Annotated in this window: 49 protein-coding genes and 1 other RNA gene (1 of these 50 running past the window's edge); 23 read left to right on the top strand and 27 right to left on the bottom strand. The window is 35.9% G+C overall.

The genetic code is table 11. The annotated features are described in order from the left end of the window. The 5 genes from trpB to A9G09_RS02625 form a co-directional block, all read right to left on the bottom strand. Positions 1 to 1,099 carry the 5' portion of a tryptophan synthase subunit beta gene (trpB, locus tag A9G09_RS02645; RefSeq protein WP_065633364.1) on the bottom strand. 95 nt of this gene lie to the left of the window's left edge, so only the first 1,099 of its 1,194 coding nucleotides appear in the window; the start codon lies at positions 1,097 to 1,099; its stop codon lies off the left edge, out of view. Positions 1,100 to 1,120: 21 nt separating this feature from the next. Next, entirely contained in the window at positions 1,121 to 2,503 is a 1,383-nt protein-coding gene (gene trpCF / locus A9G09_RS02640) for a bifunctional indole-3-glycerol-phosphate synthase TrpC/phosphoribosylanthranilate isomerase TrpF (protein WP_065633363.1), read from the bottom strand. Positions 2,504 to 2,517: 14 nt separating this feature from the next. Beyond that, positions 2,518 to 4,149: a bifunctional anthranilate synthase glutamate amidotransferase component TrpG/anthranilate phosphoribosyltransferase TrpD gene (gene trpD, locus A9G09_RS02635; RefSeq protein WP_065633362.1), complete on the bottom strand. Its 1,632-nt coding sequence runs from the start codon at positions 4,147 to 4,149 to the stop codon at positions 2,518 to 2,520. Continuing rightward, positions 4,149 to 5,711 (bottom strand): anthranilate synthase component 1, encoded by a 1,563-nt coding sequence (locus tag A9G09_RS02630; RefSeq protein WP_065633361.1) that lies wholly within the window; start codon positions 5,709 to 5,711, stop codon positions 4,149 to 4,151. Before A9G09_RS02630 ends, trpD begins: the two co-directional genes overlap by 1 nt. A 343-nt stretch (positions 5,712 to 6,054) precedes the next feature. Then, positions 6,055 to 8,130, bottom strand: coding sequence for a tetratricopeptide repeat protein (locus A9G09_RS02625; RefSeq protein WP_065633360.1), 2,076 nt, complete (start codon positions 8,128 to 8,130; stop codon positions 6,055 to 6,057). A gap of 320 nt (positions 8,131 to 8,450) precedes the next feature. Here A9G09_RS02625 and A9G09_RS02620 point away from each other — a divergent pair, with 320 nt between their 5' ends. Together A9G09_RS02620 and A9G09_RS02615 are read left to right on the top strand one after the other, a co-directional pair. Then, positions 8,451 to 9,359, top strand: a complete 909-nt coding sequence (locus A9G09_RS02620) for an SPFH domain-containing protein (RefSeq protein ID WP_065633359.1) — start codon at positions 8,451 to 8,453, stop codon at positions 9,357 to 9,359. 119 nt (positions 9,360 to 9,478) lie between these two features. Continuing rightward, positions 9,479 to 9,943, top strand: coding sequence for an NfeD family protein (locus tag A9G09_RS02615; protein ID WP_065633358.1), 465 nt, complete (start codon positions 9,479 to 9,481; stop codon positions 9,941 to 9,943). 49 nt (positions 9,944 to 9,992) lie between these two features. On the opposite strand, the gene yqfB is transcribed toward A9G09_RS02615, so the two are convergent. The 8 genes from yqfB to dapD all read right to left on the bottom strand — a co-directional run bounded on the left by yqfB (position 9,993) and on the right by dapD (position 21,090). Next, positions 9,993 to 10,316 carry a N(4)-acetylcytidine aminohydrolase gene (yqfB, locus tag A9G09_RS02610; RefSeq protein ID WP_065633357.1) on the bottom strand — a complete coding sequence of 108 codons (324 nt, stop codon included), beginning with the start codon at positions 10,314 to 10,316 and terminating at the stop codon, positions 9,993 to 9,995. 20 nt (positions 10,317 to 10,336) lie between these two features. After that, positions 10,337 to 12,004 carry a bifunctional UDP-sugar hydrolase/5'-nucleotidase gene (locus A9G09_RS02605; protein ID WP_065633356.1) on the bottom strand — a complete coding sequence of 556 codons (1,668 nt, stop codon included), beginning with the start codon at positions 12,002 to 12,004 and terminating at the stop codon, positions 10,337 to 10,339. Positions 12,005 to 12,240: 236 nt separating this feature from the next. Then, positions 12,241 to 14,391, bottom strand: a complete 2,151-nt coding sequence (locus A9G09_RS02600; RefSeq protein WP_141671513.1) for a carbon starvation CstA family protein — start codon at positions 14,389 to 14,391, stop codon at positions 12,241 to 12,243. 288 nt (positions 14,392 to 14,679) lie between these two features. Next, positions 14,680 to 15,399 carry a two-component system response regulator BtsR gene (btsR, locus tag A9G09_RS02595; protein ID WP_065633354.1) on the bottom strand — a complete coding sequence of 240 codons (720 nt, stop codon included), beginning with the start codon at positions 15,397 to 15,399 and terminating at the stop codon, positions 14,680 to 14,682. After that, positions 15,393 to 17,093, bottom strand: a complete 1,701-nt coding sequence (locus tag A9G09_RS02590) for a sensor histidine kinase (RefSeq protein WP_065633353.1) — start codon at positions 17,091 to 17,093, stop codon at positions 15,393 to 15,395. The genes btsR and A9G09_RS02590 overlap by 7 nt, the downstream gene beginning before the upstream one ends. 55 nt (positions 17,094 to 17,148) lie before the next feature. Further along, positions 17,149 to 19,422, bottom strand: a complete 2,274-nt coding sequence (gene bglX / locus A9G09_RS02585; RefSeq protein ID WP_081297454.1) for a beta-glucosidase BglX — start codon at positions 19,420 to 19,422, stop codon at positions 17,149 to 17,151. A 233-nt stretch (positions 19,423 to 19,655) separates the two neighbouring features. Beyond that, positions 19,656 to 20,147 (bottom strand): YajQ family cyclic di-GMP-binding protein, encoded by a 492-nt coding sequence (locus A9G09_RS02580; RefSeq protein WP_065633352.1) that lies wholly within the window; start codon positions 20,145 to 20,147, stop codon positions 19,656 to 19,658. A 118-nt stretch (positions 20,148 to 20,265) separates the two neighbouring features. Next, the gene (gene dapD / locus A9G09_RS02575) at positions 20,266 to 21,090 is read right to left on the bottom strand and encodes a 2,3,4,5-tetrahydropyridine-2,6-dicarboxylate N-succinyltransferase (RefSeq protein WP_065563367.1); all 825 of its coding nucleotides are present in this window, start codon (positions 21,088 to 21,090) and stop codon (positions 20,266 to 20,268) included. A 223-nt stretch (positions 21,091 to 21,313) separates the two neighbouring features. Between dapD and A9G09_RS02570 the strand changes: the two genes are divergently transcribed. From A9G09_RS02570 to A9G09_RS02555, 4 genes are read left to right on the top strand one after another with little or no spacing between them, the layout of a single operon-like run. Next, positions 21,314 to 21,790, top strand: a complete 477-nt coding sequence (locus A9G09_RS02570) for a prepilin-type N-terminal cleavage/methylation domain-containing protein (protein ID WP_065633351.1) — start codon at positions 21,314 to 21,316, stop codon at positions 21,788 to 21,790. After that, entirely contained in the window at positions 21,784 to 22,362 is a 579-nt protein-coding gene (locus A9G09_RS02565) for a prepilin peptidase-dependent protein (RefSeq protein WP_065633350.1), read from the top strand. Before A9G09_RS02570 ends, A9G09_RS02565 begins: the two co-directional genes overlap by 7 nt. Beyond that, positions 22,331 to 22,765: a DUF2509 family protein gene (locus A9G09_RS02560; protein ID WP_065633349.1), complete on the top strand. Its 435-nt coding sequence runs from the start codon at positions 22,331 to 22,333 to the stop codon at positions 22,763 to 22,765. Before A9G09_RS02565 ends, A9G09_RS02560 begins: the two co-directional genes overlap by 32 nt. After that, positions 22,758 to 23,093, top strand: a complete 336-nt coding sequence (locus A9G09_RS02555; protein ID WP_065633348.1) for a prepilin-type N-terminal cleavage/methylation domain-containing protein — start codon at positions 22,758 to 22,760, stop codon at positions 23,091 to 23,093. Before A9G09_RS02560 ends, A9G09_RS02555 begins: the two co-directional genes overlap by 8 nt. A 25-nt stretch (positions 23,094 to 23,118) precedes the next feature. On the opposite strand, the gene A9G09_RS02550 is transcribed toward A9G09_RS02555, so the two are convergent. Then, positions 23,119 to 23,862, bottom strand: coding sequence for an alpha/beta fold hydrolase (locus tag A9G09_RS02550; RefSeq protein ID WP_176700936.1), 744 nt, complete (start codon positions 23,860 to 23,862; stop codon positions 23,119 to 23,121). Between the two features lie 136 nt (positions 23,863 to 23,998). On the opposite strand from A9G09_RS02550, the gene A9G09_RS02545 reads away from it, so the two are divergent. The 14 genes from A9G09_RS02545 to A9G09_RS02480 all read left to right on the top strand — a co-directional run bounded on the left by A9G09_RS02545 (position 23,999) and on the right by A9G09_RS02480 (position 39,487). Beyond that, on the top strand, positions 23,999 to 25,939 hold the full coding sequence (locus A9G09_RS02545) for an exoribonuclease II (RefSeq protein WP_065633346.1): 1,941 nt from the start codon (positions 23,999 to 24,001) through the stop codon (positions 25,937 to 25,939). Positions 25,940 to 26,129: 190 nt separating this feature from the next. Further along, positions 26,130 to 26,366: a YecH family metal-binding protein gene (locus A9G09_RS02540; protein WP_065633345.1), complete on the top strand. Its 237-nt coding sequence runs from the start codon at positions 26,130 to 26,132 to the stop codon at positions 26,364 to 26,366. A 150-nt stretch (positions 26,367 to 26,516) separates the two neighbouring features. Then, entirely contained in the window at positions 26,517 to 27,182 is a 666-nt protein-coding gene (locus A9G09_RS02535) for a hypothetical protein (RefSeq protein WP_065633344.1), read from the top strand. Between the two features lie 18 nt (positions 27,183 to 27,200). Beyond that, entirely contained in the window at positions 27,201 to 28,763 is a 1,563-nt protein-coding gene (locus A9G09_RS02530) for a glucan biosynthesis protein G (RefSeq protein ID WP_081297451.1), read from the top strand. A 23-nt stretch (positions 28,764 to 28,786) separates the two neighbouring features. Continuing rightward, entirely contained in the window at positions 28,787 to 31,144 is a 2,358-nt protein-coding gene (gene mdoH, locus A9G09_RS02525; RefSeq protein WP_065633343.1) for a glucans biosynthesis glucosyltransferase MdoH, read from the top strand. Between the two features lie 67 nt (positions 31,145 to 31,211). Further along, a complete protein-coding gene (gene epmA, locus A9G09_RS02520) occupies positions 31,212 to 32,186 on the top strand; it encodes an elongation factor P--(R)-beta-lysine ligase (RefSeq protein ID WP_065633342.1) in 975 nt (324 codons plus the stop codon). A gap of 3 nt (positions 32,187 to 32,189) precedes the next feature. Further along, complete coding sequence (gene rmuC / locus A9G09_RS02515) at positions 32,190 to 33,539, top strand: DNA recombination protein RmuC (protein ID WP_065633341.1); 1,350 nt, start codon at positions 32,190 to 32,192, stop codon at positions 33,537 to 33,539. Between the two features lie 151 nt (positions 33,540 to 33,690). Then, positions 33,691 to 33,936, top strand: a complete 246-nt coding sequence (gene xseB, locus A9G09_RS02510) for an exodeoxyribonuclease VII small subunit (RefSeq protein WP_065633340.1) — start codon at positions 33,691 to 33,693, stop codon at positions 33,934 to 33,936. Beyond that, positions 33,926 to 34,798: a (2E,6E)-farnesyl diphosphate synthase gene (gene ispA / locus A9G09_RS02505; protein ID WP_065633339.1), complete on the top strand. Its 873-nt coding sequence runs from the start codon at positions 33,926 to 33,928 to the stop codon at positions 34,796 to 34,798. The genes xseB and ispA overlap by 11 nt, the downstream gene beginning before the upstream one ends. A gap of 15 nt (positions 34,799 to 34,813) precedes the next feature. Further along, positions 34,814 to 36,676: a 1-deoxy-D-xylulose-5-phosphate synthase gene (dxs, locus tag A9G09_RS02500; protein WP_065633373.1), complete on the top strand. Its 1,863-nt coding sequence runs from the start codon at positions 34,814 to 34,816 to the stop codon at positions 36,674 to 36,676. Between the two features lie 7 nt (positions 36,677 to 36,683). Continuing rightward, positions 36,684 to 36,968 (top strand): cell division protein ZapA, encoded by a 285-nt coding sequence (zapA, locus tag A9G09_RS02495; protein WP_065633338.1) that lies wholly within the window; start codon positions 36,684 to 36,686, stop codon positions 36,966 to 36,968. A 65-nt stretch (positions 36,969 to 37,033) separates the two neighbouring features. Then, positions 37,034 to 37,214: non-coding RNA, 6S RNA (gene ssrS, locus A9G09_RS02490), on the top strand. 31 nt (positions 37,215 to 37,245) lie between these two features. Next, positions 37,246 to 37,791, top strand: a complete 546-nt coding sequence (locus A9G09_RS02485) for a 5-formyltetrahydrofolate cyclo-ligase (RefSeq protein ID WP_065633337.1) — start codon at positions 37,246 to 37,248, stop codon at positions 37,789 to 37,791. A gap of 235 nt (positions 37,792 to 38,026) precedes the next feature. Then, positions 38,027 to 39,487 (top strand): catalase, encoded by a 1,461-nt coding sequence (locus A9G09_RS02480; protein WP_065633336.1) that lies wholly within the window; start codon positions 38,027 to 38,029, stop codon positions 39,485 to 39,487. Between the two features lie 122 nt (positions 39,488 to 39,609). Here the strand turns inward: A9G09_RS02480 and A9G09_RS02475 are convergent, their stop codons facing one another. The 5 genes from A9G09_RS02475 to purH form a co-directional block, all read right to left on the bottom strand. Further along, positions 39,610 to 40,233, bottom strand: coding sequence for a hypothetical protein (locus A9G09_RS02475; protein ID WP_065633335.1), 624 nt, complete (start codon positions 40,231 to 40,233; stop codon positions 39,610 to 39,612). 4 nt (positions 40,234 to 40,237) lie between these two features. Continuing rightward, positions 40,238 to 40,993, bottom strand: coding sequence for a 23S rRNA (guanosine(2251)-2'-O)-methyltransferase RlmB (gene rlmB / locus A9G09_RS02470; protein ID WP_065633334.1), 756 nt, complete (start codon positions 40,991 to 40,993; stop codon positions 40,238 to 40,240). Continuing rightward, positions 40,994 to 43,384: a ribonuclease R gene (gene rnr, locus A9G09_RS02465; protein ID WP_065633333.1), complete on the bottom strand. Its 2,391-nt coding sequence runs from the start codon at positions 43,382 to 43,384 to the stop codon at positions 40,994 to 40,996. A gap of 242 nt (positions 43,385 to 43,626) precedes the next feature. Beyond that, the gene (gene purD, locus A9G09_RS02460; protein ID WP_065633332.1) at positions 43,627 to 44,919 is read right to left on the bottom strand and encodes a phosphoribosylamine--glycine ligase; all 1,293 of its coding nucleotides are present in this window, start codon (positions 44,917 to 44,919) and stop codon (positions 43,627 to 43,629) included. A gap of 115 nt (positions 44,920 to 45,034) precedes the next feature. Further along, positions 45,035 to 46,627, bottom strand: a complete 1,593-nt coding sequence (gene purH / locus A9G09_RS02455) for a bifunctional phosphoribosylaminoimidazolecarboxamide formyltransferase/IMP cyclohydrolase (RefSeq protein ID WP_065633331.1) — start codon at positions 46,625 to 46,627, stop codon at positions 45,035 to 45,037. 249 nt (positions 46,628 to 46,876) lie between these two features. On the opposite strand from purH, the gene idnO reads away from it, so the two are divergent. The 3 genes from idnO (at position 46,877) to A9G09_RS02440 (ending at position 50,148) form a co-directional block, all read left to right on the top strand. After that, on the top strand, positions 46,877 to 47,641 hold the full coding sequence (idnO, locus tag A9G09_RS02450; protein WP_065633330.1) for a gluconate 5-dehydrogenase: 765 nt from the start codon (positions 46,877 to 46,879) through the stop codon (positions 47,639 to 47,641). Between the two features lie 120 nt (positions 47,642 to 47,761). Next, the gene (locus A9G09_RS02445) at positions 47,762 to 49,012 is read left to right on the top strand and encodes an MFS transporter (RefSeq protein ID WP_065633329.1); all 1,251 of its coding nucleotides are present in this window, start codon (positions 47,762 to 47,764) and stop codon (positions 49,010 to 49,012) included. A gap of 143 nt (positions 49,013 to 49,155) precedes the next feature. After that, on the top strand, positions 49,156 to 50,148 hold the full coding sequence (locus A9G09_RS02440; protein ID WP_065633328.1) for a substrate-binding domain-containing protein: 993 nt from the start codon (positions 49,156 to 49,158) through the stop codon (positions 50,146 to 50,148). 70 nt (positions 50,149 to 50,218) lie between these two features. On the opposite strand, the gene era is transcribed toward A9G09_RS02440, so the two are convergent. From era to A9G09_RS02400, 8 genes are all read right to left on the bottom strand, one after another. Further along, positions 50,219 to 51,124: a GTPase Era gene (era, locus tag A9G09_RS02435; RefSeq protein WP_065633327.1), complete on the bottom strand. Its 906-nt coding sequence runs from the start codon at positions 51,122 to 51,124 to the stop codon at positions 50,219 to 50,221. Beyond that, complete coding sequence (gene rnc / locus A9G09_RS02430) at positions 51,121 to 51,798, bottom strand: ribonuclease III (RefSeq protein WP_065633372.1); 678 nt, start codon at positions 51,796 to 51,798, stop codon at positions 51,121 to 51,123. Before rnc ends, era begins: the two co-directional genes overlap by 4 nt. Before the next feature lie 8 nt (positions 51,799 to 51,806). Beyond that, positions 51,807 to 52,808: a signal peptidase I gene (gene lepB, locus A9G09_RS02425; RefSeq protein WP_065633326.1), complete on the bottom strand. Its 1,002-nt coding sequence runs from the start codon at positions 52,806 to 52,808 to the stop codon at positions 51,807 to 51,809. A 20-nt stretch (positions 52,809 to 52,828) separates the two neighbouring features. Further along, the gene (lepA, locus tag A9G09_RS02420; RefSeq protein ID WP_065633325.1) at positions 52,829 to 54,625 is read right to left on the bottom strand and encodes a translation elongation factor 4; all 1,797 of its coding nucleotides are present in this window, start codon (positions 54,623 to 54,625) and stop codon (positions 52,829 to 52,831) included. 156 nt (positions 54,626 to 54,781) lie between these two features. Then, complete coding sequence (locus tag A9G09_RS02415) at positions 54,782 to 55,717, bottom strand: MucB/RseB C-terminal domain-containing protein (protein ID WP_065633324.1); 936 nt, start codon at positions 55,715 to 55,717, stop codon at positions 54,782 to 54,784. A 54-nt stretch (positions 55,718 to 55,771) separates the two neighbouring features. After that, complete coding sequence (locus tag A9G09_RS02410) at positions 55,772 to 56,332, bottom strand: RseA family anti-sigma factor (protein WP_065633323.1); 561 nt, start codon at positions 56,330 to 56,332, stop codon at positions 55,772 to 55,774. Between the two features lie 42 nt (positions 56,333 to 56,374). Continuing rightward, complete coding sequence (rpoE, locus tag A9G09_RS02405) at positions 56,375 to 56,950, bottom strand: RNA polymerase sigma factor RpoE (RefSeq protein ID WP_065633322.1); 576 nt, start codon at positions 56,948 to 56,950, stop codon at positions 56,375 to 56,377. Between the two features lie 207 nt (positions 56,951 to 57,157). After that, positions 57,158 to 57,671, bottom strand: a 514-nt coding sequence (locus tag A9G09_RS02400) for a class I adenylate cyclase (protein WP_176700935.1), incomplete at its 5' end; no start/stop codon positions are given.

The raw sequence follows: 57,671 nt of genomic DNA, 5'->3' as shown, positions 1-57,671 counted from the left end.
TATTAGGATTTTCTTTGATCATCTTTAGTGCATAAGCTAAAGCATGCGATGATTCCAACGCAGGAATAATACCCTCATGACGCGACAACGCTTTGAAGGCATCTAACGCTTCATCATCAGTAATAGAAACATATTGCGCACGGCCGATACTATCTAAATAAGCATGTTGCGGCCCAACCGATGGAAAATCAAGGCCCGCTGATATCGAATACGACTCTTCAATTTGCCCTTCATCAGTTTGCATCATTGGCGATTTCATACCAAAGTAGATACCCAATTTACCATGTTTTAATGATGCACCATGTTCACCGCTTTCAATGCCGTGTCCACCCGGTTCAACACCAATTAAGCGTACTGATTTTTCTTCAATGAAATTCGCAAACATACCAATTGCATTAGATCCACCGCCAACACAAGCAATCACGGCATCAGGCAAACGTCCCTCTTTTTCTAATATTTGCTGTTTGGCTTCGCGGCTAATCATCTGCTGAAATTCACGTACAATAGTCGGGAAAGGATGCGGACCTGCTGCGGTACCAAGCATATAGTGAGCTTTTTCATAACTTCCTGACCAGTCACGTAGTGCTTCGTTACAAGCATCTTTTAAGGTAGCTGAACCTGTTTCAACCGGAATCACAGTCGCTCCCATTAATCGCATTCTAAACACATTAGGCGCTTGCCGTTTAACATCTTTTGCGCCCATATAAATACGGCATTTTAAGCCAAGTAACGCACAGGCCAGTGCTGATGCAACGCCATGCTGCCCTGCACCGGTTTCGGCAATAATTTCGGTTTTGCCCATACGTTTGGCAAGTAACGCTTGCCCTAATACTTGATTGGTCTTGTGTGCACCGCCATGTACAAGATCTTCACGTTTTAAATAGAGTTTAGTTTTAGTGCCTGCTGTTAAATTTTTACATAAAGTAAGCGCAGTTGGTCGGCCGGCATAATTGACTAATAAATCATTAAACTCTTTTTGAAAACTTGGATCATGAATCGCTGATAAAAAAGCATCCTCAAGTTGCTCAAGCACAGGCATCAATATTTGAGGGACATACTGCCCACCAAACTCACCAAAATAAGGATTTAATTTTGACATAACTATTCCTTTTAACATTAATTAAATTTGTTCAAATACAGCTTGAATTTTGTGTTTATCTTTAATACCCGGCGAAATTTCGACACCAGAATTTAAATCCACCCCAATCACATTTGTAGCTAAAGCATTTTTTATATTTTGCGGATTAATGCCGCCGGCTAAAATCACATTAGTTAAATCTTGCCCAGCAAGTAGTGACCAATCAAAGCTTTTACCCGTTCCCCCAGCACCATGATCGAATATGTAACGACTGACTAACGGATTATTGTGTTCGGGGATGGTATTGCTGATACTTAATGCTTTCCAAATCTGACAATTTTTAGGTAATTTTTCACGTAATAATTGGATATATTGGTTATCTTCATCACCATGCAATTGAACAGCATAAAGTGAAAGTTGTTCAGCTATTTGACAAACTTGATCTATCGTTTCATTTTTAAACACACCTACCCAATTTAGCGGCGCAGCTGAAATGACTCTACGGGCATTTATTGGCGAGATATAACGAGGTGATTTTGGTGCAAATATCAATCCACCATATACCGCACCCGCTTGGTAAGCAGCTATCGCATCTTCAGCACGAGTTAAACCACAAACTTTATTTTCACCCAGCATGACTTTACGAATCGCTAAGGTTAAATTAGGTTCTGACATCAGCGCGCTACCAATTAAAAAACCATTAGCAAACTGACTTAATTCTTTAACCTGATTATGTGTGTAAATCCCCGATTCGCTGATAATAATGCGATCATCAGGAATGGTTTTCGATAGATTTTTAACGCGATTTAAATCGACACTCAAATCGCGCAAATTACGATTATTAATACCTATCACTTTAGCACCAAGTGCAATTGCTCGTTCCACTTCGGCTTGCGTGCTTGCCTCGGTTAATATGCCCATATTAAGTTGATGAGCGATATGGCTTAAGTGACGATACTCATCATCATTGACGACTGATAGCATTAATAAAATGGCATCGGCTTGATAATAACGTGCTAAGTAAATTTGATATTCATCAATAATAAAGTCTTTGCAAAGAACAGGCTGAGTTACCTCATTACGTACGATAGGCAAAAACTCAAAACGTCCTTGAAAATATTTTTCGTCGGTCAACACCGAAATAGCCGAAGCATAATCTTTATACACTTTGGCAATAGTTGCAGGATCAAAATCATCCCGAATTAACCCTTTTGACGGTGAGGCTTTTTTACATTCTAAAATAAATGCTGTTTTAGTTTGATTTAATGATTGATAAAAATCACGATCACTAGGCTTCACATCCATTTTAAATGTTTCAAGCGGTTTTGATGCTTGCTGTGAGACTAACCAACTTTGTTTATCTTCGATAATTTTTTTCAATACGGTTGCCATTTCAACATTTTCCGTTAATGCTGCAATTGCCATATTTTTCTCCACTGTTATCTTGCCGCTAATTGCTGTAATAGTTGATAAGCTTTACCACTACGCATCATTTCAATCGCTTGTTTAGCATTTTGTTTTAAGTCGGACTGACCAAACAAACTCATTAACATCGCAACGTTAGCGGCGATCGCTGCTTCATGAGCCGGTTTGCCATGTCCTTGTAAAATCGCAATTAACATATCACGATTCATCTCTGGCGTGCCACCTTCAATATCTTTTAATGTATATTGCTGTAAGCCAAAATCTTGCGGTGTTAACGTAAAGTAACGAATTTTGCCATTATGCACTTCAGCCACTTGCGTTTCACCATGAATCGCAACTTCATCCATTCCTGAACCATGTACCACATAGGCATGGGTATAACCTAACATAGTTAACGTTTCAGCAATCGGTTTGATTAAATCTGGGTGATATACCCCTAATAAAATTCGTTTAGGACGAGACGGATTAATGAGCGGCCCTAGTACATTAAAAATAGTTCGAGTCTTTAACTGCTGACGAACCGGCGCGGCATGACGAAAACCTGAATGATATTGCTGAGCAAATAAAAAACATACACCAAGTTCATCTAACGCCTTACGCGAATCTTCAGCCGGCATATTTAACTTAATGCCTAAAGCAGACAACACGTCTGATGAACCTGATTTACTCGACACCCCACGGTTACCATGTTTAGCCACCTTATAACCTAACGCAGCAGCCACAAAGGCACTGGCGGTTGAAATATTAATACTGTTGGTACCATCACCGCCTGTTCCGACAATATCGGTAAACGCATAATCTGGAATAGCAAAACTATCGGCATTTTCAAGCAACGCTTGCGCGGCTCCTGCGATTTCATCTGGCTTTTCACCGCGAACTTTCATACTAATTATTGCAGTTGCCAATACCGTCGGTTCGATTTTACCTTGAATAATTAAGTTGAACAGTATTTTACTTTCTTGTTGGCTTAATACCTGTCCTAAATATAATTTATTGAGAATAGGTTGAACATTATACTCTTGCTTATCAATAATGGCTTCTTGTTTTGGTTGCGCTGTTTGTTGTGATGGATTAAGCGCCCACTCAATGGTTTGCTCAAGCAGTTTTACCCCTTGAATAGTTAAAATTGATTCGGGATGAAACTGAAAACCACACACCCGATCCTCATCATTACGCACCGCCATCACAATATTATTACACAAGGCATTAATGGTTAGAGTTTTAGGAATATTTTCGCCTTTTAATGAATGATACCGCGCGACCGGTAATGGATTAGGTAAGCCTTTGAACATAGCTTGTTCATCGTGTTCAATAAGTGAAGCTTTACCATGTAAAATATCACCCGCCGGTACAATGCTTCCACCATAAGACTCAACAATCGCCTGATGACCAAGGCAGATACCTATAATCGGTAATTTACCTTTTAGGCGTTTAAGTAATTCTGGCATACAACCTGCTTCACTTGGTGCGCCGGGTCCTGGCGATAACATCAAAATCGGATTTTGCATTTGTGATAGTTTCTCAACTATAACATCAGCCGGGATCGTATTACGGTAAATCGTCACATTATGTTGGCTATTACGTAGTTGATCGACGAGGTTATAAGTAAAAGAATCAATATTATCAATAAATAAAATATTAGCCATTAGAATACACCTTCTACATTATGTGCTGCCATAATTGCTCTAACCACAGCGCGCGCTTTATTACGTGATTCATCGGATTCAAATTGTGGTTCAGAATCTAAAACCACGCCGCCTCCTGCTTGAACAGTCGCTATGCCGTTTTCAACATAAGCACTACGAATCACAATACACGTATCAAGATCACCATTGGCAGTAAAATACCCTACTGCCCCACCATAGCTACCCCGTTTAACTTTTTCTGATTCGGCAATCAATTGCATTGCACGAATTTTGGGCGCACCGGTTAATGTCCCCATATTCATGGTCGCTTGATAAGCATGAAGTGCATCTAAATCTTCACGTAATTGACCAACGACTTTTGACACCAAATGCATCACAAACGAATAGCGATCAACCTTGAGTAAATCTTTAGTATATCGTGTACCTGGCTGACAAATACGTGCTAAATCATTACGAGCTAAATCCACTAACATTAAATGTTCTGCCAGTTCTTTCTTGTCGGTACGCATATCTAACTCTAAACGACTATCTAAATCATAATCAATGTCGCCATTAGCGGTTAAGCCTCGAGGACGCGTTCCGGCAATAGGATAGATTTCAACTTGATTGGTGGCTTTACTATATTTAAGTGCGCTTTCTGGTGAAGCACCAAATAACACAAAATCCTTATCTTGCATATAAAACATATAAGGGCTTGGATTATTAGTTTTAAGAAGTTGATAAGCAGACAAAGGCTTAGGACAAGGCAATGTAAAACGACGAGATGGTACTACTTGAAATATTTCGCCTTGTTGAATCGCATCTTGCATCTTTTTAACTATGGTATTAAAGTCATCATCACTTTTATTACAATCAACCGTAATATTGGCAAGGGATTGAGTAGGAATTGGCTTTATCGGTTGGTTTAACAAAGTTTGCAGCTCATCAATACGTTTGGCTAAACGTTCCACTTCGTTGGGATCAGCCGTGAAAGCGGTCGCTTTTAATATTGAAACGTGATTTTGATGATTAATTTCTAATAACGTTTCAGCTAAATAAAAACAAAAATCTTGGCAGCGCATATCAGTAGGGAGTTTAGGTAAATTTTCAAAACCAGCCACCAAATCATAACTAAATAGCCCGCCAACAAAAATCGCATCATGGCTTGCTTGTTTCGAATAATTCACAAGACTAAGTAGCGTTCTTAACGCATCAAAAACGGATAGCGATTTTAATCGAGAATCCTCATCTTGCATGGCATCAACTTGAGGAAACACCAATGTCAACTTTGACGTTTCAGCTTCAACTTTCACAGTACTTGTTGAAAATGCATCGGCAAGTAAAGGTAACAACGTTTGCCCATTTGAAGTTAAAGCTTCAAATATCACCTGTTGATCGATTGCCGAAATGCGTAACGCACTATCCACAATCATCACGCTTTTTATGCCTTGCTTGTTATCGATTTCGGCTGATTCAAGCAGCAATGTAGCTGGCCGGTCATGACATAATTGATAAAATACCTGAGTCGGATCTTGATAATAACCAATGGTTTTGGTTATCTGCGATAATGTTGGCTTATTCATTGTTGACTCTCTATTTTTAAATTTTTATTTAAACTATGCATTTGATTATGAAAAACTAAAAACCCGCGCTAAGCGGGTTTTATAAACAAAGACAATGCTTTATCAAATCACCCGCCCAAAGTGATACGCCACCAACCAAAATTAGCGAATTTGCAAGCAATCAAATAAAAGTATTGTGATTTCATGATTATTATTAATGTAAAATGAATGCTGTACTATTAAACTAGTTCATTGGTGCAATGTCAAGTGAATATTTTGTGTGCAGAAATAAAATTTATTTTAGTATATCAATAGCAAGTTCAACCAAAGGATGCTATTTGTTATAAAGCATCCTTTGTAAAAATTAGCGCAACGGCATTTCGGATTGAATCACTTTAACCAACTTAGATCTTGGTTTTGATGAAATCCGAAAGTGGTTAGTAATCCATAATTTATGATGTGCTTCACATTGCGGACCTAAATAAATCTTCTCAATATAATCTTCCACCGTTTTGTAATTAATAAATAAACTGCTGGCTTGAACATAATCTGTCGGCGCTTGAATTTTTTCATCGGCAATATTTGTGATATAAATCATTCGACATTCATCTTCATCTTCAAATGCAGCATGTTTAATTAAGCACGAGATAGGCATGACGGCTAAAGTAATTAATTGATCGAGAATAGAAAGATTGTTTACCTGTCCGTTTGCCTTTAATTCTTTTATTTTTTGTTTTATTTGATTTAATATCTCTCTAATTGTTTTAATTTTATGCTCTTCATCTAATTGGGTTAGGTAGTCATTCCATTTTTTTTCAATCTTAGATGCTGAACTTTCTCGGTGCTCCAAATAAAAAGAAAATTTATTACGTTTAGCAAGACTAATATATTCATTATTTGGATCAAAATACAAACAACGGAACAAAGGTAGATCATGAAAGGAGGATTGTGTTAACGGTTCGTTCTTCTCATTAGCATCAATTCTATTATCAATAACATCTTGTTTTGCCATTTTAACTGATGCGAATTTATTTAAATGATTAATACCATCAGGATTGATGCTTTGCTGAACATCGTCGCCAAAAAAATTTTGATTAAAAACTACACTGACACTGGAGCCGACAATATTGTTTTCATTGCCATATAAACGAAATTGATTTAACGAATTGTGATTAAATGAAAAACTGGCTAAAAAGCTTTTGATTTCACTATCCGTATCGGTTTTAATATTAAGCCAACTAGTGAGTACCTGATTTTCAGTGGGATCGTTCATAAAATCAACCACATTTAAACGAAAATCGCTAGGCTCATTTTTTAAAAGACTAAATAACACACCCGGTCTGGTATAATGTGCAACCTGCCGTTCATATTGTTTCTCTTCACTTTCTAACTGTTCGTTTAATCTAAATGTAACCAGTAACTGCTCCTGAATATTTTGTGCTAATTTTCTGATATCACAAATGTAGTGAGTAAATGATTGCTCGCGTTTATTGGCATCGGCAAATAGTGAAGAAGCTTCATTCTTATCAATGACTGATAACATGATTTGAGCAATAATATAATGTACAAATAAATCATTGGAATAAGACACTTTCAGATAATATTCTTCTGCTTTTTTTAAACTCCCTTCTGTTTTTTTAAAATAGATATTATCCCCTAAATAAAGATTCGCTATATTGGAAACAAAAGGATTAATGCTATCACAACATTGTAAAAAACACTGACTGGCTTTGTTAAAAAGCTGTTTTTCAGTTTGATAGATAAGCCCCAAATTACATTGTGCCCTAGCATAAGCTTCGGCATTATCCTCCCTTTGTACCTGTAAATAATGGTATTCTGCCTGATCGATATTCTGTTTTTTAAATTGGTAAATAAGTGCTAAATTACATTGTGCCCTAGCATAAGCATCAGCATTATCCTGCCTTTCTACCTGTGAATAATAGTGTTTTGCCTGATCGATATTCTGTTTTTTAAATTGGTAAATAAGCGCTAAACAATATTGAGCCCTAGCATAAGCATCAGCGTTATCCTGCCTTTTCACGCGTAAATAATAGTGTTCTGCCTGCGCTATGTTATTTTCTTCATCTTGATATATCAGGGCTAAATTGAACTGAGCTTCGGCATATAAATTAGGATCAACACTCTTTTCAATCTGTAAATAATGGTATTTTACTTGTTCAATGTTATTTTCATGTTGATATATCTGAGCTAAATTAAACTGAGCTTCGGCATATAATGTCGAATTACCTAGCTTTTCAACCTTTAATAAATGTTTGATTGCAGCTTCAGTATTTTGATCCAAAAAATAAATTTTGGCTAACTCTAATTGAGCCTCTGAATATGCTTGATCGCCATCGTTTTTGGTGATTTTTTTTAAATCTACAATTTTCTGCTCGATCGTTTGTTGTTTAATATTTTGTTCAACTGTTTGCTCTTCCATTATTATTCCTATTCTGTTTTTCTTGTCATATTTAATCGTAGTAAACAATTAAACGACAGCCAGTATGTGCTGGGCTGGAATGATTCTTGTTGGTTAATATTAGCGCGTCGTTTAAATTAATATACACAGTTTAGCGTTAAGTTAAAAAATCACCAAAAATTTAACAAGGGATAGAGCAAAAATATGACTAAAAATAAATTAGCTTCATAAAATCAATAATAAATAACATAAAGATTATTTATTAATAACTGGTCAAAAAATCTCATAGCCATTAGAATGCTTATACCGTCGAAATTCATATTACTAAGAGAAATTAATCTATGCCTATATTTTATATTTTTATCGGTATCATCGTGTTACTCGCACTAATCACCGTTTTAAAATGCATTACCATTGTTCCGCAAGGTTATCAATACACCATTGAGCGTTTTGGTAAATACACCCACACACTTGAACCGGGATTGAATATCATTATTCCTTTTATGGATGGGATTGGTCGTAAAATTAATATGATGGAACAAGTGCTTGATATTCCATCACAAGAAGTTATATCAAAAGATAATGCCAATGTACAAATTGATGCCGTTTGCTTTATTCAAGTGCAAGACGCAGCTAGAGCAGCTTATCAAGTTAATCAACTTGAACGTGCTGTGATTAATTTAATGATGACCAATATTCGTACGGTACTCGGCAGCATGGAACTTGATGAAATGCTATCACAACGTGATCACATCAACTCAAAATTACTTAGCATTGTTGATGATGCAACAAACCCTTGGGGCATTAAAATCACCCGTATTGAAATTCGAGATGTTCGCCCGCCGGCAGAACTTATTGCCGCGATGAATGCACAAATGAAAGCAGAACGTAATAAACGTGCGGAAATTCTGGAAGCTGAAGGTGTTCGTCAGGCAGCAATACTACGTTCAGAGGGTGAAAAACAGTCCGAAATATTAAAGGCCGAAGGTGAGCGACAAGCCGCATTTTTACAAGCCGAAGCCCGTGAACGTGCGGCCGAAGCCGAAGCAAAAGCCACACAAATGGTGTCTGATGCAATTGCAGCAGGTAATATTAATGCGGTTAATTACTTTGTTGCACAAAAATATACTGAAGCGCTACAACAAATTGGATCGGCAAATAACAGTAAAGTCATTATGATGCCTTTAGATGCATCAAGTTTAATGGGCAGTATTGGTGGCATTGCGGAGCTAATTAAAAACTCTAAATGATGTCACAAGGTAGTTTCCGAACTGGTTGTATATATTTTCCAAGGTACTTTAAAACAAGTTATTTTGGAATTAAATAAATACTTTTGCAATTTCAATTATGTAATTAGGTAAATTAAACGATGACTGATATTTTAACCGTTATTTATAATTCCCCTCATTGGGTATTTTTTATTTTAGGGGGAACATTATTAATTGCAGAATTACTTGGTACTGGTGGCTACTCACTTTGGAGCGGCATCGCTGCAATTGTTGTTGGTCTTATTGCTTGGATTTTGCCTTTGTCTTGGCCTGTTCTATGGATTTTATTTGCTATATTTACCTTGGTTTCAGCATATTTATGGTGGCTATGGCTTAAAAAGTCTGGGCAAAGCAAACCGAATAGCAACGAAATTAATCAACCACAACAAGATTTAATTGGTATTAAAACCCTTGTTACCGACGCCATTATCAATGGCTCAGGCCGAGTCAAAATCAAAGACGGCACTTGGCCAGCACAATGTGATATTAATTTACCGGTTGGTCATGCTGTTGAAGTTATCGCGGTTAATGGTCTAGTTTTAACGGTACAACCAATAAAAAACTAGTCACATTTTGCTTTTTACCAGTAAAAAACGCGCTTTAGGCGCGTTTTTTTTAGACCGATAATAATTGGAAAGCAATGATAACAAACTGTTGTTCGTTAGGATAAATGTCACTAATGATTTTTTTCAGTTCAGTTAAGCTCATATTTTCTTGCTTAGCGTGTTCTTTAGTCAATTGATTGAGTGTTACAGGCGTCACATTAGTAATTTTTATACTACAAAAATATGCATCCGTTTCAAAAACGCCTACTCGCAACACATCACCAACGTTAAAATGTGATTCACTTTTATCACGAATAGTAATCGTTTTTAAACCTGCCAAAATATCTGATTTAAAACGTTGGTAAAACGTTATATCATTTTTCACAACGATCATCCTTTTTATTACAAAAAAAGTTAAGGTTTGATACCGATCACTTGCCAATTATGGTTAGATTCATCAGTAATTTTACCTTTTTTGACGTCTGTAATATATTTTATCGTCATATTACGGATAGTGCCTTGTTCATCACCGAAAGCGGTTCGCGAGTCCCAAGTTGGTTCAACACGTCTTCCTTCTAATGGTCCACCTTTTTTGACTAACATTTCGTAACGATAAGCGTTCATACCTAATTTTAGCTTCATATCTGCAGTGATAGCCTGACCATTAAGCAATGTTAAATTTTTAATTCGCTCACCAACCGGTTGAGTTAAATCAATAGTATATTTGACCCCACCAAACATATCGTAAGTCATATATTTTGACGCGCCACGAATCGGATCATATTGATAATTTTTATCGCCGGGTTGTACTTGAGCAAAATAAGCAGCAGACCATTCCATATAGTCTTTAAGGTCTTGACCGGTAACTTCGAATATACTGGTTTCACCAGCGGTATATTGATAGTTATTGGCGATATCTTTACGCGTGATTGGACCTTTATTCAGGATTGCTTTTTTATTATCAACCAACACAGATGTCACATCCGCACCGCTATAATATAATTGAACAGCGTTGAGTAAATGAGTTAGCCCTGTTTCTTCAAGGTAAATCGCAGGAATGCCATGAATCATTTGCTGGGGAACCAAATCACGATCGGTTTCACCAATAACCTGATTAGCTATTTCTCTTAATTGTTCATGATAAGGCGCATAGATTTTTTCAATTGCCGGATCGGCAGCATACGATTTAACTGGCTGTGTTTCAGCTTTTTTATTAACTAAAGAGGTTTTGTTTTTTTCAAGATCAAAGGTTAAATCAACCACCGAAACCACGGTACCATAACGATGTGGTTCAGTAATCAAAACATTATTGATCACTTTTTCACTTATATTTTGATGATTGTGCCCGGCTATAATCACATCGATATCGGGCACTTGGTTAGCCACATCAGCAACACCGGTACCTGGTTTATTGTTTTCATTATCCACCCCCATATGAGTAACTAAAACAATAGCATCAACATGTTGTTGTTTTAACTTTTCAACTTGTTTTTGTATTTCTGGAATTGGCATAGTGAATTCCATTTGTTTCACATAACCTGTTTTATCTTCATATTCAGGTACAAATGGTGTCGTTGCCCCAATAAAACCAATTTTTACGCCATCTTTTTCAATAATAGATGTAGCGGGTAAATAGGCTTTACCAGAGTCTTTATAAAAGATATTCGCTGCCAATGTTTTACCTTTAAATTCAGCAACAATTTTATCGACAACTGGCATGCCAAAATTAAATTCATGGTTACCTAATACCATAATGTCATATTTCATAGTATTAAGAGCCTCAATAGCTGGATGATTTTTCACATCGTGAAAACGTTCAATTTGGTTATCTTGAATAATATCACCCGCATCGACTAAAATGACATTAGGGTGATGTTCACGAAACTGATTAACAAAGGTAGATATTTGTGCGTAAGAACCGGATAAATCGGCCTTATCAGTGCCATAATCCCAAGGTAACATTCGTCCATGAACATCGGAAGTTGCTAAAATAGCGACATTTACCTGTTTAGCCAACAGTGGCAAGGGACTAGATAAGGCGATAATCGTGAATAATGATAACAATCTTTTATTGAGTAACATTTTAAGCTCCTTTAAAACTCGACAAACAAATAATCTTCCCTATACGAAAATAAAATGACTGATACGTTAAAAGCATCGTTCATTTATAATCACAACTCGCAATAAGATAATATTAAATAAGATAATATTAAATGATATAAAAATACCCAACAATATAACAATATTATTGGGTATGAGATAGACAACCATCAATATTTCTTGACGACTTGATAACTAACGTCGTTAATAATACAGACTTAATGTGACATTGAAGTTTTTACACCACCTTCAGGAATTGGCACATAAGCTGTTTCTTTATCTGTTCTTTGTTTATTATTACGTACTTTTAATGCAGTTTTAATACCAAAGAAAATAATACTGTAAACAACCACTAAAAATAGAATACTTAAACCCGCATTAGTATAATTGTTAATAACGATATGGTGCATATTATCAATTTGTTGCGCGGTTAATTCACTACCTTCAGCAATGCGACGTTTATATTCATTGGCTAAATAGAAGAAACCTTCTAATTGCGGATCATTACTAAATAATTTCAATGCTAATGCCCATGTTGTACAGATGAGTAACCATATTGCTGGAATAATTGTCACCCAAATATATTGAGCACGTTTCATTTTAATTAACACAACCGTTGCTAAAACTAACGCAACTGCCGCTAACATTTGATTTGAGATACCGAATAATGGCCATAAGCTCTTAACACCACCTAATGGATCAACAACGCCTTGATAGAGTAAGTAGCCCCATAAACCAACACAACCCACTGTACCAATAAAACCGGCAATAAGTGAATCGGTTTTTTTCAAGAATGGGACAAAGTTACCTAAAAGATCTTGTAACATAAAACGACCAGAACGAGTACCGGCATCAAGTGCAGTTAAGATAAATAAGGCTTCAAATAAAATACCAAAGTGATACCAAAAGCCCATATTGGCACCAGGAATAATCTGATGGAACACGTGAGCAATACCTACCGCTAGCGTTGGCGCACCACCGGCACGATTAAGCACTGACGGTTCACCAATATCTTTGGCTGTTTGTAAAATTTCGTCAGGTGAAATGACAAATCCCCACGAACTAACAGTTGCAGCAGCATGGGCTGTCACATCTTTAAGTTGTTCCATTATCATTGGCGCTTGATCAGTACCTAATTTATGCAAATCAGGCATAGTAATCCCTAAAGCTGCCGGTGGAGTATTCATAGCAAAATAAAGACCTGGTTCAATAATTGAAGCAGCAACTAATGCCATCATGGCAACGAATGACTCCATTAACATTGCACCATAGCCGATGAAGCGAGCATCCGTTTCGTTAGCAAGTAATTTTGGCGTTGTACCTGATGAAATTAATGCATGGAAGCCAGAAACAGCACCACAAGCAATGGTAATAAATAAGAATGGGAAAAGTGAACCTTTCCAAACTGGACCGGTGCCATCAACATATTGGGTCACATCTGGCATTTTTAAATCAGGATTTAAGATCACAATACCAATAGCTAAACCAACAATTACGCCGATTTTTAAAAATGTCGCTAAATAATCACGAGGTGCTAGGATTAACCAAACAGGTAACATTGCTGAAACTAAAGCATAGCCCACTAATACATAAGTAATAGTCGTTGCTTTGAAAGTTAAAGCTGGTCCCCAATATGCATCATGTGCAATTACGCCACCAAACCATATTGATAACACTAATAACACAATACCAATAACAGATACTTCTAATACCCGTCCTGGTCTTAAAAATCGCATATAAATACCCATAAATAAGGCAATAGGTACTGTTGAGCAAACAGTAAATACACCCCAAGGGCTTTCAGCTAGCGCTTTAACCACAATCAATGCTAAAACCGCAAGTATTATAAGCATGATAAGGAAGCAACCAAATAGCGCTATGGTGCCAGGAATGGCCCCCATCTCTTCTTTAATCATTTCGCCCAAAGATGAGCCATTACGTCTAGAAGATAAAAATAGAACCATAAAGTCTTGTACCGCACCGGCAAACACGACACCTGCAAGTAACCAAAGTGTGCCTGGTAAGTACCCTACTTGAGCGGCAAGTACCGGTCCAACCAACGGACCTGCACCGGCAATGGCAGCAAAATGGTGACCAAATAATACATATTTATTAGTCGGTACAAAGTTTAAACCATCATTATTAATGACAGCAGGGGTTGCACGCGTCGGGTCTAATTGCATGACCTTTTTAGCGATATACAAACTGTAATATCGGTACGCGACAAGATAAATTGAAACAGCAGCAGCAACAATCCATAGTGCGCTGACATGTTCACCTCGCCGTAATGCAATTACGGCTAAACAACATGCACCAATAAAGGCTAAGATCAGCCATGGAATATGCTTAAAGACTTTATTATTCATAATAACTCTCTTCATGGGTTTTAAATTTAATTAGTTCGAAATTTAACACCATTTAAAACAGATATAGACTTACTATGTTTTGATATTAAAAAAACCATCATTTTTAATTTCATTAAAATAGCTTGTCTGTATTGTTATAGCCTAAAATATCAACTAAAAGTTCCTTTACATCCAAGCATATAGTAATTTTTTAATGAATACAGAGGTATCGATATTTAAGTTATAGGTTAAATTGAAAAGATGAGTGGTTAAATTTAACGGATGAGTGGTTTTTACGAATTACAACAAAAACTATAATCCCAACATCTCTTTGAGTTGTTTTAAATAACGACGGCTAACAGGAACTGAAATATCATTATTTAAAATAATATCAACGCCATTTGTATCATTGAAACGAATTTCTTTAAGCTTTTTTAAATTAACCAAATATTGACGATGACAGCGGATCAATGGAGTTTTATCTTCTAGAGTTTTTAAGGTTAATTCGGTAAAGTATTCTTGATTGGTTTGGTTAAAAACATAAATGCCGCTAATTTTAGATGACACATAATAGACATCCTCAATATTCAACAGATAAATACGATTATGCCCAACACATGGAATATACTCAAAATCCTGCTTGATTCCTTTTAATTGGCAAATATCACAAGGAATACAGTGATTATGCAATCGATTTAGCGTTTTATGTAAGCGCTCTGATTCAACAGGTTTCAATAAGTAATCAAAAGCTTGCTCTTCAAAGGCTTTGACCGCAAACTCACTATAAGCAGTTAAAAACACAATATGTGGCATGGTTTTAGGATCTAACATAGATAACATTTCAATACCATTTATTTTCGGCATTTGAATATCTAAAAAAACCACATCAGGTTGCAAACGATGAATCTCTCGAATCGCTTCCATTGCATTATTACATTCAGCAACAATATTAATTTCAGGATCACTTTCAAGCAAGCAACGTAAATTTTCACGGGCAAGCAATTCATCATCTACAATAATTACATCTAACATTGGATACAGCTTTCCTTTTGTAAAGGCAATGTTAATACTACTTTAGTATAAGTATCAGGTTCACATTCTATTTTTATTCCGTATTGCTCACCATAACGAATATTAATTCGTTTATCAACCAAATTTAGACCTAATCCTTTTGTGTCTTTTTTATTTTCGCAGTAGTTACCAGCGTTATCCATAACCTCTAAAACTAATGTTTGATTTTGTTCATAGGCATAAATCGCCACTTTTCCTTTACCAATTAATTGAGAAGTACCATGTTTAATCGCATTTTCCACTATCGGTTGTAGTGAAAAAGCCGGTAACTGAGCCGATTCTAAATGTGGGGGAATAGTTATTTCGACAGTCAATTGTTCCATAAAGCGCATTTTTTCAATTTGCAAATAAGCATTAACATGTTCAATTTCGTCTTTAAGCGTAACAATTTCATCTGTTCGTTTAAGATTTTTGCGGAAAAAAGTCGAAAGATTCTGCACTAATTGTGATGCTTGTTGTTTATCTCGACGAATAACGGCCAATAGCGTATTGAGCGCATTAAATAAAAAATGAGGATTAACTTGAGCGTGCAATAATTTAATCTCAGTTTTAGATAATAATTGTTTGTAGTGCTCATTTTGCCCAGCTAAAATTTGTGCTGACAGTAAACTGGCGATGCCTTCACCAAGCGTACGATTGATCGAACTAAACAATGTATTTTTGGCTTCATAAAGTTTAATTGTGCCAACAACAGTATTGTTTTCACCTCTCAGCGGAATAACTAACGTTGAACCTAAGCGGCAATATTTATTAATTGAACATTGATAAGGTTGATGAATGCCATCAAGATATTTAACATCATTTTGTTCAATCGCTTCTAAAGTAACATTAGAGGTAATTGGTGTACCGGGTAGATGATGGTCATCACCAACACCAATAAATGCTAAGATTTTTTCTCTATCAGTGATCGAAACTGCACCAATATCCAACTCTTGATAAATAATTTGCGCAACTTTAGTACTATTACTTTGATTAAAACCATCACGAAGCAACCCTTCGGTACTTGCGGCAATCTTAAGTGCCTTTGCGGAAAAGGCAGACGTATATCGTTCAAAAATAGCGCGTCTGTCGAGTAAAATTCGCATAAACATAGCAGCGCCAATACTATTAGCCACAATCATAGGCGCAGCAATACTTTTAACTGCATGTAAAACCACGTCAAAAGGACGTGAAATTAATAGCACCATTATCATTTCGAGCGATTCGACTAATAAGCCTAAAACCCCGACTAACAACGGATTATAGATAAGATCAACTCGACCTTTTTTCATTAAGCCATAATGCAATAGACCACTAATCAATCCTGTTAAAATAGTTGAAAACATACAACTTTCAGCGGTAATTCCACCTAACGTATAACGATGAATTCCTCCAGTTATCCCTACTAATAGCCCGACCATGGGACCGCCAAGCAAACCGCCTAAAATAGCGCCAATGGCTCGGGTGTTGGCTATTGTATCTTCAATGTGTAAACCAAAATAACTGCCCATGATACAAAATAGAGAAAAGATACAATAGCAGACTAACTTATGAGGTAAATGCACAGTCACTTGCATTAATGGAATAACAATAGGTGTTTTACTTAGTAGATAAGCGATAACTAAATAAATACACATTTGTTGAAGAAGTTGTAAAACAAGATCAAATTCAAACATAATTTTGACCACAAAATAAAACCGTCGACAGATGTCGACGGTTAATATAATTAATTTATTTATCTAATAAGGTAAAGGACTGTTTATCTTGCGTTGTCGAATCAGAGCCAACGTAGATATTGAATTTACCTGGTTCTGCAACATATTGCATTTTGTCATTCCAGAATTTTAGCATATCTGGTTTGATCACTAATTTCACTTCACCTTTTTCATGAGGTTTTAAAGTAATATTTTCAAAACCTATCAACTGTTTAACGGGTCGACTGACCGAAGCTGTGACATCTTGAAGGTAAAACTGTACCGTTTGGCTACCTTCTTTCTCACCAATATTCTCAACATTTGCAGTCACCACAATTTCACCATTTTGCGGCATTTCAGTACTTGATAAGGCAAAATCTATCGTAAAATGGGTATAACTTAAACCAAATCCAAACGGGAATAGCGGTTCATTAGGGCTATCAAAATACGATGTTGTATATTTCCCCATATTTTCAGTACCATGAGGGCGACCAGTATTTAAATGACTATAATAGACAGGAATTTGCCCTACATTATCAGGAAATGACATTGGTAATTTAGCCGATGGGTTATAATCACCAAATAAAACATCAGCAATAGCATTGCCCCCTTCTGTGCCTAAAAACCAAGTTTCGAGCATAGCATCAGCTTGTTCATACTCTTCTTTTACCGTTAATGGGCGACCATTCATTAATGCTATAACTAAAGGTTTGCCTGTTGCCTTTAAAGCTTTGATTAACCGTTTTTGGCTAGCTTGCAATGAAAGATCAGTGCGACTAGATGACTCATGCGCCATTCCTTCCGCTTCACCCACAAACAGCACAACAACATCAGCTTTTTTGGCTTTAGCAACTGCTTCAGCAATCATTTTATCAGCAGGACGAGGATCAAATTTGGTGGTTTCTTCATATAAATTTAAAAATTTATATAAATTAGAATCATCGGAAAGATTAGCACCAAATGCGTAACTAATTGTTTTAGGATCTTTTACTGCATTTTTGATTCCTTCTAAAGGCGTGACAGCTAGATTAGCGCGTCCGGCACCTGACCAACTACCTAAAATATCGCGCTTAGAATCGGCAAGTGGTCCAATCACGGCTATTTTCTTATTTTTGGCTAAAGGTAAAATGCTATTTTTATTTTTTAATAACACAATACTTCGACGCGCTACATCTCGGGCTTCTTCCCGATGTAGTCGGTTGTCGGCAAACATCGTATCGATATCTAATTTAGGATCTAAATTACGATGAGGGTCATTAAACAGTCCCATGTCGTATTTAAGTTCTAATACATGTCGACAAGCTTTGTTAATATCCTCTTCTGTGAGGACACCTTCATTAACAAGTTCAGGTAAAAATTGAAGAAAATATTCATCATTCATACTAATATCAATACCTGCTTTTATCGCCACGCGAACAGCATCTTTAGCATCGCTTGCCACACCATGATTAATCAATTCACGAATCGCACCATGATCACTCACAACCACACCATTAAAATGCCATTGGTCACGTAATACTTCAGTCAGTAGCCAATGATTAGCTGTCGCTGGAATACCGTTAACACTGACTAAAGACACCATTACAGCACGACTACCGGCATCAATAGCGGCTTTATAAGGTACAAGATACTCTTGGAACATTTTACGTTCACTCATATCGGTGCTGTTATATTCGCGACCCGCTTCGACCGCACCATATAGCGCAAAATGCTTAACGGTTGTCACTAACGATTTTTTATCATCAAGAGACTGTTTTTGCATTTTTTCGACAAAAATACGTCCTGCTTCAGATGTTAAATAGGGATCTTCACCAAAGCCTTCAGAAACGCGTCCCCATCTAGGATCTCGGGTAATATCAACCATTGGGGCCCAAGTAATATTTAATCCATCTGAAGTGGCTTCGTCGGCAGAAACTTCAGCAACTTTACCTATAACATTACGATCCCAACTCGATGCAACACCTAAATTAATTGGGAATACCGTACGATGACCATGAATAATATCAAATCCAAAAAATAGAGGAATTTTATTCGGGGACTTTAAAGCGCGGTCTTGCATATTTGTCAAATCTGGCTCAACGACAGTATTAAAAATACCACCAATTTCTCCAGCCTCGATTTGATCTAATACTTTTGGTAAAGTGAGATCGCCACCTACACTAATTAATCTTAACTGACCCACTTTTTCTTTTATGGTCATTTTTGATAATAAATTATCAATAAAAGCTTTTTTTTCTTCGTTATTAGAATCTTGTGCGAACAAAGAGCCTGAAAACAGAAAAAAAACCAAAACAACTATTAATTTTTTCATCATGATAAATATTGTTATAATTTAGAGGATAGACATGAAGATAGCATAACTTATTCGCGCATAAAAATCTCGTTATTTACATTGTTTTCATTTATGTTTAAAACAAGATCGCATTTATTATATAAAAAAATTGACGTTAATATTATTTAACCTTAAGCTTTTTTACATAATAAATGAGGGCTAATCGTTTAGCGTGAGTTATTGCCAGACGACGTTCACGAAGGTTACACTAATTAGTCTCTAAAATTAGTAAATTGAAACGGTTGCCCTAATTCTCCGTTTTTAACTAATGCCATCGTTGCTTGTAAATCATCACGTGATTTACCCGTAACGCGAACTTGTTCCCCTTGTACTTGGGCTTGAACTTTAATTTTGCTGTCTTTAATCAACTTAACTATTTTTTTAGCTAACTCTTTATCAATACCTTGTTTTAGTTTTACTGTAATACTATATAGTTTTCCACTATGTTCCATCTCTTCCGGAATTTCTAGTGCCCCACCATCAATACCACGTTTGGCTAACTTATCACGTAAAATATCTAATAGCTGTTGTACTTGGAAGTCAGATTGACTGGTCGCTTTAATCGTTTCATTTTTTTCATTAAGCTCAAATGAGGCTTCTACATTTTTAAAATCCCAACGCGTAGTTAGTTCACGGGTTGCATTTTCAACACCATTTTTCACTTCTGGCATTTGAATTTCAGAAACAATATCAAAAGAAGGCATAAATTCTCCTTTGCGAATAATTAAAATAAAATTAACTTGATGAATATTATAAGAATATATTGACTGTCCCTACATTAAAAACAAAGACAGTCAATTAATTTATGGTAATTGATTGCGATTAATCGATGGTACGAAGTAATTCGTTAATCCCTACTTTTCCTAACGTTTTAGCATCAACTTTTTTAACAATTACTGCACAATACAAACTGTATTTACCATCTTTAGTTGGTAAGTTACCTGATACCACAACTGAACCAGCTGGCACGCGGCCGTAATGGACTTCACCTGTTGCGCGATCATAAATTTTAGTACTTTGACCGATGAAAACACCCATTGAGATCACACTGCCTTCTTCAACAATCACACCTTCAACGATTTCACTACGTGCACCAATAAAGCAGTTATCTTCAATAATCGTTGGATTTGCTTGCAACGGTTCTAACACACCACCAATACCAACGCCACCTGATAAATGAACATTTTTACCAATTTGCGCACAAGAACCAACAGTTACCCAAGTATCAACCATTGTACCTTCATCAACATAAGCACCAATATTTACATAAGATGGCATTAATACGGTATTACGAGCCACATACGCACCTTTACGTGCAATTGCAGATGGAACGACACGGAAGCCTTCTTGTTGGAAGCGAGCTTCATCATAATCAGCAAATTTTAATGGCACTTTGTCATAGTAATTTGTTGCGCCACCATCAATAAGTTGATTTTCATTAATACGGAAAGAGAGCAACACCGCTTTTTTTAACCATTGATGAGTCACCCAATCGCCATTAATTTTTTCGGCGACACGCATTTTACCGCTGTCTAATAGAGCGATACATTGATTAATTGCATCACGCGTTACTGTATCAACATTTGAAGGCGTAATTTCAGCACGACGTTCAAATGCTGCCTCAATAATAGTTTGTAATTGTTGCATTTCTCGTTTCCTTTAACTTTAAGTCCGTTAGCAAATTTAAATAGATGCACAGTATAATATAATCTGCCACGCTTTTTAAGCGGTTTGTCGTATCAAACTAGCTTTCTTGGTAATAAACAACATTTATTTGGAATTAAGTTCACAAATACCCCACACTCATAAACTACCAAAACCAAAATTTTCTATACTTATCCATATTGAAAGTTAACTAGACAAAAGATAAATGCAAAATTTTGGATTTTCATTGTTAGAATTATTGATTGTTATTTGCATAAGTGCAATTTGCGCTGCTATTGGCATGCAACAATGGAAAGAGATACAGCTCCGTAACGAATTAGTCTCAACAACACATCAATTAGCCTATTTTTTAAATGAAGTCCAAGTCAAAGCTAATACTGAAAATGAAAATTATAGTCTTCATTTATTTTTATCCCCATGGTGTTTAACAATTACATCCGGTGAGCCACCAACAAGTTGCCAAAATGGCCTATTACAGTTTATCAAATCCAACAATTCGGTTGAGATTAAATTATTAAACGAACAAAAAATTATTACATTTTGGGGAAGACGGAATATGGCTCAAACAGGTTCATTTGAACTCAGTAACGCAATTGGTACAACCAGAGTGTTAATATCATTTCGTGGACGAATTCGATTTTGTCGCATCAACAGCTATTTGCCAAGTTTACCAGCATGTTAAAACAAGCAGGATTTTCACTACTTGAAATGTTGTTATCAATAACACTTTCAAGTTTAATTTTTATTGCAGTGACAGATTATTACTTTCAGATACAAGCACATACTTTACAATATTATCGAGCCATTCATCTGCAACAAACTGTTCAACAAGCACTATTTGGTATAGCCAAAGATATAAAGCGCGCAGGGTTTATTGCCAACGATCCGAGTAAGCAAAATAAAACTGCATTAGCCATTATTAACGAAAAAAATTGCATTATCATTCGTTACGATAGTCAAATTCGACATGATTGGATCGATGATACTTCAGCCATGAATAACGCAGATAGTTTTGTGTATCGCTTTGTTAATAATAATATTGAATATAAAACGGGTGCGATTACTTGTAATGAGTCCAAGTGGGAAAAATTATTCGATCCAGCTGAGATTAAAGTGACAACATTCCATCTGAAGCAACAGGCTAATACTATCGAAATAGTATTAGCAGCTGAACTCAAACAACATCAACAAGTAAAATATCAAATAAGCAAAATAGTGAAAAATGAAAATTTTTATTCATCAAACCAACCATGAAAAGGGTTTTAGTACAATTATCATGGTTATTATTTTAACCATTATTGGTTCTATATTATTAACAAGTACTAACTTACTAATGATCTCATGGCATAAAACACTAGCCAGAGAAAATCAATATTATCACCGTTTTAATAAAGCAAATTCCGCATTACATTGGGCACTAACCCAAAATTGGCAAAGACCAACAGATAATTGGCAATGTTTATTTGAAACAAAATATCAATGGAAAGTGTGTATCAAAAATTCATTATTACAAATCGACAACTACGTACTGATACGTGGTGAATCAGAAGGTTTATTTGTTTATGGTTTGGCGCATCATCAAGGTAGTAAACTCATTGTACAAAAAGGTCATTGGCTTGATTATTGTCCAGAAAAAAGGAGAGCATATTGTGAATAACAATGATATGACAGGGTTTAGTATAATCGAAGTGATGCTAGCCTGTTTGATATTTGCCATTGTCATTGTCAGTTTTAGTAATTATCAACACACATTAACCTATTTTTATCATTATCTTTCAGATCAACAAAAGGCACAGCAAATTGCGTTTTCATTACTTGATAGTTACCCTAATATAGCGAGGCACATTGTACCTAATAATTGGCAATATAATATTCAAAGTGAGTCTTATACAAGCCAGTGCCAACTCGTATCAGTCACAATAACAACTACGCCTAGTAAACAAATTAATCAGCAACGATTATTTTGTCATGTGATAAATGAGTAGCGTATTGACCAATGGATAAGTTATCTTAAAGCCACTGTTTTAAAATTTGCAAAACTTGCTGAGTTTTTTCTGCATGAACATTGTGCCCGGCTCCTTCAATTGTTTCTATCACAGCATTGGGAAATTGACGCAATATTGCTTCATAATATTGTTGCATTACATAATTGGAATTGCTCCCGCGTATAAACAAAGTTGGCTTAGTCCAAGGAGAAATAGGTTGCCAATCACGTAAATGACTATATTGACTTACAATCACATTCGCATTAAATAACCAATGTCCATTTTTAAAAGATTTAAGCAAAAATTGGATTGTTCCCTCTGATAGTCCTTGACTTTGCATAAGGTCAATAATTTGTTTTTTATCGGTCAGGTTTTCAGCAAGGCAAGTACTTAACGACTCTAAAACCTGCGCATTATCCGTAGTCGGGTATTTAACCGGCGCAATATCAAGGGCGACAATTTTTTTGATTTTTTCAGAAATAATTTGGGTTAGTCGCAACGCAACCTTGCCCCCCATTGAATGACCAATTAAAATGATTTGATCTAATTGCAAATAATGACAAAGCTCTGCAATATCTTCTGCCATAACATTTAAATTCATCTCATTTGACCATGGCGATTGGCCGTGATTACGCAAATCAACTTGAATGGTCTGATAATCAGATACAAAGTGCTTAGCTAACATATTTGAATTATCCAAACTGCCAAACACACCGTGTAAAAAAATTAATGGTTGTCCTTCACCTTGTAATTTATAGTGTAAATTCATTTTTACGTAATCCTTCATATCAAAACTTAACTATTATAAGCCTAATTTCATTAAGATGATTAATTAATTCAATAACAAAAATTGCAATAACTATGATAAAATCCCAGACTAATTTTTTCAAATAATGTTAAGGCATATGTTTCAAAATAACCCACTATTAGCCCAATTAAAACAAGAACTTCATCAACAAACACCGCGCGTTGAAGGTGTTGTAAGAGCCCACGAAAAAGGATTTGGATTTTTAGATGTTGATAATAAAACAAGCTATTTTATCCCTGTTGCTAAAATGAAAACGGTGTGTCATGGCGATAAAGTATCAGGAACCATCATCGCCAATAATGATAAAGAGTTTTTTGATCCAGAAATATTAATAGAAAGTGCGTTGCAAAAATTCATTGGAAAAATTGGTTTTCAAGATAACACAATGATTATTCATGCTGAAAATATGCCAGAAAATCTTGTTATTCGCTGTAAAGTTAATAAACACGTTACCGAAAAAATTAAAGAAGGTGATTGGGTAACTGCAACACTGATTGCCCATCCGTTGCAAGAAGGTAAAAACGGCTTTTTTGCCGAAGTCATCCATTTCATTGCTGAAGATAACTCTACATACCTTCCTTGGTTAAAAACGTTAGCCCGTTATAATTTAGAAGATAAAGCGCCAACAGCTAACACATTGGCAATTGCAGCAAATGAGCTAACCGATCGTCAAGATTTAACCTATATCAACTTTTTTACGATTGATAGTGAAGATACTGAAGATATGGATGATGCCATATCGATCGAAAAAGATGCGCACGGTAATTATCTACTCAAAGTAGCTATTGCAGACCCTACCGCTTATGTAACCGAAAATAGTGAACTCGATAATATCGCTAAACAAAGAAGCTTTACCACGTATTTGCCTGATTTTAATATCCCGATGCTGCCAAAAGAGCTTGCTGATGAGCTTTGTTCACTAAAAGCCAATCAAAAAAGACCAGCAATGGTGTGTGAAGTAAAAATCGATGCCAATGGTAATATTGATGACAATGCAATTGCATTTATTCCTGCATTTATCGAATCGAAAGCGAAACTTTGTTACCACAATGTTTCTGATTTTTTAGAAAACGGTAGTTTACTATTGTCTGATAATTTAACGATACCGGAGCAACTTAATTGGTTAGCTAGTCTAGCAACACTAAGAACAGCGTGGCGACAAAGTCATGCTTTGGTATTTAAAGATATAACCGACTATCGTTTTATACTCGATGAGAACCGACAAGTAAAATCAATTATTAAAGAAACACGCGGTATTGCTAACCAAATCGTTGAAGAAGTGATGATAATAGCCAATCAAGCTTTAACCATGCACTTAACTGACAAAATTGGTTTTGGTATTTTTAACGTCCATGCGGGTTTTGACCCTAAATTTATGGAGCAAATTTTAAAGATCTTAAATGAACATGGCTTAACGCAATTTGATAAAGATGCTTTATTATCGTTTGAGGGATATATCCAGCTGCGCCGTATCATCAATAACGATACCTTTTTAGCCTCGCGCCTGCGAAAATTTCAAAGTCCTGCCGATTTTTCACTTGAGCCAAGACCACATTTTGGACTCGGATTTAACGCTTATGCAACATGGACTTCGCCAATTCGAAAATATGGCGATATGATAAACCATCGTTTAATTAAAGCTTCCCTGCGCCAGCTTCCATTAACGTCACCTAGCATAGAACTACTTAAAATAATGGGTGAAAAGCGTAAAACATTACGCTTAGCCGAGCGTGATATGGCTGAAAATCTTTATTCACAATATTTATCGGATAAAATTAGCCATTGTTTTACCGCTGAAATTATTGATATTAATCGCGGTGGTGCTCGGGTACGCTTAACGGATATTGGCGCTTTTGCATTCTTACCGCTGTCAATGATTCATCCTATACGTGAAGAAATTTGCTCACTTCCGGAGGAAGGCGTTATCAAAATTAAAGACGAAATTTGCTATAAACTAACCGATACTATTTCAGTGGTTATCCATCAAGTTAAAAAAGAAAATCAATCGATTATAGTTAAATTAGCGGATAGTCACTAATGCACATTTTTTTATCATGATAAGCGGTAATAATTTGTCATTTATCCCCTGAAATCAATCAGGGGAATACTGACTAATAATTAATGATATTTTAACGCTTAACCTCTTTTTTTTCTTGATAATATCTGATATCTTTCTTCACTCATTAAAATAATTATTATAATTAGATAGGCAAGATGCAGAGGGTACTATGTTATCAATTCATGGGCATGAAGTCTTACATATGATGGCTGGAAATAGCTATACAGAATCATCTCTAAAGGAAGCTATCGAAAAACAGTTTGGAAAACATGCTAAATTTCATACTTGCTCTCAAACTGATATGGATTCAACACAACTTATCTGTTTTTTAAAATTAAAAGGTAAATTTAAACCCGTTACTGATGTTGAATTTACGGTCAATGAAACAAAAATTTGTCGTCATTAAGTTTCAAAATATGTTTACGTGTTTTGAGACTGTTATAAATTTAAATTAATCGTATAGTGTATTTAATAGAATATGAGTATATAATTTCGGGCAAAGATTAATAGCCAGCCTTCAAATTACAACTCTAAAAAAATATTCATGGAATTTAATATGAAAATTAGTAACATTTTAATCTGCGCAATTGTTCCTATTCTTGTCGCCAGTTGTGTACATAGATCGGCTGCACCGGTGAAAAAAATTGAACAGCCTATTGAATCAGATGAGTTAACATTAATAAAACAACAAACCGAATTAAATAATCCATATGTTGTTAATGCAAAAACACAATTACAGCAACTTATTGGCACAAAAAACTTCGATAATTACATTAAAAAAACCGGCATATTAAGTTGCCAAAATGATGAAAACCAATCATCTTGCGTGTTGAATTTTTATCTGACTGAATATTACAAGTTAAAATATAACCAACAAATTAAGAAAGTTATTGAAGAAAACCAGACCGAACATAAAATTGAATTAAGCAAAATAAAAGCAACGTCTGCTAATATAAAAAATTATTGTGACCTTTCGGCAGATTTTCTTGCTGCTGTTTATACCAATGACAATCAGAAAGTTTCTAGCTACTTTCAACCTTTATTCAAAATGTCAGAAGAAGAGATGTCTTCATTACATGCTAAAATCATCAAAGATAATTATTCACACTTCTTAATTGATGAAAATCCAAGTATTTTGCAAGAAATGAAAAGTGACTTTCTTGAAAAATGTTTAGACGATCCAAAAGATAACATTATTAATTATATCAATATTTTTAGATAATCCTAACGCGAGTTTTTTATGCACAATTTATTACCAATTAGTCAGTTTAGTAAAACATTCACTGGCAAGATGCTTTGCATAGTGTCGGCATCTTGTATCAGTTTTTCTTCATGGGCTTTTTCGTTTAATGATGTGGTAACGCAAGCTGAAAATCTATCAAAACAAGCTTATGTACAACCAACTAAAAATATTCCAAACGAACTATCATCGCTGCAATTCGCTGATTATCAGAAAATTCAATTTAATCACCAAAAAGCTTATTGGAGTGATCGAAAAAGCCGTTTTAAACTCGAGTTTTATCATGAAGGTATGTATTTTGATACACCTGTAAAAATCAATGAAATTGTAAATAACCAAGTTAACGAGATTAAATTTGATCCAAGTTACTTCGATTTAAGCAAAATTAATCTTGATAAGTTAGACACAAAACATCTTGGTTTTGCTGGATTTAAAGTCCATTATCCAATTAATAATCCGGCTAAAACAGATGACGAAATTTTCACTGCACTTGGTGGTAGTTACTTTAGAGCTGTAGGTAAAAATCAGCGTTATGGACTTTCAGCAAGAGGTCTAGCCATTGATACGGGTGAAATGTCTGGTGAAGAGTTCCCTCGATTTAAAGAGTTTTGGATTGAAAGACCGCTTCCTAATCAAAAACATTTAGTGATTTATGCACTACTTGACTCTCCTCGCGTCGCTGGTGCTTACAAACTTACTTTGGTACCGAGTGTCGATACAACAATTACCGTTGAAGCTAAAGTATTTTTCCGAGATGGCGTAAAAAAACTCGGTGTTGCACCATTAACCAGCATGTATTTATATGGACCAAATCAACCTTCGCCATTACTTAATTATCGTCCGGCGATGCATGATTCAAATGGATTATCAATTTTATCAAATAATAACGAATGGATTTGGCGACCACTTAATAATCCAAAACGTTTATCTTTCTCATCATATAGTTTAGATAATCCTAAAGGATTTGGGTTAATTCAGCGAGATAAAGGCTTTGATGATTATCAAGATCTTGATGATCACTATGAACAACGTCCGAGTGTTTGGACAGAAATTTTGGATGACTGGCACAAAGGGCGAGTTGAATTAGTTGAAATCCCGACCGCAGATGAAACCAACGATAATATTGTTTCTTATTGGGTGCCAGAAAAACAATACAAAGCCGGTGACAGTATTAGTTTTAAATATCGCCTACATTATTCATTGGATGAACAACAACGCTATCCAGATAATATAGCAAGAGCAATTAGCACGCGATTATCACTTGGTGACATTAAACAGGCTAACTTAATTCGTAAACTTGATGGTTCTAATGCTTATGTTATTGATTTTGCAGGGCCTCAACTATCAGAACAAGTTCCGGTGAAAGTCATATCAAGCATCAATAATGGTTCTATTGTCAGTTGTGATGTCCAGTACAATCCGGTTATCAAAGGTTGGCGAGTACTGGTACGATTTAATGTTGAAGATAATAAAAAACCAACGGATATCCGCATCCAATTAGCATCAGAAAAAACGAATGAAGTTTTATCTGAAACATGGAGCGGTCAATATCCTGGACAATAAAACTATAACAATAAGCCAATAATATGAAAAACAATTACTTTTCAACTCTTTCTGGCGCTGATAACTGGCGCCAGAATTTAAAAAACAATGATATCCCTTCAGATGATAGTGAGTTTTTAAAATATCGTCTAAATCAAATTGGTGATACCTCAACTTATAACGATGAGAGAAAGCAGCAGCCAAGTTATCCGGAAGTTGAACGGGTATCCATTCAACCACAAATATGGAATAAGCGTTATCACGCCAAAATGAAGTCAGGCTTGAATATTTTAGCGTTGATTCGCCGATTAATCATGTTTGCGCTTATTGTGGTTCAAACCTATTTTGGTACCAGCTATCTATCAACACTATTACCTTATCAAAGCTGGCAAAAAATTAATTTTATGGCCAATTGGGCAATTAATCCTGAATTGGCAATATATAGTATTATTCCTTATATTATACAATGGTTTATTATCGCTCTTTTTGCAATTTTATTTGCCTGGATCTCAATTGGATTTTGGACCAGTATTATGGGGCTTATTTTAGCTGTTATGGGGAAAGATCGTTATACCATTGAGATTCCTAAAGATGCTGCAGCACATATTGATGCCAAACATCGCACAGCCCTTGTTATGCCAATTTGTAATGAAGATGTCGCTCGTGTGTTTGCTGGATTACAAGCAACTTATCAATCATTAGTCGAGACCGGAAACGCAGCTTGCTGTGATTTCTATATTTTGAGTGATACCAATGATCCTGATCTTTATGTCAATGAACTAAAAGCTTGGGCTGATTTTAATGCCCAAAAACAGAATAATGGTTGTAATGTTTTTTACCGCCATCGTAAGCGTCGCGTCAAACGTAAAAGTGGCAACATTGATGACTTTTGCCGACGTTGGGGACACCTATATGAATATATGCTAATTCTTGATGCTGATAGCATTATGACAGGTGATTGCATACTGAATATGATTGCCATGATGGAAATGACACCTAAAGCGGGTATTTTACAATCTCCGCCTAAATCAGTCAGAATGAAAACCCTTTACGGTCGAATTCAGCAATTTGCTAACCAAATTTATAGTGATATTTTCTGTGCTGGAACCCACTTTTGGCAACTCAGTGAAGCCCAATACTGGGGACATAACGCGATGATCCGCTTAAAGCCATTTATTGAGCACTGTATTTTATCGCCACTACAAAAACGCAAAGGACCAATACATATTTTATCGCATGATCTTGTTGAAGCAACCTTAATGCGCCGTGCCGGTTATGGTGTTTGGATTGCTTATAATATGAATGGTAGCTATGAAGAGTTACCTGGAAATATGATTGAAGATCTTAAACGAGATAATCGTTGGTGTATGGGGAATTTAATCAATTTACGCTTAATTTTTAAAAGTGGTATTACACTAACCCACCGTGTTATGTTTTTAACCAGTGGTATGGCATATATCTCATCTCTGTTATGGTTGATATTTTTGATCTTCTCAACATTACTGTTATTAGTTTTTAATTTGTCAGATCAACAATATTTTTTCCAGCCAAACCAATTTTATCCTACCTGGCCAAAATGGGATGAAAATTTAGCAATTCAACTATTATCTACCACTATGGTGTTATTATTTGCGCCAAAATTTTTCAGTTACGGCATTATTATTGCTAGAACAGGCGCTAAAGAGGTGGGGGGTATCTTTAAATTAACACTATCAATATTTATTGAAATGATATGGTCAATGATTTTAGCGCCAATACGGATGATCTTTCACAGTAAATTTGTGATAAAAGCCTGGTTAGGGAGTAAAATCCAATGGAAATCACCATCCAGAAATGATGATGCTTTAACTTGGGGAGAATCGTTCTATTTTTGCTGGCCTCTTTCGTTATTAGGCATAGTTTGGCTGTGTATTATTATTTGGTTAAATCCACAATTTACATTATGGTATATCGCCATACTTATCCCACTAACCATTTCGCCACTGGTCATTAGGGTATCGGGTTTATCAAGTATTGGTATCAAAGCGCAAAAAGCAGGTTTGTTTTTAACTCCTGAAGAAACCCACCCAGCAAGAGCGGTAACGCTTACAGGTGAGTATTTGGTAAAAACTGAAGCAAATATTGTTGATCATGGTTTTATAATGGCATTAGTTGACCCTTTATATAATGCATTAGCCTGTGCATTATCTACATCGCGTCATATATCTAATGTAAAAAATCAGCAAAAACGTAGTGAACTGATTGAACAATTTGAACAGGTTGACTTAACAAAAATCAATAAAGAACAACAACTAGCAATTTTAGAAGACCCAATTATTCTTTCTGCACTTCATCGTCATATTTGGCAACAGCAAGAAAAATACGACAATTTATTCACTTTGTGGCAAAATGAACGCCAGTAATTAAAAATAGGGCTTTAGCCCTATTTTCTTTTTTTAGTAACTAATCAAAATCCATGGATATTTTTTTATGACTTGGCAACCTTCCTCATCTATCAATAATTTACTTAAGCGCGCAAAAATCATTTCACAAGTACGACAATTTTTTGCTGATCGCTGTATATTAGAAGTCGAAACGCCGACATTAAGCCAATATGCTGTTACAGATGTACATTTAAGTTCATTTACGACAACATTTTTTAAACCAGGTGAATTTGACGAACAACTTGGACGAAAAATGTCTTTAATCACCAGCCCTGAATATCATATGAAACGTCTACTTGCCGCTGGTAGTGGGCCAATCTTTCAAATATGCAAATGCTTTCGTAATCATGAAGAAGTTGGTCGTTTTCATAATCCGGAATTTACCATGCTCGAATGGTATCGTATACAGTATGATATGATGCAAATGATTAACGAAGTCGATGACCTATTACAAACTATTTTAGACTGTGAGCCTGCTGAACGAGTCTCGTACCAGAAGGCGTTTCAACGTCATCTTAATATTGATCCATTAGAAGCCGATCACGCGACATTAGTAAAAGCCATTAACCAACTTGATATTGGTATTAATGTTGATGATTATGACAAAGATGGGCTATTACAATGCTTATTCACTTTTGGCGTAGAACCGCATATTGGACTTGAAAAACCGATTGCAGTGTATCACTTTCCAGCTTCCCAAGCCGCATTAGCTGCAATTAGTAGCGAAGATCATCGCGTAGCTGGTCGCTTCGAGTTTTACTACAAAGGGGTTGAGCTTGCTAATGGTTTTAAAGAGTTAACAAATTCACAAGAGCAAAGACAGCGCTTTGAGCAAAATAATTTAGAACGTTCTAAACAAAATCTACCAGAACAAAATATTGACATTGAATTACTTGCCGCCATGGAGTCAGGTTTGCCGGATTGTGCAGGTGTTGCTATAGGTCTAGATCGCTTAATTATGTTAGCCCTCAATTCAGTGACCTTAGATGACGTTATATCGTTCACTTTTGATAGGGCTTAAACCATGTTCGGAGCTTTAGGTTTAACTCAATGGATTGCTATCATCATGACGGTGATAGCATTGATATTATTAATTGTAGTGATTAAATCTAAACTCACTATAAATAATATAAATCAGTTAGTTGAATTGCAACTTTCTCAAAAAAATCATGAAAATCAATCTTTGACTGAAAAGTTACAACAATTAGAAAATGAACTCAATCAATATCGTCTACAATATGTGACACAAAATGCAACTATTACTGAGCTAAAAACCCGTTTGGAAGAAACAAGAAGCTCTGCTTATGAAAAGCAATCAATACTTGAGCAAAGTGAGCAGCGGCTAACAACTCAGTTTGAAAATTTAGCTAATCGCATTTTTGAACAAAGTGGTAAAAGAATAGAACAACAAAATAAGCAAAGCCTTGATTATTTACTTTCACCGCTAAAAGAGCAATTAGAAGGATTTAAAAAGCAGGTACAAGATAGCTTTGGTCAAGAGGCAAAAGAACGCCATACCTTGACGCATGAAATCCGTAATTTGCAACAACTTAATGAGCAGATGACAAAAGAGGCTAACAACCTAACTAACGCTTTAAAAGGTAATAATAAAACCCAAGGTAATTGGGGTGAATTTATTTTAAGTCAAATACTCGATAATTCAGGGCTAAGAGAAGGTTATGAGTATGATACCCAAGTTAATTTAACCAATGAAAACAATCTGCGATTGCAACCAGATGTTATTGTTCACTTACCGCAAGGTGGTGATGTGGTCATTGACTCGAAAGTAACCCTCGTTGCTTATGAACGTTATTTTAATAGTGATGATGATACGATTAAAAGTAAATCCATGACTGAACATTTAGCAGCTATACGTAATCACTTAAAACAACTAAGCCAAAAAGATTATCATAAACTTAATGGAATTAATTCGTTAGATTATATTTTAATGTTTATTCCTGTTGAGCCAGCGTTTTTATCAGCCATTGATCATGATCCTGCATTGATTAACGATGCTTTAAAAAATAATATTATGATAGTAAGTCCAACCACATTATTAGTCGCTTTACGTACGATTCATAACTTATGGCGCTATGAATACCAAAATCGCAATGCTGAATTAATTGCCGACAAAGCAAGTAAATTATATGATAAAGTTCGTGGTTTTATTGAAGATATGGAAAACTTAGGCAATTGCCTTGATAAAGCCCAGCAAACTTATCAAAATTCGTTAAATAAACTATCTAAAGGACGTGGTAATATAATTGGACAAATTGAACGTTTTCGTGAAATGGGCATCGAAGTTAAAAAACCGATCAATCCTGATCTAGCTTTAATATCGAAAGATGAAGTTGATAGTGAAAACGAAGATTAACTGTTATTGTCTAATAATCTTAAATTGTTAATACCACTAGTTACTATGTTGTTAAATTTTTAGAGGAAACACATATTTCAGCATCAAAATAATATTATTTACCCTTATTGAAATTATGTGTACACTCATTTACGCAAAAAAGGAAGCGCATATGGCAAAAAAACCAGTGACAGAACCAAGTTTTGAACAAACACTTAAGCAACTTGAAGCGATTGTTTCACAACTGGAAAATGGTGATTTACCATTAGATGAAGCATTAAATGAGTTTGAAAAAGGGGTTAAATTAGCCCGAACAGGACAAAAACAATTACAACAAGCAGAACAACGTATTCAGATATTATTATCTGAAAATAGTGATGCGCAGTTGTCTGAATTCTCGATTAATCATGATGAATAGTCTCAATGTATTACAAGAACGGATTAATTCGTTTTTAGCAACCTATATTTCGCAGTTTCCTTGTTCCGAATTACAACAAGCAATGCGTTATAGCTTGTTAGCAGGGGGCAAGCGAATTAGGCCTATTCTGGTTTATTTAACAGGACAGATGTTTAATTGTTCACTCTCTAAGCTTGATGATGCTGCGGCAGCCATTGAAGCAATACATACCTATTCGTTAATCCATGACGATTTACCCGCTATGGATAATGATGATTTACGTCGAGGCAAACCAACTTGTCACATAAAATTTGGGCAAGCACAGGCAATATTAGCCGGCGATGCCTTACAAACGTTAGCATTCACTATACTCTCTGAAAGCCAACACTTTAATGACCAAACTAAAATTTCAATGATTGCTGAACTTGCCAAAGCTAGTGGATTAAATGGCATGTGCATTGGGCAGTCACTGGATTTACAAGCTGAACATCAAACTGTCACGCTTGAGCATTTACAACAAATACACAATTATAAAACGGGTGCACTAATCAAAGCAGCCGTCCGACTTGGTGCGTTGGCATGTGGAGAAGAAAGTAAACCTTACTATGCCATGTTAGACAGTTATGCTCAAGCAATTGGGTTAGCGTTTCAAATTCAGGATGATATTTTAGATATAATCGGTGATCAAGCAATTATGGGCAAACCCCAAGGTTCAGATATCGCACAAGAAAAGAGCACGTATCCCGCCTTAATTGGACTACAATCAGCAATAAAAATGACCCAAACATTGTATGACCAAGCTATCGATAGTCTTCGCAAAATACCTTATGATAGCCAACCATTACAAAATCTGGCTGATTTTATTATTAATCGTAAAAGTTAAACAAATAGCTCAATGATGACAATAAATTTGGATAATTATCCGTTACTAAAAAACATTAACTCGCCAGAAGATTTAAGACGATATCCTTTGTCTCAATTACCCGAAATTTGTCGCGAGTTAAGACAATTTTTACTTGATAGCGTTAGCAAATCAAGTGGTCATCTTGCATCCGGATTAGGTGTTATTGAATTAACTGTTGCATTACATTATGTTTATTATACACCCTTTGATAAGGTTATATGGGATGTTGGGCATCAAGCTTATCCACATAAAATTTTAACTGGCCGCCGTGATAAGATGCTCACGATTCGACAAAAAGATGGATTACATCCATTCCCTCATCGTGAGGAGAGTCAATATGACGTGTTAACAACTGGTCACTCATCTACATCGATTAGTGTTGCGCTTGGAATAGCTATTAGCGAGCAAAAAAAACAATCAGGGCAAAAAGTCGCCGCAGTCATTGGTGATGGAGCATTAACTGCAGGCATGGCGTTTGAAGCCATGAACCATGCTGGGCATATCAAGCCAGATATGTTAGTAATTGTTAATGATAATGACATGTCAATTTCTGAAAATACAGGTGCGCTTAATCAACATCTAACCCAAATCTTATCGAGTAAAGCTTATGCCTCTTTTCGTGAAAGTGGTAAGCGAGTACTTGCCAATATTCCACCACTTAAAGAGTTATTTAAAAAAACGGAAGAACATTTAAAAGGATTAGTCACGCCAGCTATTTTATTTGAAGAACTTGGCTTTAACTATATAGGCCCCGTTGATGGACATGATGTTGAAAATTTAGTTCTAACATTGCAAAAAGTGCGCCAACTAAAAGGACCACAACTACTTCATATTATTACCAAAAAAGGCAAAGGATATGCGCCAGCTGAACAAGATCCAACATTATGGCATGGTGTCCCTAAATTTAATCCCATTGACGGAATTTTGCCCAAAGCCAACAAAGTTGCCCCAACTTATTCACAAGTTTTTGGTGATTGGTTATGTGAAATGGCACAACATGATAAACAGCTAGTTGCAATAACGCCAGCGATGGGTGAAGGATCAGGCATGACAAAATTTGCTGATCAATATCCCGATCAGTTTTTTGATGTCGCCATTGCAGAACAACATGCTGTCACGCTGGCAACAGGATTTGCAATCAGCGGTTTTAAACCTGTAGTTGCCATATACTCAACATTTTTACAACGCGCTTATGATCAAGTTATTCATGATGTTGCCATTCAAAATTTACCTGTGCTATTTGCTATTGATCGAGCTGGGATTGTTGGCGCTGATGGTGAAACGCATCAAGGTGCGTTTGATCTAAGCTTTTTACGCTGTATACCCAATTTTGTTATTATGACACCAAGCGATGAAAACGAATGTCGACAAATGCTCTATACCGGTTATTTACATCATGGTCCTGCTGCTGTGCGTTATCCTCGTGGTGAAGGTATTGGTGCTGTATTAAAACCGTTACAGACAATACCGTTAGGTCAGTCAAAATTGTGCCGTGAAGGGCAAAACATAGCTTTACTCAATTTTGGCACATTACTGCCTGAAGTTTTACAGGCGGCCAATCAAATTAATGCTACAGTCATAGACATGCGTTTTGTAAAGCCATTGGATGAAAAAGTCCTTTTGCACATTAGCCAAACACATAATATACTGGTCACTGTTGAAGAAAACAGTATCAAAGGCGGAGCTGGCAGTGGCGTCTGTGAATTTTTATTATCGAAAAAAATAAAATGTGATATTTTAAATATTGGGTTACCTGATAAGTTTATTGCGCAAGGATCACAAACTGAGGTTCGCAATGAACTGGGTTTAAACTGTGAACATATTATCAAAAAAATTAATAATTTTATAAAACAATAGGTTAAATATGGAAACTAAAGCTGTCACTATTCAAATTTTTGGACGTACTTTAAAATTTAATTGTCCGGTTGATGAAGTTGACGCACTCGCTAATGCCGCAAAAGACTTAGATGCGCGCTTAAATAATTTACGTGAAAAGTCATCACAAATAAGTAGTGAACAACTCATTATGACCGCAGCACTGAATATTTCTTACGAACTAACAAAAGAAAAAGAAAAAAGTAATGAATTCAGCGATAGATTAAAAATGTTACAACAATTACTTGATTCAGCTTTAAATAGCAACAATTAACGGTTTTAATTGTAAATTTAATCAAAACGATCTTGTATCATTTGTTAATTTTAGTAATATTATACCCATCTCTGAGATGTTCGCGATATGGGTTAGTCCCCTGAGCCGATATTCTTTACTTTAGAACGGTGTGATTTTCAATTGGTGTGTATGCCTTATTTATAAGGAAACCTAAAAATTGGAACATGCTGTTCACCTTGAACCTTGGGTTCAAGGGTTACGACCCTAACGACATCTTGGAGTGCCTTTCATTGTTTTGACTTTGTAGTGGTAATTGATGAATATTAGACAGATTATCCGTCAAAAAAGACGACAATTATCCCACCATGAACGCCAAGTTGCTCAGCAAGATATTTATCGTAAAATTACCCACCATGCCGATGTTAATTCAGCTCAAAATATAGCAATATTTCTACCATTTGATGGTGAAATCGATACGCTACCTATAATTGAATACCTTTGGCAACAAAACAAATCTGTTTATTTACCGGTTATTCATCCATTTGATACAAAACATTTACTATTTTTACACTATACCCCAAATACACCTTTATCAAAAAATCAGTTTGGTATTTCACAACCGGCTCTAAATGTTTTAACTGTCATACCGTATCAAAAACTTGATATTATCTTCACGCCATTGGTTGCATTTGATGAACGAGGATACCGAATGGGAATGGGCGGTGGCTATTATGATAGGCTACTTGAAAACTATCGAATATATAATATTAAACCTATTGGACTCGCTTTTGCCTGTCAAAAAGTCGAAAGAATCAATAATCAACCTTGGGATGTTCGATTGCCAGAAATTATTTATGCTTAACTGATAACCAACCCCAAAGAATAAATACGAATCATTCGCATTATTACCCTCAAAAAACATCAATTTATTTTATTTATCTATGATAAAAACCAAATTTAGCGATATAATAATTTAGCGTTAACTTTTTATCATGCACTACCGCCCTATTCTTTTGTCTTTTGAGTCAATATTTAATTCCAAATGGAGATGAATATTCTTGAAAGTACTTTATAAATATTCAAAAAGGAGTATTGCAATGTCAGAAAATAAAGTATTAACCACCAACAACGGCGCACCAATTGCCGATAATCAAAATTCTCGCACTGCTGGTCCTCGAGGCCCTGTATTACTCGATGATTACCAACTTATCGAAAAACTCGCTCAATTCAATCGCGAAAATATTCCTGAACGTCGAGTCCACGCCAAGGGTTCTGGAGCACACGGTACTTTTACAGTAACAAATGATATAACAAAATATTCATTTGCTAGTATATTTGCCAATGTTGGAAAACAAACACCCGTTTTTGTGCGATTTTCAACCGTAGGTGGTGAACGAGGTTCTTCTGATACAGCTCGTGATCCACGAGGTTTTTCAGTAAAATTTTATACAGATCAAGGAAATTGGGATATTGTAGGTAACAATACGCCTGTATTTTTTATCCGTGATGCAATTAAATTCCCTGATTTTATTCATACCCAAAAGCGTGATCCCAAAACAAATCTAAAAGATCCGCAAATGATGTGGGATTTTTGGTCCTTATCACCTGAATCACTTCATCAAGTGACCATTTTATTTTCTGATAGAGGTATTCCTGACGGTTACCGCCATATGCATGGGTATGGTAGTCATACTTATAGCCTTATCAATAAAGATGGGGTAAGAACGTGGGTGAAATGGCATTTCAGAACGGAACAAGGAATCAAAAATATAGATCCTAAAAAAGCCTCAGAAATGGATGGAACGAATCCTGATTCAGCTCAAGAAGATCTATTCAAAGCGATTGAACGTGGCGACTATCCAAAATGGCGGCTTTATATGCAAGTGATGACTGAAGAACAAGCCAATCAACACCCAGAAAACCCTTTTGATGTCACTAAAGTTTGGTCACAAAAACAATACCCATTAATCGAAGTCGGTGTGATGGAGCTTAATCGCAATCCAGAAAACTACTTTGCAGAAGTTGAACAATCCGCTTTTGAACCAAGTAATGTGGTACCAGGAACAGGCTTATCGCCAGATAAAATGTTGCAAGGACGTGTTTTTGCCTATGCCGATGCTCACCGTTATCGAATTGGTACGAATTATCAGCAACTACCGATCAATGCGCCTAAATGTCCTGTGCATAATTACCAACGTGATGGTTCAATGCGCTTTTACAGTCCTGATAACGCACCTAACTATGAACCCAATAGCGTTGACAGTGCACCTAAAGAGCAACCTCAATATGCCGAACCACCAATGCATGTACCAGCTGGTACAATGGATAAGCATAACCACCGTGTTGATGGTGATTACTATTCGCAACCAGGTGCGTTATTTAAATTAATGAGTCCAGAACAAAAACAACTATTAATTGATAATATTGTTGGATCGATGAAGAATGTTGATCGCAATATACAAATTCGTCAATTAAAACACTTCTATAAAGCTCACCCAGACTATGGACAAGGTGTCGCTAAAGGTCTCGGTATTGATGTGAATTTAATCAAAGATTAACGCATAAACAAGAAAAGCCGACTTAATAACGTCGGCTTTTTTATTTTTTTAAAACAACATGAATATTATTTAAAAAAGCGTTGTTATAAGTATCTATAAAAAATTAATTAACTTGATTAAAATTATTTAGCTTTATTTTTTTTATTAAATTTTTTTAAAATAATCGACACTAATGGCCTATGGCATTTATATATCATATCAGGTGAAACCATGATCAACTCGGCAAGTGGCACTGTCCAATCGGGTATGTCGGTATTGTCTGAATGCTTATCATCTATTGGAGTCTCAATAGCATAACGCTGCGTATTGGCAAATAACGGTTGTTTTTCAGCGATATCATTATCATCTTCATCACTGAGCATTTTGCAATTATCCAGTACTTGCTGTGCGAAGATATCTGGCCAATTTTCTGCAACATTTTTCATTTTCACAAAATCAGAAATATGTCTTAGCATGTCACGAAACAGTAGCAAATAGACCATTTGAACATTACGTCCCGATAGATTTGCTAACTGCTCGTTAGTTAAAACTTTGTTGATAACACTTGGACCCCACTTAAAAAACAGCGTATCTTTGTACATATTTACGATCGTTTTAATTGGACGGTACTGTGTTTTAACTAACTTATCAATTTCATGTGAAATTTGCAGAGTTGGATAACCAACCCTGTTACGTCCATTAAGATCCCGCTCAGACAGCGGTTTTTGTTGTTTTTTGGGCAAGAGTTTTTTTAACAATCCTAACATATTGTTATCCTTGTGATTGTCCTTTTTGCCGAACAATTTCAAATAAGCAAATGCCTGTAGCTACCGATACATTAAGCGATGAGACAATTCCTGCCATCGGTATACTCACAAGTTCATCACAATGTTCTTTCGTCAATCGACGCATGCCTTCTCCTTCTGCGCCCATGACTAAAGCAAGAGAGGTTGGTTTAGTAAAAAAATTGTTTTGATAAAGTGTTTTATCTGCTTCACCAGCAGTACCCACAATCCAAACTTGATATTCATCTTGCAACATACGCATTGTACGCGCTAAATTGGTCACTCTAACCACCGGCACACTTTCAGCCGCACCACAAGCAACTTTTTGTGCTGTAGAGTTTAGCGAAGCGGAGCGATCTTTAGGCACAATAATAAAATTAACACCAGCAGCATCAGCCGTTCGTATACAGGCACCTAAATTATGCGGATCAGTGACACCATCTAAAATCAATATAACGGGATTCGATTGTTGCTCCATCAACAATGGAATATCATTTTCTTGATAACTTCGACAAGGTTTTACCATAGCTAAAATACCTTGATGAACACCGTTTTTAGATTTTTCATCAAGCCATTGACGGTTGGTTATTTTCACCGGTAAACCTAACTGTTCAAGTTGATGAACCAGTGAAATAAGGCGTTTATCTTCTCGACCTTTAATAATAAATACTTCAATAATTCTTTCGGGCGCACGGTTAAGCAGTGCTTCAATGGCATGAATGCCATAAACTGTTTCACTCATCTATTTGCTACTCTTTTTTCGTTTATTACTGGTTTTTGACTTTGCTCGGTTACTGTTTTTACTTTTAGGTTTACTTTCAATTTTACTTTTAGATTTTTCACTATTTTTGCTGGTAGATTTTTTACTTTTGCGCTTAACAGGTCCATCAATTTTTGGCTTTTTCTGTTCTTGTTTCGATTTAGTCTTCGCTGTTTTACCTTGACGCATTGGTTTATTATTGCTGCCCACCAATGAAAAATCAATTTTACGCTCTTCTGGATTAACATTGTCCACTTTAACTTGGACTTTATCACCCAGACGATAACTGTAACGAGTATTTTCGCCAATTAAACGATTACGTGATGGATCAAAAATATAATAATCGTTTTCTAGCGAGGATACATGAACCAAACCATCAATAAACAGATCATCTAAACGGACAAAAAAGCCAAAATTAACCACACTTGAAATAGTGCCATTAAATACTTCACCAACATGATCTTGCATATAATCGCATTTAAGCCAATCGACAACATCGCGTACTGCTTCATCAGCTCGCCGTTCAGTCATTGAGCAATGCTCGCCAAAATAGAGCATTTCATTCATAGTATAAAGGTGTCCACCTGTTTTACTGGTTTTATCAAGCTCGTTGGCTAAAATCCATTTAATCGTACGATGCAATAATAAGTCAGGATAGCGACGAATTGGCGAAGTAAAGTGTGCATATTCATCTAACGCTAAACCAAAATGGCCTCGATTTTCTGGATCATAGATAGCCTGCTTCATGGAACGAAGTATCACCGTTTGTAGCATTTCGTGATCAGGGCGTTCTTCAATTGCTAACATCAATTGAGCAATATCTTTAGATTTAGGATTAGTACCGCCACCCAGTGATACGCCTAATTCACTCAAAATACTTCGCAAATTATTCATGCGATCTTCATCGGGTTTATCATGGACGCGAAACAGTGAAGGCACGTTTGCCTTAATAACCAATTTGGCCGCAGCCACATTAGCTAAAATCATGCACTCTTCAATAATTTTATGGGCAACATTACGCTGTACGAGCTCAATACTTTCAATGCGCTTATCGGCATTAAAAATAAATTTTGGTTCTTCTGACTCAAAACCTATCGCACCACGCAAGACTCTTGAATTATCGAGCACCTTATATAATCCATAAAGATTTTCTAGATGAGGGACTAAATCATGATAATGTTCTTGTAACTCGCGATCACCCTCTAAAATTTTAGCCACTTTAGTATATGTTAGCCGAGCATGCGAATTCATTACCGCTTCATAAAATTGATAACTTGTTAATCGACCTTTGTTTGATACCGTCATTTCACAAACTAAACATAACCGATCAACTTGTGGATTGAGTGAACAAAGCCCATTAGATAGCTCTTCTGGTAACATTGGCACAACGCGTGACGGGAAATAAACCGAGGTACCACGTAAGCACGCTTCTTTATCAAGCGGTTTACCGGGACGAACATAGTAACTAACATCTGCAATGGCGACCCATAATCGATAGCCTCCACCTCGATTTTTTTGACAATACACCGCATCATCAAAATCACGAGCATCTTCACCATCAATAGTCACTAAAGGAAGGTCTCGTAAGTCTTTACGACCTTTTTTCGCACTTTCTGGAACGTGATCGCTAAATTTACTCACTTCTTTTTCGACAGGTTTAGGTAATTCATAAGGAATTTCATGATTACGTAGTGCAATATCGATAGCTAAATTGGTCCCCATGATTTCACCAAGAACCTCTTTAATAATACCGACTGCTTTTTGGCGGCGTTCAGGGCGTTTTTGCAACTCAACCACCACCACTGCGCCCATACGCACAGTGAGATTAGGTTTGCCAGCAATTAAAATATCGAAGTTTAAACGGCTATCATCCGGTACTACAAACCCAACACCTTGTTCAATAAAATAACGCCCGACAATTTGGTTACTACGAGGTTCTAAAATACGAACAACACGCGCTTCTGTTTTTCCACGATATTGATTACCCATTGGTTGAGCTAAAATGACATCACCTTGCAGTACCTTTTTCATCTGATCCGGCGATAAAAAGTAATCTTCTGGTTGACCTTCTACACGCAAAAAACCAAACCCATCACGATGCGCAATGACACTGCCTTTAACCATCGCAAATTTTTCTGGCAAGGCGTAGCATTTACGGCGTGTAAATACCACTTGCCCATCACGCTCCATTGCGCGCAAACGACGATGTAATGCAACTTTTTGCTCTTCATTTTTAATTGCAACAGCCTGCGCAATTTTCTCTAAACTTGCGGGTTTGGCTTCTTTAGTTAAATAATCCAAAATAAGTTCGCGGCTCGCTATGGGAGATTCATATTTTTCTGCTTCTCGATCAAAGAAGGGATCTTTTATCATAAGGGATATCCGGTGATCTAATATTGCTGTTAGCATAACATAGAGTGGTATAACTTAAAACGAACATTATTGATCTGGCAGGAATAATCTTTACCTACCTTACTGATTAAAAATAGAAGTATTTCTATTGATTTTATTTAATTTTTTTAAAGTTATTACTATGATTTTTTTATTATGTTTTTTTATTTCGCCTACATTAAAAATATGGCGCTGTTATTAGCGCCATCATTGTATAGTGTCATTTATTGATTGAGCTTTTCTCGTTCAATTGCCCGATAACCAATATCTTTACGATAAAAACAACCATGCCAATAAATATCTTTAATTTGTTCATAAGCGCGCTTCTGTGCTTCAAGCACTGTATTACCTAAAGCTGTTACGCAAAGAACTCGACCACCATTGGTATAAACGCGTCCTTTTTCTAAACTGGTGCCAGCGTGAAATATTTTACAATCTTGAGTTGATTCTGTTGGTAAACCAAGAATGACATCTTGGGTATTATATTCACCAGGATAACCACCGGCGGCCAATACAACACCTAAGGCAGGTCTTGGATCCCATTTCGATTTGACGGTATCTAATTTACCATCCACAGCTGCAAGGCAAAGTTTCACTAAATCAGATTGCAGTCTCATCATAATAGGTTGCGTTTCAGGATCACCAAATCGACAATTAAATTCAATGACTTTAGGATTACCTTCTTTGTCAATCATTAACCCAGCATATAAAAAGCCAACATAAACATTACCTTCCTCAGCCATACCATTGATTGTCGGGTAAATAATTTGATCCATCACTCGCCTGAAAACTTCATCAGTAACAACAGGGGCTGGCGAATAAGCGCCCATACCACCAGTATTTAAACCAACATCACCATCACCAACACGTTTATGATCTTGGCTCGTTGCCATAGGTTCGACATTTTTACCATCAACCATGACAATAAAGCTGGCCTCTTCACCTTCTAAAAACTCTTCAATGACAACTCGGTGCCCAGCATCACCAAAGGCATTACCCGCTAACATATCGCGCACTGCATCTTCAGCTTCTTTTATAGTCATTGCAACAATCACCCCTTTACCTGCCGCTAGGCCATCGGCTTTAATAACAATTGGCGCGCCTTTTTGACGAATATATTCAATGGCCGGAGTAACTTCGGTAAAATTTTGATACTCTGCAGTAGGTATATGATGTCTGGCTAGAAAATCTTTAGTAAATGCTTTAGATCCTTCTAATTGTGCGGCAGATTTTGTCGGACCAAAAATTTTTAATCCTGCTTTTTGAAAGCTATCTACCACACCTATGACTAATGGGGCTTCAGGTCCGACAATGGTTAAATCGATTTGTTCTTGCTGTGCAAAATTTAACAATCCCCCAACGTCCGTTGCTTTAATGTTAATATTTTCTAAATTCGGTTCAAGCGCAGTACCTGCATTGCCGGGTGCAACAAAGACTTTTGAAACTAATGGTGATTGTGCGACTTTCCAAGCTAGAGCATGTTCACGCCCACCATTACCAATGACTAAAACTTTCATAAAAGATCCTTTAAATACTTCAACCTAAAAAGGAAGTTGAATTTTGAGTTCTAACTAAGCTAAATATAACAATCTGCTTATTTAATCAATTCAATATTCACTAAATTAATAATTATTAATGCCTAAAATGACGCATATGGGTAAAAATCATCGCAATATTATGTTCATCTGCTGCCTGTATAACTTCGTCGTCACGAATCGATCCTCCCGGCTGAATCACACAGGTGACGCCCACCGCTGCGGCTGCATCAACACCATCTCGAAATGGGAAAAAAGCATCAGAGGCAACAACGGAACCTGCAACTTGTAAATTTTCATCTTGTGCTTTAATTCCAGCAATTTTTGCTGAGTATACTCGACTCATTTGCCCCGCACCAATACCAATTGTCATATTATCCTTGGCATAAACTATCGCATTTGATTTAACAAATTTGGCCACTTTCCAACAAAACAGTGCATCTGAAAGTTCTTTAGCTGTTGGTTTTCGTTTAGTTACTACAGTCAATTGAGTTTCATCAACTGTGCCTAAATCACGCTCTTGCACCAAAAGTCCACCGTTTACTCGTTTAAAATCTAAGCTGGCTTTAGACGATGTTGATAATTTTCCGCATTCTAGTACACGCACATTTTTCTTAGTTTGCGTAATCGCTAACGCCTCTGGCGTCACAGATGGCGCAATAATGACTTCAACAAATTGTTTATCAACAATAGCTTGTGCTGTTTTAGCATCTAATGTTCGATTAAAAGCGATAATGCCACCAAATGCCGAAGTCGGATCAGTTTTAAATGCATTTAAATACGCGGTTAAGATATTATCACTTACAGCAACCCCGCAAGGATTAGCGTGTTTTACAATCACACAAGCTGGTTCAGCAAATGATTTTACACATTCAAGTGCTGCATCTGTATCTGCAATATTGTTATAAGAAAGTGCTTTACCTTGTAGTTGTTTAGCCGTTGCAATTGAAGACTCTTGAAGATCTTCTTCAATATAAAAAGCCGCTTTTTGATGGGCATTTTCGCCATAACGCATGTCTTGTTTCTTAATAAATTGCAGATTAAGGGTTCGAGAAAATTCACCAGAAGGTTTATCGGTTTCACCATAATAAGGTGGCACTAGTCTTCCAAAATAATTAGCAATCATGCCATCATATTTAGCGGTATGTTCAAAAGCTTTAATCGCCAAATTAAACCGGTATTCGAAAGTCAGTGAATTTTGCTGTTTATCGAGCATATCAATAATTGTCGCATAATCACCACAATCAACAACAATAGCCACATCTTTGTGATTTTTAGCAGCAGATCGCACCATAGTTGGTCCACCAATATCAATATTTTCAACCGCATCTTGCAAGGTACAATCGGCTTTAGCCACGGTTTGAGCAAAAGGATATAAGTTAACCACAACCATATCGATAGGTTCGATGTGATGATTTTGCATGATTTGATCATCTATGCCACGTCGACCTAAAATTCCACCATGAATTTTGGGGTGTAAGGTTTTAACTCGCCCATCCATCATTTCAGGAAAACCCGTATAGTCAGATACTTCAGTTACCGGTATTTGATTTTCGATTAGCAATTTAGCGGTACCACCAGTGGAAAGGAGTTCTATTTTTCTAGCTGATAGCGCTTTGGCAAATTCAATGATTCCGGTTTTGTCAGAAACGCTTAATAAAGCGCGACGGATAGGACGATACTGCTGCATGAAAGGCTCCGAAGTTGATATTCTACATCCAAGTCAGTGAAGTGGTTATTATATATAAAACAAGGGTAGATGTTTAGTACTAAGTTTCTAAAAAGCCATCAAAAATTGATGACCATAATATTTGAACTTGATCACATAACTGAGATTTTCCTGCCAATTACGACTTTGCTCACTTTATTTTTTTTATTTTTAGTAATAATGTTATGCGTAACTGTTATGCATAACATTATTATGGAAAGGGAGAAAAACATGCAATCTTTATTCGATTTAAAAGGCAAACGCGCTTTAATTACTGGTTCGGCTCAAGGTATTGGCAATTTATTAGCCAAAGGGTTAGGACAATATGGTGCCAGTATCATCATCAATGATATTACCGATGAAAGAGCAAAAAATGCTGCAACACAATTAGTCCAACAAGGTATTGATGCAGTCGGTATTGGTTTTGATGTGACGAACTCAAGTTCAGTTAAACAAGCAATTGAGCATATTGAACAAGACATCGGACCAATCGATATCTTAATCAATAATGCTGGTATTCAACGACGTCATCCATTTACAGAATTTCCTGAAGCGGATTGGGACGCCATTATCAATGTTAATCAAAAAGCGGTGTTTTTAGTATCACAGCAGGTTGCCAAACATATGATTACTCGCAAGCAAGGCAAAATTATTCATATTTGTTCAATGCAAAGCGAATTAGGGCGCGACACAATTACGCCTTATGCTGCATCGAAAGGTGCGGTAAAAATGCTGGTAAAAGGTATGTGTGTTGAGCTTGCTCGTTACAACATACAAGTTAATGGTATTGGTCCAGGCTACTTTGATACTGAAATGTGTAAAGCATTAGTTGAAAATGCAGAATTCACCAAATGGCTATGCCAACGAACACCTGCTGCCCGCTGGGGAAAACCTGAAGAGCTTATTGGTTCAGCAGTATTTTTATCGTCAGCAGCATCGAACTTTGTCAACGGACATATTCTTTATGTGGATGGCGGTATGTTATCTGCGGTGTGATGTTTTTTACGGTGAGATCGTTATCAAATCACTTTTTTATCAATTTAATGCGTGTATTTGGTTTCGATATCTCCTTACCTACTGAACAATTTGCTTTATTATTAAATCACGAGAACCAATATGAATATCACTAATAAACTAGCCCCCTCTCGTTGGTGGCGATTGATGCCTATTATTTTTATTACCTATAGTTTAGCTTACTTAGATCGAGCCAATTATGGTTTTGCCGCAGCCGCCGGTATTAATAATGATCTTGGTATCACTAAAAGTACCTCATCACTGATTGGTGCCCTCTTTTTTTTAGGTTATTTTTTCTTTCAAGTCCCCGGTTCAATTTATGCAGTTAAACGTAGTGTACGGAAATTGATTTTTATTTGCCTAATTTTATGGGGAGGTTGTGCTGCATTAACCGGTATGGTTACTAATATTGCATCTTTAATGATCATCCGATTTGTTTTAGGTATTGTTGAAGCTGCCGTTATGCCTTCTATGTTAATCTACATTAGTACTTGGTTTACTAAAGCTGAGCGTTCAAAAGCCAATACGTTTTTAATATTAGGTAATCCGGTTACTGTGCTTTGGATGTCAATTGTATCAGCTCACTTAATCGATCTTTATGGTTGGCGTGAAATGTTTATTATTGAAGGACTTCCTGCCGTCCTTTGGGCGCTAATTTGGTGGATAGTCGTCCGAGATAAACCTTCACAAGTAAACTGGTTAACCGATCAAGAAAAAGCAGATTTTAAAGCGGTGATGGACAAAGAACAACAAAATATTAAACCTATGCGCAATTATGGCGAGGCTTTACGTTCTGGAAATGTCATTAAGCTTTGTGCTGTACACGCGCTATGGAGCATTGGTGTTTACGGTTTTATGATGTGGATGCCATCAATTATTAAATCTGCCGGTAATGTCGATATTGTCTCTGTTGGTTGGCTTTCAGCCATTCCATATCTTGTTGCAATTACAATGATGTTAATTGTCTCTTATTATTCAGATAAATTGCAAAACCGAAAACTTTTTGTTTGGCCTTTATTATTAATTGCAACGATCGCTTTTTTTACCGCTTATATATTAGGAAGTGAACAATTTTGGATCTGCTTTATATTATTATCAATTGCTGCTGGGTGTATGTACGCACCTTATGGTCCTTTTTTTGCATTAATCCCTGAATTATTACCAAGTAATGTGTCAGGGGTTTCTATAGGTTTAATTAACAGTTTCGGCGCACTTGGTGCATTTATTGGCGCTTGGCTTGTTGGCGTGATAAACGCAGCAACTGGCAGTGCTGGAGCCTCATATGTTTTTATGGGAGCTGCATTGATTTTATCAGTAATATTAATGGCGAGTGTGAAAGCTTCTAAACAGTAGTTATCCATTAAAAAATAAGAAGATAATAGTAACGATTATCTTCTTATTTAGTACAGCAATAATGGGATTTATTTTTTATTTTTATTTTTACTGGTAAAATGGCTAAATTCAACTGGCTTGTTTACCTATAAAAATAAAGGGTTATGAAAGATAAACGCATTAGTTTACAAGATATCGCAGATTTGACCGGCGTGACTAAAATGACTATTAGTCGCTATTTGAGAAATCCAGAACAAGTCTCTGAAAAAAACAAAGAAAAAATAGCAAAAGTTTTAAAAGAAATTAATTACATTCCTAATCTTGCACCGCAAATCATGTTAGGCTCACGCAGTAGATGTATTGGTATTGTTATTCCTTCATTTAAAAATCACATATTTTTAGAAGTGTTAGCAGGAATTGAGTCTGTTACCTCAAAGCACCATTATCAAACCATTATTACCAATTATAATTATGATAAAAAAGTCGAAGAAGAAAAAATTATCAATTTGCTATCCTATAATATTGATGCCTTGGTACTAATGGAAAAAAACCATACTAAAACAACTTTGCAGTACTTAAAAACGGCCAATATTCCTGTTGTTGAATTGATGGATGTGACTCAGCAATTTTTTGATATCCAAGTTGGGTTTGATAACGAACAAGCCGCCTTTGATATGACAATGCAAATGTTAGCTTCAGGCAAAAAAAATATTATCTACTTTAATTCTATCGCAAGTGCCCGTGATAGCCAACGCTACAATGGTTATCAACGCGCCATGAAACAATCAGGATTGATGGCGAAGCAGATTATTCCTGATGCAATATCATCAATTAATTTAGGTAAAAGTTTGTTTAACCAAGCTATCGAACAATATCCCGACCTTGATGGAATATTTTGTACTAATGATGATATGGCAATTGGTGTGTTACTTGAATGTCAAAATTATAATATTGCAGTGCCTGAACAAATTGCTATTGCAGGCTTTCATGGTTTAGAAATCGGTCGCGCTAATCAACAAAAAATAGCAACCGTTATCACACCCCGTTTTGAAATTGGAAAAGTTGCAATTGAGCTTTTATTAAAAAGGTTAGATGGAGAACAAGTCAAAAACAGTACTTGTTTAGCGTATAAAATAGAGAAAGGACAAACAATATAAAAATCAGTTAAATAAATTAAGTAATCAAACAACAAAAATAGTTTAATTACTTAATTTGAAGTGATGATAATTAATCATCACTATAACCTAAGCTTCGCAGTGCCCGTTCATCATCAGCCCAACCCGCTTTGACTTTTACCCATAGCTCTAAATGAACTTTGTTATCGAAGAAGGACTGCATATCTTTGCGCGCTTCAATGCCAATTTTTTTAATTTTTTCGCCTTTATTACCAATAACCATTTTCTTTTGGCCATCTCGTTCCACTAAAATTAAACCATTGATACGATACATACCGTTGCGTTCATCAACTTTAAATTGCTCAATTTCAACAGTAACAGAGTAAGGTAACTCATCACCTAAGAAGCGCATTAATTTTTCACGAATAATTTCTGATGCCATAAATCGTTGAGAACGATCAGTAATATAGTCTTCAGGAAAATGGTGTTCACCTTCAGGCAGGTGTTTTTTGACAATACTTTTAATAATGTCAATACCTTCCCCTTTTTCAGCACTAATAGGCACCACATCGAGAAAATCAAGTTTTTGACTGATTGCTTGAATATGGGGTAAAAGTTGCGTTTTATCCATAACATTGTCAATTTTATTAATGACAAGTAAAACCGGACATTTACACCCTTTTAACTTATTAGCAACCATCTCATCGTCATCATTCCAATGCGTACCTTCAACGACAAAAATAACTAATTCAACATCACCTATTGAGCTACTTGCTGCGCGATTCATTAAGCGATTAATTGCGCGTTTTTCTTCTATGTGTAGTCCTGGTGTATCAATGTAAATAACTTGATCATTGCCTTGCGTATCAATGCCAATAATTCGATGGCGTGTAGTTTGCGCTTTGCGCGAAGTAATTGAGACTTTTTGACCAAGTAATTGATTTAATAAAGTTGATTTACCTACATTTGGTCGGCCAACAATGGCAACAAAACCACAATGTGCTATCGTTTCTGTCATTTTATACCTAATTGATTGAGTGCTTGTTGTGCTGCGGATTGTTCAGCCTTACGTCGACTTAAACCACGCCCTAAATATTGATTTTCATCGTTTTCAATTTTACACTGAATTAAAAACTCTTGTTCATGATTGTCACCAGTCACTTCAAGTATTAAATAACATGGTCTTTCATGATGAATACCTTGTAAATATTCTTGCAAACGCGTTTTAGCATCTTTTTGTTTAATGCCTGGTTTAATTTCAGTTAAACGAGTTTGGTACCAGGCCAAAATTAATTGACGTATATTTTCAATATTGCTATCTAAATAAATTGCACCAATTATGGCTTCTACAGCATCAGAAATGATGGATTCGCGGCGAAATCCACCGCTTTTTAATTCACCTTGTCCTAAAATAAGATGATCACCTAACTTAAAGTCTTTACCAATTTCCGCTAATGTTTGACCACAGACTAAACTTGCTCGCATTTGACTTAAATCACCTTCGTCTTGTTTGATAAATCGGTGATAAAGCTCATCAGCAATAACAAAACTTAAAATAGAATCACCAAGAAACTCTAAACGTTCATTATGTAATTTATTAGCACTACGATGAGTAAGTGCTAATTCAAGTAAAGATAAATCGTTAAATTGGTAACCAATTGATTGTTGTATTTGACTAAATTTTTTCATCATCATTATTATTAATGTATACCACCAATCCGGCTGAATCTTATACCGGTAGGCCATTCATTAGGTTGTTTTTCAAAACTAATCCAAATTGCGGTTGCTCGTCCAACAAAGTTTTCTTCGGGTACAAAACCAAAGTAACGGCTATCACCACTGTTATCACGGTTATCACCCATCATAAAATAGTGTCCTTGAGGGACAACCCATGTCGCAATAGGTTGACCATCTTGATGGTAAAAATAATTTGGATCTTCTTGTGAACCTTGCGTTGTTAAAATATCGTGAGGTTGCTCGCCCAACGTTTCTTGTTGTATTTTCATATCAAGTGATACCACCGATCGTGAATTGACAATATCTTGCTTAGCATATTGTTCTAGCGTATAAAAATTCGGGTTGGCTTTCATTTCTCTGTGCACTTCTTTCCAATCGCTAGGTTTTGGTTCAGTGTAATGTAAATCTAACGGCTGAGCTTTTTGTCCAACACAATTGGAATCACTTGTTTGACAAGCAGGATAAATAAATATTTTTTTGTCATTGACTGAATAGACAATTTTATCACCAGGCAAACCCACAACACGTTTAATTAAATCCATTTGTGGAACATTTGGATGTTTAAATACCGCTACATCACCTCGCTTTGGGTGGCCAGTTGGAATCAATACTGTATTTGTGATGGGATCTCTAAGTCCATAGGAGTACTTTTGGACTGCAATAAAATCGCCGACCAGTAAAGTTTGCATCATTGAACCAGACGGTATTTGGAAAGGTTCAAATAAAAATGAACGAATCACAAATACAATAAATAAAACTGGAAAAAATGAGGATAACGTTTCTATCCAGCCATTTGGTTTTCCAACTTCAGCAAGTATTTTGCCATCAACTTCACCATTGCATTGTTGACGAACTTCTTCAACTTTTCTTTGTCTAGCTGGTTTCCATTTAAATTTTTCTAAAAACCAAAAGATTCCAGTTATAAATGTTGCTAACGTTAATATGATGGCAAATATTCCAGCCATTTTTTTACCTCTTCAACTAATTAATCTTTTCCTACATGCAAAATAGCTAAAAATGCTTCTTGCGGTAGTTCTACGTTACCTACCTGCTTCATGCGTTTTTTACCTTCTTTTTGCTTCTGTAAAAGTTTCTTCTTACGGCTTACATCACCGCCATAACATTTGGCTAATACGTTTTTGCGTAACTGTTTGACTGTTGATCGAGCAATAACATGATTACCTATAGCTGCCTGAATAGCAATATCAAATTGCTGACGAGGAATAAGATCTTTCATCTTTTCAACTAATTCACGCCCGCGATAAGGTGCATTATCTTTATGTGTAATCAGCGCTAACGCATCAACTCGCTCACCATTAATCAGTACATCTAGTCTGACCATATCAGCAACCTGAAAACGTTTAAAACTATAATCTAATGATGCATAACCACGCGAAGTTGATTTCAATTTATCAAAGAAATCTAATACAACTTCAGTCATTGGGATTTCATAAGTCAATGCAACTTGATTACCATGGTAAACCATATTAGTTTGTACACCACGCTTTTCTACACATAAGGTAATAACATTTCCTAAGTAAGTTTGCGGCACTAAAATATTACATTCAGCAATCGGTTCACGAAGTTCTTGAATATTATTTACCGCTGGTAGCTTAGCTGGGCTATCAACATAGACAATTTCATTTGATGTGGTTAAAACTTCATAAACAACAGTTGGCGCAGTCGTAATTAAATCAAGGTTGTACTCGCGCTCTAAGCGTTCTTGAATGATTTCCATGTGTAATAACCCAAGGAAACCACAACGAAAACCAAATCCTAAGGCACCTGAATTTTCTGGCTCATAAAATAATGACGCATCATTTAAGCTTAATTTACCTAATGCATCACGAAATGCTTCGTAATCGTCAGAACTTGTCGGGAATAAACCAGCATAAACTTGTGGTTTTACTTTTTTAAACCCAGGTAATGGTTTATCCGCTGGAGCCCTGGCTGAGGTTAAGGTATCACCAACAGGGGCACCTAAAATATCTTTAATTGCACAAACAACCCAGCCAACCTCACCACAGTTTAGTGAATCTTTATCAACCTGTTTCGGTGTAAAAATACCAAGGCGATCGACATTATATGTCATGCCAGTACTCATCACTTTGATTTTATCACCTTTGTGCAGTTCGCCATTTTTAATACGAATTAACGACACTACACCTAAATAGTTATCAAACCATGAGTCAATAATTAATGCTTGCAATGGCGCATTAGAATCACCTTCAGGAGGGGGAATATCTTTTACTAATTGTTCAAGTACATCAACAACACCTACCCCGGTTTTGGCTGAACATCGAACAGCATTACTTGCATCAATACCAACAATATCTTCAATTTCAGCGGCAACGCGCTCTGGTTCTGCTGCTGGCAAATCAATTTTATTCAGTACCGGAACAACTTCCAGATTCATGTCTAAAGCCGTATAACAGTTAGCAAGAGTTTGTGCTTCTACCCCTTGACCTGCATCGACAACCAACAATGCACCTTCGCAGGCGGCTAGCGAACGAGAAACCTCATACGAAAAGTCAACATGTCCAGGTGTATCGATAAAATTAAGCTGATAGGTTTGACCATCTTTAGCATGATAATCTAATGTCACACTTTGTGCTTTAATTGTGATACCTCGTTCACGCTCAAGATCCATCGAATCCAAAACTTGTGCTGCCATTTCTCGATCAGAAAGACCACCACAAATTTGAATAATACGATCTGAAAGTGTCGATTTACCATGATCAATATGAGCAATAATTGAAAAATTGCGGATATTTTTATTCATATCAATAAATTATAGTTTATATTTTAGTTATATACTGTTGATTATCCAATAATGGTTTTGACAAATAATAGAGCAATTAGATAATCACGGAAAATAGAAAAGCAACATTCTACACATTAATAGCCACTAAGCATAGTCTTATCGAAAGGTTTGCAGCTATTTCTCAACAATATTTTGAGCAATTCGTTCAATGGTAGTTTTAGGCAAGTTACCAATAATAATAATATTTTTGTTACCAATATTTGTTGAAAAAATTGTACGTCCACCTTGTTGGATAAGCTGGTTTGATTGATTTGATAAATCAGAAGAAACATTTACTGTGAACGAAAATACGCCATCCGAAAAAAGTTTCGTTGCAATATCAGAATTGTAAAAATTGACATTATAAGCAGCAACTTCTTTAAATCCTTTTGGTAACCAAGCTAATCGCCATGCATCTAACATATTGTTCTGTTTTTCAATAGACAATAAGATAGGATAAGTACGGCTATCGATATAATCTTTCATTTTTTTCTGATCAAAGTCTTCATCGATATCTACTACTTTGAGTTGATTGATAATCTCACCATCTTGATCAAGTAAATCGATTCGTATCGGTAAAAAATTCTTGTCATCTATCCAAATAATATAGCTATAGCGATCTTTATCTTTAGCAATCATTTTTATTAGCTGAACACTGCGATTGGCCGTTCTAGTTTTACCTAACTTCACAAATTCGTATACATCAGTAAGCTTAGTAAAATCATTATAAATTACATCAGGGAATGCTTCGGTTATACGAGGGCTGGTAATAGAAAAAGATGCACTATCAGGTTGAAAATAACTGGTAATATTATTGTGTAAAATAATCTCTTTTGCAGGACCTTCAAGATAAAGCAATTGCGCTTTGACCTCCTCTTTTTGTAAAGCCCCTAAATGGCTATATTCAAAGGTAGTGACATACTGATCTTTATCTTGTGAGAGGAAATGGATTTGATAACTATTTGTTTGGACAGATTTGCTCATTTTATTTAACAAATTTACTGCTTTATCGTTATCAGCAGCAAAAACAGATAATGCAAACAACATAAAAAACAGAGTAATAATAATCATTATACTCTGTTTGATTTTGCACTTAGTTAAATAGAATGAAAAATTCATATAAAATTAATACGCATTGAGCCTTTTTTGCAATTCATAATCTTGGACCAACAATCGAATTTTATCATACTGTCTTTTTTCAATTAATTGTTGATCATTGTGCTGTTGTATACCACCAACTGGCGCGACATTTACCCCAATGGGTACAGTATTTAGGACAGGCGAACCATTTGAATCATCAGATTGCCCTTGGTGATATTGAACGCCTGCAATAATCGCTAAGGTCACACAGGCTGCTAGTCCAACCTGACTTACTTTACCTAAGCAATCTTTAACTCGAATCCAAATAAGATTTTTCGCATTTGGAATATCAACGTTATTTTGATCAGGTTGATTTGGTAGAGGTGAATATAAATTATCAGCAGCGATTGCTTTTGCGACTTGATTTGAAATATCCAACGTTAATGAACTATCGTGCAATTCACCACGCATTGCAGATCTTACAATGTGATAACGATGCCAACATGCTTGTAAACTTTCATCTTTTGATACAGCATCAATGAAGTGATCATCGTTTAACTCGTCATCCATGAGTAATGAAAGTTGCTCTTTTTGTTCTATTTGCATAATAGATACCTTAAATTTATCACTGCTTATTATTAATTCATTTCAACCATTTAATAATGGTTTGATCTTTTCATCAATAATATCACGCGCTCTAAAAATACGTGATCTCACTGTTCCTACTGGTGTATCCATAATTTCAGCAATTTCCTCATAACTTAAACCGTCTATTTCGCGCAGAGTAATAGCCGTTCTTAAATCATCAGGCAAAGCTTCAATAGCTTCAAATACAACTTTTTCAACCTCTTTTGACAGGACTAAACTTTCTGGATTGTCCAGATCTCTTAAAGAATCTGCACCTTCATATCCTTCAGCTTCACTTGCATCGATATCCGAAGATGGAGGACGTCGCCCTTGAGAAATTAAATAATTTTTTGCTGTATTAACCGCTATTCGATACAACCACGTATAAAATATACTTTCACCTTTAAATAGACTTAACGATCGATAAGCCTTAATAAAAGTTTCTTGCACAACATCAGGTATTTCAGAAGCCAAAACATAGCGAGAAACCAAATGAGCGAGCTTATTTTGATAACGTAGTACAAGCAAATTGAACGCATTTTTATCTCCGTTTAATACACGATCAACTAATACTTGGTCTGTTACTTTCTCCCCCATTAAAGGCCATTCCTCATTATGTTAATAACTGCTATGTGGCCCAAAATTGCGCTTACAAACAGTTAGATTCTTAAATTTTAAAAAAGTTCCCACATTTTAATAGAAATTTTAAAAATTTACCTATTAAAATTACTTTTTTACTCTTTCTTATACTAAAACGTAATGTATATCTCAATTTTTTTTACATTAATTTTTAATTGGGATCAATTAATTTAATAAAAAGATCTCACGATCCCCATTTTCGTTATAGGTAATTTGATAAAATTGCGGAAGGTTAAAATTAACAGAGCTGCTTGTAGTAAAAGTAAAGCGATCATCAGATAAAACATAAAAATCGTTGATTGCTTTGACCATATTTTCTTTATTACCATTACAATTGCGATAGATCTCGATCTGATTATGTTCATTTAAAATATACAGATCAAAACCTGTTTGGGTATCTTCAAAGAAGAATTGTATGATGCCTTGATAAGCTACACTGTCAATTTCTTTTGGGAGTTCATTGGTTTCATCTAGAATGTTTAAAGGTCTACCTTGAACTTTGTTATTCGATACTGCACCATAAAAGTCGATAGCATTTTCAAACTGATGGAATGAAACACCTAAACGTTCAAAGAATAAATACCAAGATGCCCCATCAATTCTTAATGGTTTAACTTGAGTCGAATTATTGATAGTGGTTGTTAAACGTAATTCGACACAATCATCCATTAATTTTTTG

It is taken from the genome of Gilliamella sp. wkB292 (assembly GCF_001690235.1).
GTDB classification, from domain to species: Bacteria; Pseudomonadota; Gammaproteobacteria; order Enterobacterales; family Orbaceae; genus Gilliamella; species Gilliamella apicola_F.
The sequence above is the reverse complement of the archived record's forward strand: the minus strand, read 5'-3'. Positions and strand labels throughout refer to the sequence as shown.

What these genes read in the sequence shown, in the direction of transcription:
- trpCF (WP_065633363.1), bottom strand. Translation starts at nt 2,503, where the DNA reads ATGGCAATTGCAGCATTAACGGAAAATGTTGAAATGGCAACCGTATTG.
- trpD (WP_065633362.1), bottom strand. Translation starts at nt 4,149, where the DNA reads ATGGCTAATATTTTATTTATTGATAATATTGATTCTTTTACTTATAAC.
- A9G09_RS02630 (WP_065633361.1), bottom strand. Translation starts at nt 5,711, where the DNA reads ATGAATAAGCCAACATTATCGCAGATAACCAAAACCATTGGTTATTAT.
- A9G09_RS02625 (WP_065633360.1), bottom strand. Translation starts at nt 8,130, where the DNA reads ATGGAAGAGCAAACAGTTGAACAAAATATTAAACAACAAACGATCGAG.
- A9G09_RS02620 (WP_065633359.1), top strand. Translation starts at nt 8,451, where the DNA reads ATGCCTATATTTTATATTTTTATCGGTATCATCGTGTTACTCGCACTA.
- A9G09_RS02615 (WP_065633358.1), top strand. Translation starts at nt 9,479, where the DNA reads ATGACTGATATTTTAACCGTTATTTATAATTCCCCTCATTGGGTATTT.
- yqfB (WP_065633357.1), bottom strand. Translation starts at nt 10,316, where the DNA reads ATGATCGTTGTGAAAAATGATATAACGTTTTACCAACGTTTTAAATCA.
- A9G09_RS02605 (WP_065633356.1), bottom strand. Translation starts at nt 12,004, where the DNA reads ATGTTACTCAATAAAAGATTGTTATCATTATTCACGATTATCGCCTTA.
- btsR (WP_065633354.1), bottom strand. Translation starts at nt 15,399, where the DNA reads ATGTTAGATGTAATTATTGTAGATGATGAATTGCTTGCCCGTGAAAAT.
- A9G09_RS02590 (WP_065633353.1), bottom strand. Translation starts at nt 17,093, where the DNA reads ATGTTTGAATTTGATCTTGTTTTACAACTTCTTCAACAAATGTGTATT.
- bglX (WP_081297454.1), bottom strand. Translation starts at nt 19,422, where the DNA reads ATGAAAAAATTAATAGTTGTTTTGGTTTTTTTTCTGTTTTCAGGCTCT.
- A9G09_RS02580 (WP_065633352.1), bottom strand. Translation starts at nt 20,147, where the DNA reads ATGCCTTCTTTTGATATTGTTTCTGAAATTCAAATGCCAGAAGTGAAA.
- dapD (WP_065563367.1), bottom strand. Translation starts at nt 21,090, where the DNA reads ATGCAACAATTACAAACTATTATTGAGGCAGCATTTGAACGTCGTGCT.
- A9G09_RS02570 (WP_065633351.1), top strand. Translation starts at nt 21,314, where the DNA reads ATGCAAAATTTTGGATTTTCATTGTTAGAATTATTGATTGTTATTTGC.
- A9G09_RS02565 (WP_065633350.1), top strand. Translation starts at nt 21,784, where the DNA reads ATGTTAAAACAAGCAGGATTTTCACTACTTGAAATGTTGTTATCAATA.
- A9G09_RS02560 (WP_065633349.1), top strand. Translation starts at nt 22,331, where the DNA reads ATGAAAATTTTTATTCATCAAACCAACCATGAAAAGGGTTTTAGTACA.
- A9G09_RS02550 (WP_176700936.1), bottom strand. Translation starts at nt 23,862, where the DNA reads ATGAATTTACACTATAAATTACAAGGTGAAGGACAACCATTAATTTTT.
- A9G09_RS02545 (WP_065633346.1), top strand. Translation starts at nt 23,999, where the DNA reads ATGTTTCAAAATAACCCACTATTAGCCCAATTAAAACAAGAACTTCAT.
- A9G09_RS02540 (WP_065633345.1), top strand. Translation starts at nt 26,130, where the DNA reads ATGTTATCAATTCATGGGCATGAAGTCTTACATATGATGGCTGGAAAT.
- A9G09_RS02535 (WP_065633344.1), top strand. Translation starts at nt 26,517, where the DNA reads ATGAAAATTAGTAACATTTTAATCTGCGCAATTGTTCCTATTCTTGTC.
- A9G09_RS02530 (WP_081297451.1), top strand. Translation starts at nt 27,201, where the DNA reads ATGCACAATTTATTACCAATTAGTCAGTTTAGTAAAACATTCACTGGC.
- mdoH (WP_065633343.1), top strand. Translation starts at nt 28,787, where the DNA reads ATGAAAAACAATTACTTTTCAACTCTTTCTGGCGCTGATAACTGGCGC.
- epmA (WP_065633342.1), top strand. Translation starts at nt 31,212, where the DNA reads ATGACTTGGCAACCTTCCTCATCTATCAATAATTTACTTAAGCGCGCA.
- rmuC (WP_065633341.1), top strand. Translation starts at nt 32,190, where the DNA reads ATGTTCGGAGCTTTAGGTTTAACTCAATGGATTGCTATCATCATGACG.
- xseB (WP_065633340.1), top strand. Translation starts at nt 33,691, where the DNA reads ATGGCAAAAAAACCAGTGACAGAACCAAGTTTTGAACAAACACTTAAG.
- ispA (WP_065633339.1), top strand. Translation starts at nt 33,926, where the DNA reads ATGATGAATAGTCTCAATGTATTACAAGAACGGATTAATTCGTTTTTA.
- dxs (WP_065633373.1), top strand. Translation starts at nt 34,814, where the DNA reads ATGACAATAAATTTGGATAATTATCCGTTACTAAAAAACATTAACTCG.
- zapA (WP_065633338.1), top strand. Translation starts at nt 36,684, where the DNA reads ATGGAAACTAAAGCTGTCACTATTCAAATTTTTGGACGTACTTTAAAA.
- A9G09_RS02485 (WP_065633337.1), top strand. Translation starts at nt 37,246, where the DNA reads ATGAATATTAGACAGATTATCCGTCAAAAAAGACGACAATTATCCCAC.
- A9G09_RS02480 (WP_065633336.1), top strand. Translation starts at nt 38,027, where the DNA reads ATGTCAGAAAATAAAGTATTAACCACCAACAACGGCGCACCAATTGCC.
- A9G09_RS02475 (WP_065633335.1), bottom strand. Translation starts at nt 40,233, where the DNA reads ATGTTAGGATTGTTAAAAAAACTCTTGCCCAAAAAACAACAAAAACCG.
- rlmB (WP_065633334.1), bottom strand. Translation starts at nt 40,993, where the DNA reads ATGAGTGAAACAGTTTATGGCATTCATGCCATTGAAGCACTGCTTAAC.
- rnr (WP_065633333.1), bottom strand. Translation starts at nt 43,384, where the DNA reads ATGATAAAAGATCCCTTCTTTGATCGAGAAGCAGAAAAATATGAATCT.
- purD (WP_065633332.1), bottom strand. Translation starts at nt 44,919, where the DNA reads ATGAAAGTTTTAGTCATTGGTAATGGTGGGCGTGAACATGCTCTAGCT.
- purH (WP_065633331.1), bottom strand. Translation starts at nt 46,627, where the DNA reads ATGCAGCAGTATCGTCCTATCCGTCGCGCTTTATTAAGCGTTTCTGAC.
- idnO (WP_065633330.1), top strand. Translation starts at nt 46,877, where the DNA reads ATGCAATCTTTATTCGATTTAAAAGGCAAACGCGCTTTAATTACTGGT.
- A9G09_RS02445 (WP_065633329.1), top strand. Translation starts at nt 47,762, where the DNA reads ATGAATATCACTAATAAACTAGCCCCCTCTCGTTGGTGGCGATTGATG.
- A9G09_RS02440 (WP_065633328.1), top strand. Translation starts at nt 49,156, where the DNA reads ATGAAAGATAAACGCATTAGTTTACAAGATATCGCAGATTTGACCGGC.
- era (WP_065633327.1), bottom strand. Translation starts at nt 51,124, where the DNA reads ATGACAGAAACGATAGCACATTGTGGTTTTGTTGCCATTGTTGGCCGA.
- rnc (WP_065633372.1), bottom strand. Translation starts at nt 51,798, where the DNA reads ATGATGAAAAAATTTAGTCAAATACAACAATCAATTGGTTACCAATTT.
- lepB (WP_065633326.1), bottom strand. Translation starts at nt 52,808, where the DNA reads ATGGCTGGAATATTTGCCATCATATTAACGTTAGCAACATTTATAACT.
- lepA (WP_065633325.1), bottom strand. Translation starts at nt 54,625, where the DNA reads ATGAATAAAAATATCCGCAATTTTTCAATTATTGCTCATATTGATCAT.
- A9G09_RS02415 (WP_065633324.1), bottom strand. Translation starts at nt 55,717, where the DNA reads ATGATTATTATTACTCTGTTTTTTATGTTGTTTGCATTATCTGTTTTT.
- A9G09_RS02410 (WP_065633323.1), bottom strand. Translation starts at nt 56,332, where the DNA reads ATGCAAATAGAACAAAAAGAGCAACTTTCATTACTCATGGATGACGAG.
- rpoE (WP_065633322.1), bottom strand. Translation starts at nt 56,950, where the DNA reads ATGGGGGAGAAAGTAACAGACCAAGTATTAGTTGATCGTGTATTAAAC.